55 protein-coding genes and 3 tRNA genes (2 of these 58 cut by a window edge) are annotated in these 57,671 nt (G+C 35.4%); 28 read left to right on the forward strand and 30 right to left on the reverse strand.

From position 1 onward, the window contains the following. From murI to H8R24_RS04510, 8 genes are all read right to left on the reverse strand, one after another. On the reverse strand, positions 1–736 hold the 5' portion of the coding sequence (murI, locus tag H8R24_RS04475) for a glutamate racemase (protein ID WP_187017362.1). It extends 41 nt beyond the left edge of the window; 736 of the gene's 777 nt are visible here — the first part of the coding sequence; the start codon lies at positions 734–736; its stop codon lies beyond the left edge, outside the window. Between the two features lie 111 nt (positions 737–847). Beyond that, the gene (locus tag H8R24_RS04480; RefSeq protein WP_187017363.1) at positions 848–1,348 is read right to left on the reverse strand and encodes an OmpH family outer membrane protein; all 501 of its coding nucleotides are present in this window, start codon (positions 1,346–1,348) and stop codon (positions 848–850) included. A 26-nt stretch (positions 1,349–1,374) separates the two neighbouring features. Continuing rightward, entirely contained in the window at positions 1,375–2,361 is a 987-nt protein-coding gene (locus H8R24_RS04485) for an OmpH family outer membrane protein (RefSeq protein WP_187017364.1), read from the reverse strand. A gap of 35 nt (positions 2,362–2,396) precedes the next feature. Beyond that, on the reverse strand, positions 2,397–5,114 hold the full coding sequence (locus H8R24_RS04490; RefSeq protein ID WP_187017365.1) for a BamA/OMP85 family outer membrane protein: 2,718 nt from the start codon (positions 5,112–5,114) through the stop codon (positions 2,397–2,399). Beyond that, the gene (locus tag H8R24_RS04495) at positions 5,047–5,787 is read right to left on the reverse strand and encodes an isoprenyl transferase (protein WP_187017366.1); all 741 of its coding nucleotides are present in this window, start codon (positions 5,785–5,787) and stop codon (positions 5,047–5,049) included. Before H8R24_RS04495 ends, H8R24_RS04490 begins: the two co-directional genes overlap by 68 nt. Before the next feature lie 5 nt (positions 5,788–5,792). Then, positions 5,793–6,476, reverse strand: coding sequence for a type IX secretion system protein PorG (gene porG, locus H8R24_RS04500; protein WP_187017367.1), 684 nt, complete (start codon positions 6,474–6,476; stop codon positions 5,793–5,795). A 169-nt stretch (positions 6,477–6,645) separates the two neighbouring features. Continuing rightward, positions 6,646–7,530 (reverse strand): NAD kinase, encoded by an 885-nt coding sequence (locus H8R24_RS04505; protein WP_187017368.1) that lies wholly within the window; start codon positions 7,528–7,530, stop codon positions 6,646–6,648. Positions 7,531–7,602: 72 nt separating this feature from the next. After that, positions 7,603–8,259 carry a CBS domain-containing protein gene (locus H8R24_RS04510; RefSeq protein ID WP_187017369.1) on the reverse strand — a complete coding sequence of 219 codons (657 nt, stop codon included), beginning with the start codon at positions 8,257–8,259 and terminating at the stop codon, positions 7,603–7,605. Positions 8,260–8,374: 115 nt separating this feature from the next. Here H8R24_RS04510 and H8R24_RS04515 point away from each other — a divergent pair, with 115 nt between their 5' ends. The 12 genes from H8R24_RS04515 to H8R24_RS04570 all read left to right on the forward strand — a co-directional run bounded on the left by H8R24_RS04515 (position 8,375) and on the right by H8R24_RS04570 (position 19,608). Next, positions 8,375–9,088, forward strand: coding sequence for a pyridoxine 5'-phosphate synthase (locus tag H8R24_RS04515; protein ID WP_187017370.1), 714 nt, complete (start codon positions 8,375–8,377; stop codon positions 9,086–9,088). 113 nt (positions 9,089–9,201) lie between these two features. Next, complete coding sequence (locus H8R24_RS04520; RefSeq protein WP_187017371.1) at positions 9,202–9,972, forward strand: alpha/beta fold hydrolase; 771 nt, start codon at positions 9,202–9,204, stop codon at positions 9,970–9,972. Between the two features lie 36 nt (positions 9,973–10,008). Beyond that, positions 10,009–10,353 (forward strand): phage holin family protein, encoded by a 345-nt coding sequence (locus H8R24_RS04525; protein WP_187017372.1) that lies wholly within the window; start codon positions 10,009–10,011, stop codon positions 10,351–10,353. Positions 10,354–10,453: 100 nt separating this feature from the next. Continuing rightward, the gene (locus H8R24_RS04530) at positions 10,454–10,813 is read left to right on the forward strand and encodes a hypothetical protein (RefSeq protein ID WP_187017373.1); all 360 of its coding nucleotides are present in this window, start codon (positions 10,454–10,456) and stop codon (positions 10,811–10,813) included. A gap of 190 nt (positions 10,814–11,003) precedes the next feature. Next, entirely contained in the window at positions 11,004–11,861 is an 858-nt protein-coding gene (locus tag H8R24_RS04535; RefSeq protein WP_187017374.1) for a DUF3347 domain-containing protein, read from the forward strand. A gap of 2 nt (positions 11,862–11,863) precedes the next feature. Further along, positions 11,864–12,424 (forward strand): helix-turn-helix domain-containing protein, encoded by a 561-nt coding sequence (locus H8R24_RS04540; RefSeq protein WP_187017375.1) that lies wholly within the window; start codon positions 11,864–11,866, stop codon positions 12,422–12,424. Between the two features lie 94 nt (positions 12,425–12,518). After that, on the forward strand, positions 12,519–13,046 hold the full coding sequence (locus tag H8R24_RS04545) for a DUF3347 domain-containing protein (protein ID WP_187017376.1): 528 nt from the start codon (positions 12,519–12,521) through the stop codon (positions 13,044–13,046). 56 nt (positions 13,047–13,102) lie between these two features. Then, complete coding sequence (locus H8R24_RS04550) at positions 13,103–15,628, forward strand: heavy metal translocating P-type ATPase (RefSeq protein ID WP_187017377.1); 2,526 nt, start codon at positions 13,103–13,105, stop codon at positions 15,626–15,628. Between the two features lie 260 nt (positions 15,629–15,888). Next, on the forward strand, positions 15,889–16,026 hold the full coding sequence (locus H8R24_RS04555; protein ID WP_187017378.1) for a hypothetical protein: 138 nt from the start codon (positions 15,889–15,891) through the stop codon (positions 16,024–16,026). 21 nt (positions 16,027–16,047) lie between these two features. Continuing rightward, complete coding sequence (locus H8R24_RS04560) at positions 16,048–18,291, forward strand: multicopper oxidase family protein (RefSeq protein ID WP_187017379.1); 2,244 nt, start codon at positions 16,048–16,050, stop codon at positions 18,289–18,291. A 221-nt stretch (positions 18,292–18,512) separates the two neighbouring features. Then, positions 18,513–18,584, forward strand: a tRNA-Glu gene (locus tag H8R24_RS04565). Positions 18,585–18,765: 181 nt separating this feature from the next. Further along, entirely contained in the window at positions 18,766–19,608 is an 843-nt protein-coding gene (locus H8R24_RS04570; protein WP_187017380.1) for an MOSC domain-containing protein, read from the forward strand. A gap of 102 nt (positions 19,609–19,710) precedes the next feature. Here H8R24_RS04570 and H8R24_RS04575 read toward each other — a convergent pair whose 3' ends face one another. From H8R24_RS04575 to H8R24_RS04600, 6 genes are all read right to left on the reverse strand, one after another. Further along, a complete protein-coding gene (locus H8R24_RS04575) occupies positions 19,711–20,700 on the reverse strand; it encodes a phosphotransferase (protein ID WP_187017381.1) in 990 nt (329 codons plus the stop codon). 67 nt (positions 20,701–20,767) lie between these two features. Further along, entirely contained in the window at positions 20,768–20,950 is a 183-nt protein-coding gene (locus tag H8R24_RS04580) for a hypothetical protein (RefSeq protein ID WP_187017382.1), read from the reverse strand. A gap of 73 nt (positions 20,951–21,023) precedes the next feature. Then, positions 21,024–21,392, reverse strand: coding sequence for a hypothetical protein (locus H8R24_RS04585; protein WP_187017383.1), 369 nt, complete (start codon positions 21,390–21,392; stop codon positions 21,024–21,026). A 107-nt stretch (positions 21,393–21,499) separates the two neighbouring features. Then, on the reverse strand, positions 21,500–21,715 hold the full coding sequence (locus tag H8R24_RS04590; RefSeq protein ID WP_187017384.1) for a helix-turn-helix domain-containing protein: 216 nt from the start codon (positions 21,713–21,715) through the stop codon (positions 21,500–21,502). A gap of 2 nt (positions 21,716–21,717) precedes the next feature. Beyond that, complete coding sequence (locus H8R24_RS04595) at positions 21,718–22,233, reverse strand: DUF2975 domain-containing protein (protein ID WP_187017385.1); 516 nt, start codon at positions 22,231–22,233, stop codon at positions 21,718–21,720. A gap of 109 nt (positions 22,234–22,342) precedes the next feature. Then, positions 22,343–23,518 carry an MFS transporter gene (locus H8R24_RS04600; RefSeq protein WP_187017386.1) on the reverse strand — a complete coding sequence of 392 codons (1,176 nt, stop codon included), beginning with the start codon at positions 23,516–23,518 and terminating at the stop codon, positions 22,343–22,345. Between the two features lie 273 nt (positions 23,519–23,791). On the opposite strand from H8R24_RS04600, the gene H8R24_RS04605 reads away from it, so the two are divergent. Further along, entirely contained in the window at positions 23,792–24,046 is a 255-nt protein-coding gene (locus tag H8R24_RS04605; RefSeq protein WP_187017387.1) for a type II toxin-antitoxin system Phd/YefM family antitoxin, read from the forward strand. 1 nt (position 24,047) lies between these two features. Then, entirely contained in the window at positions 24,048–24,305 is a 258-nt protein-coding gene (locus H8R24_RS04610; protein ID WP_187017388.1) for a Txe/YoeB family addiction module toxin, read from the forward strand. Between the two features lie 129 nt (positions 24,306–24,434). Here H8R24_RS04610 and H8R24_RS04615 read toward each other — a convergent pair whose 3' ends face one another. The 3 genes from H8R24_RS04615 to H8R24_RS04625 all read right to left on the reverse strand — a co-directional run bounded on the left by H8R24_RS04615 (position 24,435) and on the right by H8R24_RS04625 (position 26,567). Beyond that, entirely contained in the window at positions 24,435–24,776 is a 342-nt protein-coding gene (locus H8R24_RS04615; RefSeq protein WP_187017389.1) for a DUF3024 domain-containing protein, read from the reverse strand. A 205-nt stretch (positions 24,777–24,981) separates the two neighbouring features. After that, positions 24,982–25,611: a hypothetical protein gene (locus H8R24_RS04620; protein ID WP_187017390.1), complete on the reverse strand. Its 630-nt coding sequence runs from the start codon at positions 25,609–25,611 to the stop codon at positions 24,982–24,984. 287 nt (positions 25,612–25,898) lie between these two features. Continuing rightward, complete coding sequence (locus tag H8R24_RS04625) at positions 25,899–26,567, reverse strand: hypothetical protein (protein ID WP_187017391.1); 669 nt, start codon at positions 26,565–26,567, stop codon at positions 25,899–25,901. A gap of 363 nt (positions 26,568–26,930) precedes the next feature. Between H8R24_RS04625 and H8R24_RS04630 the strand changes: the two genes are divergently transcribed. The 4 genes from H8R24_RS04630 to serB all read left to right on the forward strand — a co-directional run bounded on the left by H8R24_RS04630 (position 26,931) and on the right by serB (position 31,870). After that, entirely contained in the window at positions 26,931–28,256 is a 1,326-nt protein-coding gene (locus H8R24_RS04630; protein ID WP_187017392.1) for a trigger factor, read from the forward strand. A 221-nt stretch (positions 28,257–28,477) separates the two neighbouring features. Beyond that, positions 28,478–29,152 carry an ATP-dependent Clp endopeptidase proteolytic subunit ClpP gene (gene clpP, locus H8R24_RS04635; RefSeq protein WP_026707631.1) on the forward strand — a complete coding sequence of 225 codons (675 nt, stop codon included), beginning with the start codon at positions 28,478–28,480 and terminating at the stop codon, positions 29,150–29,152. Positions 29,153–29,240: 88 nt separating this feature from the next. Further along, entirely contained in the window at positions 29,241–30,473 is a 1,233-nt protein-coding gene (gene clpX, locus H8R24_RS04640; protein ID WP_187017393.1) for an ATP-dependent Clp protease ATP-binding subunit ClpX, read from the forward strand. 164 nt (positions 30,474–30,637) lie between these two features. Beyond that, on the forward strand, positions 30,638–31,870 hold the full coding sequence (serB, locus tag H8R24_RS04645; protein WP_187017394.1) for a phosphoserine phosphatase SerB: 1,233 nt from the start codon (positions 30,638–30,640) through the stop codon (positions 31,868–31,870). Between the two features lie 188 nt (positions 31,871–32,058). Here serB and H8R24_RS04650 read toward each other — a convergent pair whose 3' ends face one another. Continuing rightward, positions 32,059–33,585: a GH3 auxin-responsive promoter family protein gene (locus tag H8R24_RS04650; RefSeq protein WP_187017395.1), complete on the reverse strand. Its 1,527-nt coding sequence runs from the start codon at positions 33,583–33,585 to the stop codon at positions 32,059–32,061. Positions 33,586–33,681: 96 nt separating this feature from the next. On the opposite strand from H8R24_RS04650, the gene H8R24_RS04655 reads away from it, so the two are divergent. Next, a complete protein-coding gene (locus tag H8R24_RS04655; RefSeq protein ID WP_187017396.1) occupies positions 33,682–34,476 on the forward strand; it encodes a DUF2797 domain-containing protein in 795 nt (264 codons plus the stop codon). Between the two features lie 86 nt (positions 34,477–34,562). Here the strand turns inward: H8R24_RS04655 and H8R24_RS04660 are convergent, their stop codons facing one another. Together H8R24_RS04660 and sppA are read right to left on the reverse strand one after the other, a co-directional pair. Next, positions 34,563–37,196 carry an AsmA family protein gene (locus H8R24_RS04660; protein ID WP_187017397.1) on the reverse strand — a complete coding sequence of 878 codons (2,634 nt, stop codon included), beginning with the start codon at positions 37,194–37,196 and terminating at the stop codon, positions 34,563–34,565. Positions 37,197–37,390: 194 nt separating this feature from the next. After that, positions 37,391–39,151 carry a signal peptide peptidase SppA gene (gene sppA, locus H8R24_RS04665; protein WP_187017398.1) on the reverse strand — a complete coding sequence of 587 codons (1,761 nt, stop codon included), beginning with the start codon at positions 39,149–39,151 and terminating at the stop codon, positions 37,391–37,393. A 137-nt stretch (positions 39,152–39,288) separates the two neighbouring features. On the opposite strand from sppA, the gene folK reads away from it, so the two are divergent. Then, positions 39,289–40,425, forward strand: coding sequence for a 2-amino-4-hydroxy-6-hydroxymethyldihydropteridine diphosphokinase (gene folK, locus H8R24_RS04670; RefSeq protein ID WP_187017399.1), 1,137 nt, complete (start codon positions 39,289–39,291; stop codon positions 40,423–40,425). Between the two features lies 1 nt (position 40,426). Here folK and H8R24_RS04675 read toward each other — a convergent pair whose 3' ends face one another. The 3 genes from H8R24_RS04675 to H8R24_RS04685 all read right to left on the reverse strand — a co-directional run bounded on the left by H8R24_RS04675 (position 40,427) and on the right by H8R24_RS04685 (position 43,894). After that, the gene (locus H8R24_RS04675; RefSeq protein WP_187017400.1) at positions 40,427–42,820 is read right to left on the reverse strand and encodes an Ig-like domain-containing protein; all 2,394 of its coding nucleotides are present in this window, start codon (positions 42,818–42,820) and stop codon (positions 40,427–40,429) included. A gap of 23 nt (positions 42,821–42,843) precedes the next feature. After that, positions 42,844–43,383 (reverse strand): RNA methyltransferase, encoded by a 540-nt coding sequence (locus H8R24_RS04680; RefSeq protein WP_187017401.1) that lies wholly within the window; start codon positions 43,381–43,383, stop codon positions 42,844–42,846. Between the two features lie 67 nt (positions 43,384–43,450). After that, positions 43,451–43,894, reverse strand: coding sequence for a DUF1573 domain-containing protein (locus tag H8R24_RS04685; RefSeq protein ID WP_187017402.1), 444 nt, complete (start codon positions 43,892–43,894; stop codon positions 43,451–43,453). A gap of 164 nt (positions 43,895–44,058) precedes the next feature. Between H8R24_RS04685 and mutS the strand changes: the two genes are divergently transcribed. The 4 genes from mutS to H8R24_RS04705 all read left to right on the forward strand — a co-directional run bounded on the left by mutS (position 44,059) and on the right by H8R24_RS04705 (position 47,481). Beyond that, positions 44,059–46,665, forward strand: coding sequence for a DNA mismatch repair protein MutS (mutS, locus tag H8R24_RS04690; RefSeq protein ID WP_187017403.1), 2,607 nt, complete (start codon positions 44,059–44,061; stop codon positions 46,663–46,665). A gap of 154 nt (positions 46,666–46,819) precedes the next feature. Next, a tRNA-Gly gene (locus H8R24_RS04695) sits at positions 46,820–46,892 on the forward strand. 72 nt (positions 46,893–46,964) lie between these two features. Next, positions 46,965–47,050 (forward strand) — tRNA-Leu (locus H8R24_RS04700). Between the two features lie 83 nt (positions 47,051–47,133). Further along, entirely contained in the window at positions 47,134–47,481 is a 348-nt protein-coding gene (locus H8R24_RS04705) for a DUF1508 domain-containing protein (RefSeq protein WP_187017404.1), read from the forward strand. A 150-nt stretch (positions 47,482–47,631) separates the two neighbouring features. Here H8R24_RS04705 and H8R24_RS04710 read toward each other — a convergent pair whose 3' ends face one another. Continuing rightward, the gene (locus tag H8R24_RS04710; protein WP_187017405.1) at positions 47,632–47,835 is read right to left on the reverse strand and encodes a PG1828 family lipoprotein; all 204 of its coding nucleotides are present in this window, start codon (positions 47,833–47,835) and stop codon (positions 47,632–47,634) included. A 384-nt stretch (positions 47,836–48,219) separates the two neighbouring features. Next, the gene (locus tag H8R24_RS04715) at positions 48,220–49,452 is read right to left on the reverse strand and encodes a 3-deoxy-D-manno-octulosonic acid transferase (protein WP_187017406.1); all 1,233 of its coding nucleotides are present in this window, start codon (positions 49,450–49,452) and stop codon (positions 48,220–48,222) included. Positions 49,453–49,647: 195 nt separating this feature from the next. On the opposite strand from H8R24_RS04715, the gene H8R24_RS04720 reads away from it, so the two are divergent. Both H8R24_RS04720 and galE read left to right on the forward strand, forming a co-directional pair. Continuing rightward, a complete protein-coding gene (locus tag H8R24_RS04720; RefSeq protein ID WP_187017407.1) occupies positions 49,648–50,778 on the forward strand; it encodes a DegT/DnrJ/EryC1/StrS family aminotransferase in 1,131 nt (376 codons plus the stop codon). An 83-nt stretch (positions 50,779–50,861) separates the two neighbouring features. Next, entirely contained in the window at positions 50,862–51,875 is a 1,014-nt protein-coding gene (galE, locus tag H8R24_RS04725) for a UDP-glucose 4-epimerase GalE (protein ID WP_187017408.1), read from the forward strand. A gap of 106 nt (positions 51,876–51,981) precedes the next feature. Here galE and fabD read toward each other — a convergent pair whose 3' ends face one another. Further along, a complete protein-coding gene (gene fabD / locus H8R24_RS04730; protein WP_187017409.1) occupies positions 51,982–52,857 on the reverse strand; it encodes an ACP S-malonyltransferase in 876 nt (291 codons plus the stop codon). A gap of 170 nt (positions 52,858–53,027) precedes the next feature. Between fabD and H8R24_RS04735 the strand changes: the two genes are divergently transcribed. Next, the gene (locus H8R24_RS04735) at positions 53,028–54,659 is read left to right on the forward strand and encodes a hypothetical protein (RefSeq protein ID WP_187017410.1); all 1,632 of its coding nucleotides are present in this window, start codon (positions 53,028–53,030) and stop codon (positions 54,657–54,659) included. Between the two features lie 115 nt (positions 54,660–54,774). Here H8R24_RS04735 and H8R24_RS04740 read toward each other — a convergent pair whose 3' ends face one another. The 4 genes from H8R24_RS04740 to H8R24_RS04755 all read right to left on the reverse strand — a co-directional run bounded on the left by H8R24_RS04740 (position 54,775) and on the right by H8R24_RS04755 (position 57,089). Continuing rightward, positions 54,775–55,491, reverse strand: a complete 717-nt coding sequence (locus H8R24_RS04740) for a pirin family protein (protein WP_187017411.1) — start codon at positions 55,489–55,491, stop codon at positions 54,775–54,777. Between the two features lie 241 nt (positions 55,492–55,732). Next, positions 55,733–56,308 (reverse strand): Crp/Fnr family transcriptional regulator, encoded by a 576-nt coding sequence (locus H8R24_RS04745; RefSeq protein WP_187017412.1) that lies wholly within the window; start codon positions 56,306–56,308, stop codon positions 55,733–55,735. Further along, entirely contained in the window at positions 56,308–56,631 is a 324-nt protein-coding gene (locus H8R24_RS04750; protein ID WP_187017413.1) for a DUF6370 family protein, read from the reverse strand. Before H8R24_RS04750 ends, H8R24_RS04745 begins: the two co-directional genes overlap by 1 nt. Before the next feature lie 95 nt (positions 56,632–56,726). Continuing rightward, a complete protein-coding gene (locus H8R24_RS04755) occupies positions 56,727–57,089 on the reverse strand; it encodes a DUF983 domain-containing protein (RefSeq protein ID WP_187017414.1) in 363 nt (120 codons plus the stop codon). A gap of 98 nt (positions 57,090–57,187) precedes the next feature. Here H8R24_RS04755 and H8R24_RS04760 point away from each other — a divergent pair, with 98 nt between their 5' ends. After that, positions 57,188–57,671, forward strand: partial view of a helix-turn-helix domain-containing protein gene (locus H8R24_RS04760; protein WP_187017415.1) — the 5' portion only. It continues 380 nt past the right edge of the window; only the first 484 of its 864 coding nucleotides appear in the window; it begins with the start codon at positions 57,188–57,190; its stop codon lies beyond the right edge, outside the window.

A 57,671-nucleotide genomic window follows, 5' to 3' on the forward strand; every position in this document is an offset into this window, starting at 1 on the left:
TTTCTTTCAATACAATAGGATTAGTATTCGTATAAAAAACAGGGGTGTTATTCGTATGCGATGAAAATCCTATTTTGTTTTGAAGGATGTTTTTAGTTTGTTTTGCAACAGCTTCTCCAGAATCTATTATCTGGATGTGTTCTGGAAGTATTTTTCTAATTTGAGGAATAAGATAAGGGTAGTGGCTGCATCCCAAAACGAGGTAATCAATATTTGCAGCAATCATGGGTTGTAAATAGGATTGTAATAATTCCGTCATCTCTGCCGAGTTGATTTCGCCATTCTCAATAAGTTGTACCAATCCGTGTCCTACTTGTTCTACGATTTTTGTGTTTTTAAACTTTTGTATCGCGTTATAAAAGAGTTCACTAATTAGTGTTCCTTGCGTGGCAAGTATGCCTATGGTTTGTGTTTTCGAATTGGTTGCTGCGGGCTTGATTGCCGGCTCGATCCCTATGAAAGGAATGTCATATTTAGCTCTTAATTCTTTTATAGCATTTGTTGTTGCAGTATTGCAGGCAACTACAATCAATTTACATCCCATTTCAATAAGTAGATCGGTATTTTTCATGCTTAGCGCAATGATCTCTTCTTTAGATTTTTGGCCGTAAGGCGCATTCTTACTATCAGCTAGGTAGATGGTTTTTTCATTAGGAAGTAAATGATTTATTTCTCTCCAAATTGAAGTTCCTCCTATGCCTGAGTCAAAGATTCCTATGGGTTTGTTGTTGTTCATTGAAACAAAGTTAAGCGCATTCGATTAAATATCCTAAAAAATAGCACTACAAAAAAACCGCTCAAGACCTGAAAGTAATGAGCGGTTTTTTGATTATTTATTTTCTTTAGATTAGAAACCTAAATCTTTCTTTACATCTGCAGTCAAGTTTGGACCATCAGCAAGTAATAAAGTAGAACCATCAAGGATGTATTGGAAACCTTTAGCTTTTCCAACTTTTTGGATAGAAGTTCTTACTTTTTCCATTAAAGGTTTTACAATATCAGATTCTTTTTGTTGTAATTCTTTTTGAGCGTTGTCTCTAAAGTCAACAATTCTTTTTTGCATGTCTTGAACTTCTTTAGAACGGTCACCGTTGATAGCATCAGTAACAGTTGCAGATTCAGCTTCGTATTTCTTTAATTTAGCTTGATATTCTTCAACCATTTTTTTGTAATCTGCATCATAAGTAGTGCTCAATTTTTCTAGTTGCTTTTGAGCATCTAGCATAGCTGGCATTTTAGACATGATTTCACTTACATCAACATGTGCAGTTTTTGCTTGTGCATTGATCGTTTGATTTGCTCCAAGAATAAATAATGCAGCAATTAATAAAGTTTTGATTTGTTTCATCGTTTTTAAAATATTAAGTAATTAAGTTATTGTTTTAGTTTAATTTTTAGCTCGTTGGCCTTTTTAATAGAATCTCTTTCTTTTAAAATTTTTAATCTTTTGTCCTCTAGCGCTTTTTTTCTTTCGGCTAGTTTAGCTGCGTTATCATCAATTTGTTTTTGTCTAGCGTCTTCTACTGCAGTCTTAGAACTGGTTTTTTCTTCAGTCTTAGCAGTTGTGCCTGACGCTTCTGTTGGTGTAGAGGCAGAAACCGTGCCATTTTTTTTAGCAGCTCTATCTTCTAGCAATTTTTGCCTTCTTGCTTCGTATTCCTTTACTTTTTGTTCTTGTTCTAGTTTTCTGTCGGCAAGTAGTTTTTCTCTAGCTGCTGCTTTGTCGTCTAGTATTTTTTGCCTTTCGGCCATAGCAGGATTTTCATCAATTGCATCTTCTTTATTGTCCTTTGCTTCTTCTGCAGCAAGTTGTTTTTTGGTCAGTTGCTCTCTTTTGTCGGTTCTGTTAATTACTCTTAATACTTGGTCGCTAATATCAAATCGCTTTGCAGCATATATCATTGTTAAATCCGATGATTTGTCAAAGATAAAATCATATTTTTTTGCGTCAGCAATATCTTGAACTGCTGTGAATACTTGATCTTGAATAGGTTTTGCTAATAACGATTTTTGAATCATTAAATCTCCTCTTGGTCCAAAACGGCTTTGTTGGTATTCTAGCATTTCGTTTTCAAGAAATTTGATCTCTGTTTCTCTCTCCTCAATTAATTCTTTTGTCAATAATGCTTTTTCGGCATTTAAGGCATCTTTAATTTTGGTGATTTCAATCTTTTTGGTTTCAATTTCTTGCTTCCATTTTTGAGCTTTTTGTTCTAGTTGCGATGAAGCTTCTGTATAATTGGGTACATTTTGTAAAATGTATTCCATATCAATATAGCCAACTTTTGTTCCTCTGGTTTGCGACTGAGCTGTGTAACCAACAGCTAGTGCCAAAAATAAAAATAAAAATTGTTTTCTCATAACTTCTTTTTGTTAGAAACTCCTATGGCACTCTTTTAGAATTGTTGTCCAATGATGAAAGTCACTGATTGTAAATTGTCACCTATAGGATCAAATCCACGGGCAAAATCAATTCCTAATAATCCAAACGCTGGCATGAATACACGTAAACCAACACCTGCAGATCTACTTAAAGCAAATGGGTTGTATGTTTTGAAATTGGCGTATGATGATCCTGCTTCTAAGAACGCTAAGGCATAGATAGATGCCGAAGCTTTCAATGTTATAGGATAACGTAATTCCATAGAGAATTTATTGTATACCGTTGCTCCAATTTGATCACCTGCGCTATTGATAGGAGTTAAACTGTTGTTTTTGTATCCTCTTAATTGTACTGTTTCTCTACCATCCATTGAGTAATTTGCCATTCCGTCTCCACCTACGTAGAATCTTTCGAAAGGAATAGATCCTCTATCTTGATTGTATGCACCTAAGAAACCAAATTCAGTCAATGTTCTTAAGACTAATTTACCATATACTTTCGTGTACCAGTCTGCTTTGAATTTTATTTTGTAATATTCTAACCAGTTAAATTTCTTTTGATCTACTAGTGCTGGATCTGCTGCTGCATCTTGGTAGTTGAATACTTTGTTTCCAGAAGCATCAATGTAGTCACCAATGTTTACAGTGTTTCCATTAGCATCAACTTGGTTTGATCTATCAGTAGTGTTCTTTAACTTGTAGGCCTCTTGATCACCTAGGGTTGCATAATCCACTCCATTAAATAAAGAGTAAGGAAGTGTGAATTTTCCAGTTAAGCTAAATTCAGAACCATAAGTTGGAAATATTGGGTTTACCCCTTTGTTACTTCTAGAGATTCCTAATGTATAAGCTAAGTTTCTTGATGCACCATTTCCAAAAGTAAATAATCCAGTGTTGTAATTATTCAAGTCATAGTGTTGGTAACTTAACGATTGTGATAGTACAAAATAATCATCTGGCACGGTTAATCTTTTGGCTAATCCAATAGACATCGTTAATATGTTGAAGCTTTTGCTTTTGTCAACACTTTGAGTAACATAATTGTTTAAAAATTGTTTACTATATGAAATGGACGAACTAAATTGTACTGGTTTCTTTTGTCCAAACCATGGTTCAGAGAACGATACACTGTATGTTTGAAAGTAGGTACTTCCTTGTAAACGTAAAGATACTTTTTGACCGTCACCCATAGGTAATGGTTTGTATGATTCTTTATTTAATATGTTTCTAGCAGAGAAATTGTTGAACGAAAGTCCTAAAGTTCCAATGAATCCACCACCACCATAACCACCTTGTAGTTCGATTTGGCTTGATCCTTTTTCAACTAAGTTGTATTCAATATCTACAGTACCTGCTCCAGCATCAACATTTCTAAATTTCGGATCGATTGCTTCAGGATCAAAAAATCCTAATTGACCAATTTCACGAATGGTTCTAACTAATAATTCTTTGCTGTATTTTTCTCCTGGTTTCGTTCTTAACTCACGGTATATTACACGGTCATTTGTTTTGTCATTTCCTACAACTGTAATGTGGTTAAAGTATGCCAATGGACCTTCGGTTACTCTAATTTCAAAGTCAATCGTGTCATTGGCTGTTTTTACCTCTACAGCGTTGATGTTAGAGAATAAGTATCCGTTGTTTTGGTATAAGTTGGTAATATCTTCACCATCTGGTTTAGATTTGTCTGCAATTCTTTTTTCCAGAAGTACACCATTGTATGTTTCTCCTTTTTTAACCCCTACAATACGGTTTAAAAATTGATCAGAATAAACAGTGTTTCCTAAGAATTTAATGTTACCAAAATAATATTTGTTTCCTTCCTCTACATTTACTTTGATAGATAATGCGTTTTTGGCTTTATCAAAAGCAACAGTGTCTGATATAATTCTCGCATCTCTATATCCTTTTTCTTTGTAGGCTGCGATAACTTTTTCTAAGTCGGCTTTGTATTTATCTTTGATGAATTTTGAAACTTTAAGAACGCGAAAAATATTTTTTTCTTTGGTGTCTTTCATCGCTTTTTTAAGCTTCTTGTCAGATATTTTTTCGTTACCTATAAAGTCAATCTTGCTTATCTTTACTTTATCACCTTTATCAACGTTAACAAGCATGTTTACTTGGTTAACGGTAGCGGTATCTTTGATTGTATTGATGTTTACTTTAGTATTAAAGTATCCGTCTTTTTTGTATTTGTTTTCGATGTAGTTTTTAGCAGTCGTAATCAAGTTTTCATTAACTACCTTTCCTTTGGTTAAGGAATTGTCTTTAATTAGGGCATCTACTTTGCTTTTCTTCACCCCTACAAATTTCACTTCGCCTAATTTGGGAAGTTCTTTAATGTCAAGATCTAGGTAGATGCTGTCATTTTCAATGTGGTTGATGTAGAAAGAGATTTCGTCAAAAAGGCCTAGTTTACCTAGTTTTTTAATAGCAGCACTGATTTCTTCACCAGGAACGGTTATTTCTTGTCCTTTTTGGAGGCCTGCAAATGTAACTACCGTTTGTTCGTTAAAACTAATTTTACTGGTGACAGATACGTCAGCCAAGATGTATTTTTTACCTTGATCAAAAGGAACTCTATCTTGCGCTTTAATTTGGGAAAAACTACCTAATAATAGTAAGGTAAGGACTGCTTTTATACTTTTGTTTAACACTAAAAAATTATTTAATTTGTTCACTTGTTTTTCCAAATCTACGCTCTCTTTTTTGATAACTAACGATAGCCTCATATAAATCTTGTTCTTTAAAGTCTGGCCACAATACATCTGTAAAATATAATTCTGCATAGGCGATTTGCCAAAGCAGAAAATTACTTATTCTGTGCTCTCCACTTGTTCGTATTAATAAATCTACATCCGGTAAATTTTGCGTGTAAAGATGCTCATTTATAATTGAATCGTCAATAGAGTCTATTGAAATTATATTATTTTTAACTTTATTACTGATGTTTTTAACGGCATTTACGATTTCCTCTCTAGAGCCATAACTTAAGGCTAATGTAAGGGTCATTCGGGTATTGTTTTTTGTTTTTTCAATAACATCAACAAGTTCTTTTTGAGCCGATGAAGGTAGTTTTTCGATATTCCCTATGGTGTTCAATCGAATATTGTTTTTGATAAGAGTAGGGAGTTCTTTTTTTAACGACTTTATCAGTAGTTTCATTAAGGTATCTACTTCAAGCTTTGGTCTATTCCAGTTTTCGGTAGAAAAGGCATACAATGTGAGGTTTTCAATTCCTAATTGTGCGCAAGTTGTAATGGTAGTTTTAACGGCTTTTGTACCACTCTCGTGCCCAAGAGCTCTTAGTAACCCTTGTTGTTTTGCCCAACGTCCATTCCCATCCATGATTATGGCAAGGTGTTGGGGTAATTTATTCTTATCTATTTTATCTAGTAAATCCATTTTTTTTATTCAGGGCAATAGCAGGGTTTTTCTCCAAATGTATACGTTAATGTAATACCAGAAAAAACATACCAGTCATTATTATTTATGTTTCCAAATCGTAGCGGCTTTAAACTGCTGTTTTTGGGGTTACTTCCATCAATATTGTCAGTCAAGGAAAAGCGTGTTCCTACTTCGATTCCTAAAATTAAATTAGGCCATATGTTCGATTTTACTCCTACTGTCATGGGGATTGCAAATCCATTTGCGGCTTTGTCAATTCTAGTTGATCCGCCTGTAATATATAGCTCATCGTATCTAAAATAGCTAATTCCAGAATATACATAAGGCGTTACTTTACGCTCTAATTTGTGTAAATTAAAGTCGAAAAAATTGAATTCAAGGCCTAAAGATACTTCTTTTATGTTATTTTCAAAATCGTAACCTCTCTGATTCCTGCTAGGTTCCTTAGAGTTATGGTCGCTTGAAGTCAACTTGGTTTGCGTATACGAAAACCGATAAGCATGCCTGGGACTTTTGTTCCATTTGTACAGTAATCCAAAAGCAGGTTCATTGGGGGCTACATAAGTAGTTGGTCCTATGTCTCCTATGTAATTGCTGCCTCCTAGAAACACACCTACTTCATGTATTTGTGATTGCATGGTTAAACTTAACAAAGAGCATATAAATAAGCTGAAAATTTTATTCATTTTAATTTAAAATTGCGTGCAAATATAATAATAATCAATAGGAATCAATATTCAATATGTTAAATGTCATGATTATTTCATAAAAAGACATTTCAATGAATCCATTATTGAAGTTGTTTAATCAAAACGAAAAAAAAGCTGAAATTGTATAGGCTCGCTGTAAAAAGGTTTAATTTCTTTTATCTTCTCCCCAAAGTAATTTGGTTCTAAGGGTTTTTAGAAACGTTTCATCCGGGATTTCCACCATGTTTATTTGGAAAGGTGTTTTCTTAATCGTTAAAACCGATTCGTTTCCTACCGATGTAATTCTCGAGTCCAAGGACACTAAGTAGTTATCCTCACGGCCGGATACTTTCAGTTTAATGGTTGTGGTGTCGGGTATAACTAGCGGTCTAGCGTTTAAATTGTGTGGAGCAATTGGGGTAATCACCAAGCTTTTTACATCTGGAGTCAATATGGGACCGCCACAACTTAAGGAGTATCCTGTCGATCCTGTAGGAGTAGAGATTATCAATCCATCTGCCCAATAGGAGTTGAGGAACTCGTCGTTTAAATAAGTGTCAATTGTAATCATCGAAGTCGTGTCTTTACGGCTAACGGAGATTTCATTCATGGCAAAATTAATGTCTTGCAGTGCTTCGTTTGGTGGATCGCAGGTAAGACTTAATAAGGTGCGCTGTGATAAGGTGTATTTTTTGTCTAGAACAATTTGTAAAAATTCATGAATATTCTCTTTTTGCACTGTGGCAAGAAAACCAAGTCTCCCTGCATTGATTCCTAAAATAGGGATGCCTGAGTCTCGAACAAGAGTAGCTGCTCTTAGTATTGTTCCGTCACCACCTATACTCACTAGGATGTCAAATGTAGAGTCAAGTTCTGTATGCGACGAAAAAGTGTTGTACTCTTTTTGTACAATCTTTTTGTCATAAAGCATTTCAAGAAAATTAGCTTCAATTACAAGTTCAACGTTGTTTTGATTAAAAAAAACGAATATGTCCCGAATGATGGGTTCTGTGCTGTTTTGATAATATTGACCGTAAATGGCTACTTTCATTTTTTTTGCTTAATCGTTGTTTTGTATTTTTTTGATAAGGTAGGCGACATAGTTAATAAACTAAATAATCTATCATATATTAAGGTATCGGTCTAAATAGTCCGAGCGTTCTTTCAGGTTATTGATGTAATCATCCTCATGATGTTCTGATGTGATTTCATAATTATACCTTCTAAAGGTTTGAATGATTTCATTGATAGCACCCAGGCTTATTTTCATAGTCACTTCAATGGTGTCTACATCCGAATCAGATATAAATAAACCCAAAAGTTTACCATTGTTGCTTTCTACAATTTGAGTAATCTGGCTCATCGAGTAGTCAAGTACTCCTTTTTTAACTTTTATAATACGTCCTTGCTCTTTTAAAAAAGTGGTTTGATGAAAAAAGCTAAGGATATCCTCAATCTCATAATAACCCACATAAGCGTTATTATCATCTAGTACGGGAATTAAATTAGAGTGATTCTTTGCAAAAACCTCCAAAACTTCTAGCCAAACATTGTCTGTTCTGGCAAAAAAAGTTTCTAAAGTGTATTTGTAGTCGATTACTTTTTTGTCATCTTCAAAAGTTTCAACATCCTCTGCAGATAAATTACCAATAAAAACGCCTTCCTCAATAACGGGGAAGTGAGAAACTTTAATTTCCTCAAAAAAATCCCTAACAGTCGCAATAGTATCTTGGCTGTCAATGGCTTTAAAGTCAGTTGTTATGTAGTTTGTAATTTCCATCTCTTGTAAATCCTCAATTTTTATGCAAAATAATCAAAAAAAGGCAAAATCCCCTACCTTTTACTTTGTATTTTTGCGTCAGTTAATCAGTTATTTATAATCAAAAAGTATTCCAATGACAAAGTTAAGTGTAAACATCAACAAAATAGCTACTTTACGTAATGCTCGTGGGGGTAATGTGCCTGACTTATTAAAAGTAGCCACCGATATTCAAAAATTTGGAGCCCAAGGAATCACCATTCATCCACGCCCAGATGAGCGCCACATACGTTATCAAGATGCGCGAGATCTAAAAGCAATCGTCCATACTGAATTCAATATAGAGGGAAATCCACAACACAATTTCATCGATTTAGTGTTAGAGTGCAAGCCAGAGCAAGTCACTTTAGTGCCAGATACAATTGGTGCAATAACATCATCAGCAGGTTGGGATACCATTAAAAATCAGGCTTACTTGACTGAAATGATTCAAGAATTCAAACGCAACAACATTCGTACATCGATTTTTGTTGATCCTGTTTTAGAAATTATCGAAGGAGCCAAAAAAACTGGTGCTGATCGCATTGAATTGTACACCGAAGCCTTTGCACATCAATACAGTTTGGGCAATCACAACGCCATTGATCCGTATGTAAAAGCATCGGTTTTGGCAAACGAATTGGGTTTAGGGATCAACGCAGGACATGATTTGAGTCTGGATAACATTCAGTTTTTCAAGCAAAATATACCGGGTTTATTAGAGGTTTCTATCGGTCACGCCTTAATTTCGGAGGCTTTGTACCTAGGTCTAGAAAACGTTGTCAATATGTATTTGCAAAAATTAAAATAGAATAATTGGGGCGTACCACGTTTTGAAAGAGGATTTTTTTAAAGTACCTGACAGCCACTGGCTGTCCTCCTCTTAATCTCAAATCTCACGCAAACCGCACAAAATTCAAGAAAATGCTATATTCAAAAATAGAAGGAGAAGGAAAACCGCTTTTAATCTTACATGGGTTTTTAGGAATGTCAGACAATTGGAAAACCATAGGGGTACAATTATCGACAGAAGGCTATCAAGTACATTTACTCGATTTGCGCAATCATGGACGTAGTTTTCAGTCAGAAGAATTTAGTTATGAGCTCATGGCGCAAGACGTATTTGACTATTGTAAAGGGCATAATTTAGAAAAGGTATCTGTTATTGGCCATTCTATGGGCGGAAAAACAGCCATGTTGTTTGCAGCTACTTATCCTCAAATGATCGATAAATTGATTATTGCTGATATTGGACCAAAATTCTACCCGCAACACCACCAAACTATTCTTGCAGGCTTGAACGCTATCGATTTTGCTAAAAAACCAAGCCGCGCCGAAGTAGAAGCTACGCTGGAAGAATACATCACTGACTTTGGGACTCGTCAATTTTTAATGAAAAGTTTGTTTTGGCAAGAACCAGGTCAGCTTGCTTTCCGCTTTAATCTTTCGGTTTTTAATAAAAAATTAGACGAAATAGGAGTAGCGCTTCCCGAGGCTGCTGTGTACAACAAACCAACACTTTTTATTCGTGGCGGAAATTCGGCTTATATTAAGGACGGAGATTTTGATGCTATTAAAAAACATTTCCCATTGGCAAGTTTTGAAACGATCCCCAATGCAGGGCATTGGCTTCATGCCGAAAATCCAAAACTGTTTCATCAACTCGCAGCTGCTTTTTTGGAATCAAATAATTAATTAAAAATGTGTACTTTTAGGTAAAATATAAAAAATATGAAACTACTTTTTAGAATTCTAATTACTGCAATTTTAGTCGTTGTACTGTCGAATGTTATGACTGGAGTTCATGTGGCTGGTTTTTCAACAGCCTTAATCGTAGCCGTTGTGCTTGGATTATTAAATGTATTTATTAAACCTATATTGGTGCTATTAACCTTCCCGATCACTTTTGTGACTTTAGGGTTGTTTTTATTAGTAATCAACGCTATAATTATTTTATTGTGTGATAATATTGTAGGTGGCTTTAGTGTTAACTCGTTCTGGACAGCTTTGTTGTTTAGTGTGATATTATCAGTTTCTCAGTCGCTTATGTACACACTATTTGGCGAAAGCAAATAAAAAAACCAGTTGAACATCAATTAAAGATTTCTGCTTTTAACAAATTATTGTAACTGTTTTTGGTAGGAATCTTTTATTTTTGAATCGTGATTAGCAATAGATGAGAAAAATTTACTTTGTTTTAGTTGTTTTGTTAGGCTTCTTATTGATGCCTGAAACTGCTATGGCTTGCGGTAAATCAGTCAAAAAAGAACAATGTTCTAAGGAAGTGAAAGCTAAAGCCGTTGCAAAAGATTGTTGTGGGATGACGCATCATTCGACTTCCAAAAAATGCACCGGAAAATGCGGTCACTCACTTTGCAGTGTTTCTGTAGTAAATGCAGCTATTCCTCTGGTAGCAGAGTTCGAATTACCGAGTTCGCTATTCGATTTTGAATTACAAAAACCCAAAAATCATTATTCGGCTACCTTTCCTTTGGATGGCTATTCTTCCATTTGGCTTATACCTAAAATAAGCTAAAACTTGGTTTCAACAGCCATAAATGGGTTGTGTTCTTATTTAGTTTCAGAGAATACACCGACAAACACCAATTAAAATTCGTAGATTTATACTATTCGATACTTGATGTAAGTAGGCGTGCGCATGATTAATACCGTCATGCATTACGTGATGTTAAGTAGTGGTTTCTATCTTTAAAAAAATCAAAAAAATGAAAAATTCAATATATAAAATTGTAATGGGATGTGGTTTTTTGCTCTCTATTACTTTGGCTCAGGGCCAAGTTAAAAATGCAAAAACAGAGACTGTGAAAATTATGGGCAATTGCGGCATGTGTAAGGCAATCATAGAAAAAGCAGGGAATAAAAGTAAAATAGCAGCGCTGTCATGGGACAAAGACAGTAAGATAGCGACAATAATATTCGATTCTACACAAACCAATCAAGCCCAAATTCTAAAACGAGTTGCGCTCGCGGGCTATGATAGTCAAAGTTTTCTTGCACCTACAGATGCTTACAATAAGCTTCCAGGATGCTGTCAATATGAAAGGGAATTGAAAGTTGCTGAGAAAACAGAAATAAAAATGGACGATCAAAAAAATCAGGAACAACATGAGGGGGAGGTGAGTACTAGTAAGGAGGAGCAGTTGAATCCAGTTTTTGATGCTTATTTTTCACTCCATGAGGCCTTAGTGCAATCGGATAGTAAAAAGACGGCAACAATTGCGGCTGATTTATTCCAAAAGCTCAATGCTGTTAAAATGGAAGCATTATCCATGAAAGTGCATATGGCCTGGATGAAAGTAATGATAGAGCTAAAAGAAGATGCCGAACATATTGCGGGAACGCAAGATATAAAACACCAAAGAGATCATTTTGCTACGCTTTCTACAAAAATGTATGAACTAGTTAAAGTGTCAAATCTTACGGTACCAGTCTATTATAATGCCTGTCCAATGTATAATAAAGGAGCGGCTGCCAACTGGTTGTCAAAGGAAGAACCGATTAAAAACCCCTTTTATGGTGCTAAAATGTTAAGTTGTGGAAGCACATTAGAAATCTTAAAATAACGATGGTACTATATATTAAAAACATGGTTTGCGACCGGTGCATTATGGTTGTTAAGGCCGAATTACAACGGCTGGCAATTCCGTATAAATCAGTTGCTCTTGGTGAAGTAGTCTTTGAAACGCCCTTGGATGCTACGGTGAAGCAAGATTTGGCTACTAAGTTAATTGCTTTAGGTTTTGAGCTAATTGCTAATACCAAAGACCGAACGGTAACGCAAATCAAAAATTTAATTATTCAGTTGGTTCACTATCAACAGAGTGAGTTAAAGGTGAATTTGTCTCAGTATTTAGTACAGGAACTGTCTCAGGATTACAACAGTTTAAGTCAACAGTTTTCAGAACAGGAGGCCACAACAATTGAGCAATATTACATTTTACAACGCATTGAAAAAGTAAAAGAATTGTTGCGTTATAAGGAATTGTCGCTCAGTGAAATTGCTTTTAAACTGCATTTTACAGATGTAGCTCATTTGAGTAATCAATTTAAAAAAGTAACAGGCGTAACACCAACAGTTTTTAAAAAAATCAAGGAAAACAACAGAAAACAAATAGACACTATTTAAACATACAAATAATAATTAAAATTATACAACAAATAAAATGGACTTAAGTCCGAAATTTGTAGAGTATTCATGTACAATTCTAAATCACTATAAAATGAAATCAAAAATAACATTATTTTTCGCGCTAAGTTTATTCTTATCTGTTTCAATGGCAAAGGCAACAACTCCTTTATACAATCAGGAAGCTGCGGCTAGTTCTTTAACTGCAGTATTTGATAACTACTTCTTGTTAAAGGATGCTTTAGTAAAAACAGATGCAAAAGATGCAGTGGCCAAGGCCAAAGAATTACTAGAATCTGTAAATGAGGTGAAAGCAGCTTCATTGTCAAAAACGGAGCAAGCAACTTGGTTGAAAATGAATAAAAAGATTCAAGCCAATGTGCAAAAAATGGCAACAACAGCTGATATAAAAGGGCAAAGAGCGCTTTTTGTGGTATTGTCAAGTAATATGCAAATCGTTTTGAAAGCATCAAAATACAGTCAGCCTGTGTATGCTCAATTTTGTCCGATGGCAAATGGCGGAAAAGGCGCAAGCTGGTTGAGTAAAGAAAAAGGGGTTAAAAACCCATACTACGGAAACCAAATGTTAACTTGTGGTAGTGTTACAGAAACCATAAAATAGCAACAAAATCAAAAGCGCGATCAAGAAATTAGATGGCGCTTTTTTAATTTAAAAAGATGACACATACGTATAAAATAACAGGCATGTCCTGTAATGGTTGTAGAACCAAAGTAGAAAAAACACTAAACGCTATTGATGGCCTAGAAGCGACAGTAACGCTAGAGCCGCCTATAGCAACAATTACTATGGAGCAACATATTGCGACTACCGTATTTCAAGAAGCATTAAGCGCCGCGGGAAATTATTCGATTACGATGGATATGGGAGTAGGGAATGAGGGTGTCCCAATAGAAGTGAAGTCATGTTGCAACGCAACAACAAAGCACAATCATACGAACGCTCCTGTTGTAAAAGTAGCAGCTGGAAAATACTATTGTCCTATGTTTTGCGAAGGCGATAAAGTGTATGACAAAGCTGGTGATTGTCCTGTATGCGGAATGGATTTAGTACAGCAACCCCTACCGCAACAAGCGGTGCAATATACTTGTCCAATGCATCCTGAAATTATCGAAAACGAAGCTGGTGATTGTCCTATTTGCGGGATGGATTTGGTGCCAATGGAACCCACAGCTACTTCCGAGAACAAAACGTATGATGATTTAATGCGAAAAATGAAAATCGCAATTGCTTTTACCTTGCCTATTTTTATCATAGCCATGTCTGATATGATTCCAGGAAATCCTTTGATGAAAATCATGGATATGCAAACTTGGAATTGGGTGCAATTTGGCTTGTCAATTCCAGTTGTTTTTTATGCTGCTTGGATGTTTTTTGTACGCGCGTACAAATCCGTGATCACTTGGAATCTCAACATGTTTACTTTGATTGGTATTGGAGCTGGTGTTGCGTTTTTATTTAGTGTTTTTGGGTTGTTTTTTCCTGATTTTTTTCCGTCCGAGTTTAAAACCGAGGCAGGAACGGTGCATTTGTACTTTGAGGCAACGACTGTTATTTTGACTTTAGTGTTATTAGGTCAGTTGCTCGAAGCTAGAGCACACAGTAGAACTAGCGGTGCGATCAAAGAATTGATGAAACTAGCGCCTACCAAAGCGACTTTGGTGGTGGATGGAATAGATAAAGTAATTTCGATTCAGGATATAAAAAGAGGCGATTTATTACGCGTGAAACCAGGAGACAAAATTCCAGTTGATGGAAAAATAACAAAGGGCGAAGCAACAATCGATGAATCAATGATCTCTGGAGAACCTATTCCTGTTGATAAAATACTTGATGATGCAGTGATATCTGGAACTATAAACGGAACCAAATCATTTGTAATGGTGGCAGAGAAAATAGGATCTGAAACTTTGCTTTCGCAAATTGTGCAAATGGTGACCGATGCCAGTCGTTCGAGAGCACCAATTCAAAAATTAGCCGATAGGATTGCCAAGTATTTTGTTCCTATTGTTGTAGGAGTTTCGGTGACAACCTTTTTTGTTTGGGCTGTTTTTGGTCCAGATCCGGCTTTGGTGTATGGTTTTATCAATGCAATTGCGGTATTAATTATAGCTTGTCCTTGTGCATTAGGTCTAGCCACGCCTATGTCTGTGATGGTTGGGGTAGGTAAGGGGGCGCAATCTGGGGTTTTGATAAAAAATGCCGAAGCGCTTGAAATTATGAATACCGTAGATGTATTGATTACTGATAAAACGGGAACGATTACTGAAGGGAAACCTTCGGTTGAAAAAGTATATTCGAATGCGAATAATGAAGACGAATTGCTGCAAATGATTGCTTCGCTAAATCAATATAGTGAGCACCCTTTGGCGCAAGCCGTAGTTCAATTTGCGAAAGCGAAAACCATAGCTTTAATCGAAGTAAACGATTTTGATTCGGTTACAGGAATGGGAGTTACAGGAACCGTTGGGGATAAAAAAGTGTCGCTTGGAAATAAAAAGTTGATGGATCAAGTGCAAGCAACAATTGCTCCCGATCTTGAAAGTAAATTGATAGCCGAGCAAAAGTTGGGGAAAACAGTTTCATACATTGCAGTTGATGCTGTAGCAGTTGGGTTTGTAACCATCAAAGACGCGATAAAAGGGACTAGCGCCAACGCTATTAAAGAATTATTGGCGCAAGGAATCGAAGTGATTATGTTAACGGGTGACAATGAGAATACGGCTAAGGCTGTGGCCAATGAGCTGCATCTAACCTCTTTTATAGCGGGTTGTTTGCCACAAGATAAATTGAACGAAATCAAACGTTTACAAGCCGAAGGAAAAATTGTAGCAATGGCGGGTGATGGTATTAATGATGCGCCGGCTTTGGCTCAGGCCAATGTGGGGATCGCCATGGGTACGGGAACAGATGTAGCTATTGAAAGCGCCAAAATAACACTCGTAAAAGGTGATTTACAAGGCATTGTGAAAGCTAAAAAACTGAGCCATGCTGTGATGAAAAACATCCATCAAAACTTATTTTTTGCCTTTTTCTACAACGTCATCGGAATTCCGGTCGCGGCTGGGGTTTTGTTTCCTGTTTTTGGATGGTTATTATCGCCTATGATAGCCGCTTTGGCCATGAGTTTTAGTTCGGTTTCGGTTATTGCAAATGCACTGCGATTACGAGGTTTGAAATTATAGATAAATAACTTGTTTCACCTATTTAATATAAAAACAATTAAGCTCCTAAATGCAAAATTTAACCGCATAGAAACATAGAAAAAGAAAAGTTGGTTCGCCCAGTTCTTGGGTTCACGTCGCTATTGTTTTCTATTATAAAGTGAAACGATTTTCATGATTTACAAAGTCTATGTTTCTATGTGGTTAAAAAGCAACAAAATTAGAATTACGCCCAAGCGGGTTGGGTATATAGTATTTTATTAATATTAAAATATAAAGTTATGGATAATCATGGAAATGAAGGGATGCACATGGGATCTTATGTATTTATGGGTATGCCTGTTTTTTGGTGGGTGTCGATATTGATTTTTGCTTTGTTATTGTTGGTGGCAGCTCATTTGTATAGAAAGAAAAAATAATTGTACTAGAAGTTAAAAAACATGAAAAGTAAAATATACATAATGGGATTGCTAATGGCTTTCTTTTCGGGTACGGCTCAAAAAGTAGTGCGCTACGATTTGTACGTACGAGATACGATTGTCAATTTTGCAGGAAAAGATAAAAAAGCGATAGCGGTCAACGGACAAATTCCGATGCCAACGCTTACTTTTACAGAGGGCGATATTGCCGAAATCTATGTGCATAATGAGCTAAAAGAGTCCACTTCGTTGCACTGGCATGGTTTATTTGTACCAAACCAAGAGGATGGAGTGCCGTTTTTAACACAAATGCCTATAGCGCCAAATACGACTCATAAATATACGTTTCCTGTTATTCAAAGTGGTACGCATTGGTATCATAGTCATTCTGGAATGCAGGAACAAATAGGGATGTATGGTGCATTGATTTTGAAGAAAAAAGAGCACGATCCTACTTTTAGAAAAGGAATTGACGATTTGCCCGCTGTTCCTGTGGTTTTGAGTGAGTGGACAAACTACAATCCGAAGAATGTACATCGAATGTTGCACAACGCCTCCGATTGGTTTGCGATTAAAAAAGGAACAACCCAAAGTTATGCTGAGGCCATAAAGAGTGGTCATTTTAAAACCAAATTCAATAATGAATGGAAACGCATGTTAGCCATGGATGTGAGTGACGTGTATTATGATAAATTCTTGATTAATGGTGCCAATGAATCTATGGCTAACGTTTTAAGTAAATCTAAAGCAGGAGATAAAGTGCGTTTACGAATTTCAAATGCAGGTGCTTCGTCTTATTTTTGGTTAACCTATGCCGGAGGGAAAATTACGGTCGTTGCTAATGATGGTAATGATGTAGAACCAGTTGAAGTGGATCGATTAATCATTGGCGTTTCGGAGACCTATGATGTGGTAGTCACTATTCCTGCTGATAATACGGCGTATGAATTTTTAGCTACACCAGAGGACCGTACAAAATCGGCTTCACTCTACATAGGCAATGGCATCAAGCAATTAGTTTCACCTTTACCAAAATTGAACTATTTTGAGGGGATGAAAATGATGAATGGTATGATGAATATGGATGGAACCATGAATGAGATGGGTATGAATATGAGCTTGCAAAAAATGGATATGAATACTGTTATGTATCCAGAAATCACTGGAAGTTCAACAATGGAAATGGATAAGGAAGACGACAATAGGGGGACTGAGATGGATCATTCAAACCATACCGCTGCTCCAGCGGCTATTGTAACGCTAAATTATTCGATGCTAAAATCACCTACTGTGACTACGCTTCCTAAAGACGCTCCTGTTCGAGAATTGCGCTTTGAGTTAACGGGAAATATGAATCGCTATTTGTGGAGTATGGACAATAAAGTCCTATCAGAAACAGATAAGATTTTGATTAAAAAAGGCGAAAATGTTCGAATTGTCTTGTATAATAATTCGATGATGCGCCACCCAATGCATTTGCATGGACATGATTTTAGAGTATTGAATGGTAAAGGTGAGTACGCTCCGTTGAAAAACGTACTGGATATTATGCCAATGGAAACGGATACCATTGAGTTTAATGCGAATGCGGATGGAGATTGGTTTTTTCACTGTCATATTTTATATCACATGATGGCGGGAATGAACCGCGTTTTTAGTTATCAAAATGCTGCGCCAAATCCACTTTTGCCCAATAAAGAATGGGCTTATAAAAAATTACAATCAGAGAGTAATGGGTCTCATTTTATGGCTGAAAATGATTTTGCAACCAATGGGAATGATGGCCGCGCCATGGTGCAAAATGCAAGATGGAGTTTTGAAACCGAATGGCGTTTGGGGTATCATGACAGTCATGGATATGAAACAGAAACGCATATTGGGAGGTATATTGGTAAAAATCAGTGGTTGATGCCGTTTATAGGTTTTGACTGGCGTTATAGAAAGTTTGGGATGGATGAGGTAGAAAAAAATGTTTTTGGTCAAGCCAATACTAAGGACAATCGTTCTGTGATAAGTCTAGGAATCAATTATACTTTGCCGCTTTTAGTCATTGCGCAAGCTGAGGTTTTTCAGGATGGAAACATTCGCTTTCAATTAATGCGCGAAGATATTCCTGTTTCAAAAAGAGTCCGAATGGCTTTTATGGTCAATACGGATAAGGAATACATGGCAGGATTAAAATATATTATAGGTAAAAACATCGGGCTATCTACACATTATGATAGCGATATGGGTGTTGGTTTTGGGTTAAATTTAAATTATTAAGGGATTGAAAAGTAGTTTTTATCTTAAAATTGACTGTTTTTTATAAAATAAACAACTGCTGAGATGAAATTTTTTAGATTTGTTTTTCAATGGTAATCCTTCATAATGAAACCGTTATAATTTTCGAATAAAAAAAAGAAGATTTAATGCAAGGACTTTTAGCTTTTGGCTTTGCACATCTCGAAAATAGTGCTAATTTTGCACCCGCAATACAAAAGCAGGGCCCGTTCGTCTATCGGTTAGGACGCATGGTTTTCATCCATGTAAGAGCGGTTCGATTCCGCTACGGGCTACAAAATGTATCAAACAGTGATTGGTTTTATTCTTAGAATCATTGTGCTACTAGAAAATGGGAATTAGTGCAATTTTCATTTTAAAATTCAAACTAAGCCTCGAAAGTGAACTCTTTCGAGGCTTTTTTTATTGTTGGTGTTCGATTTGGTTTTTTGTAGATTTGATAAAAAATAAGTCAGTATGTTGCAACTTTCAGAAATCTGGATTTATCCTGTAAAATCATTAGGAGGAATAGCTGTTCAATCAGCATTGGTTACGGCTCGTGGTTTAGAGCACGATCGCCGCTGGATGTTGGTCGATGAGCAAGGTGTTTTTTTATCTCAAAGAACAACACCCGAGTTGGCACTTTTTGGTACTGATATTAGCGACAATTATTTGGTGATTAGTCATAAAGATCAGTTAGGAAATACGTTAAAAATTGATTTAAATGCAAACAAGTCTACAGCAGATGATCTAATAAAAACGATGGTTTGGGATGATGCTGTTGATGCTATTGAAGTGGGTTCGTCATTTTCAGCATGGTTTTCAACTATTTTAAAACAGCCTGTTCGATTGGTATATATGCCGGAAGAAAGCCATCGTAAAGTAGATCCAAATTTTGCTCAAACCACTGCTGATATCAATTCATTTTCGGATGGATTTCCTTTTTTGATTATTGGTCAGACGGCATTGGATGATTTGAATGCAAGGTTGAAAGAAGCAGTTCCTATGAAACGTTTTAGGCCCAATTTTGTTTTCACAGGAGGGCAAGCATCCGAAGAGGAGACTTGGAGCGAATTAACCATTGGGAACCACCTTTTTCATGGGGTAAAACCGTGTGGAAGATGTGTACTCGTAACAGTAGATCCCGAAAAAGGAGTTTTGGCTGGCAAAGAGCCTTTGCTTACCTTGTCTAAATACAAACGATCAGGCAATAATGTTATTTTTGGACAAAATTTAATTGCTGCAGCCAGTGGCAGAGTAAGCGTTGGAGACGCTATTGCGGTTAGTAAAACAAAAATTTTCGAAATTAGAGAGGATTAATTTCTTTGTAATCTTTTTTGTTGGGTTAAACCCAAAGTAAAAATAATAGAAAAGCCATGAGTATTCATGGCTTTTTTGCGTAAAAATGTATAAAAAACAATTCTATGATTTTTGTTTTTCGGGATAATCCAACCACGATTTTAATCGGGCTACATACATTAATTTTAAATAGTTTTCGGTCAAAAAAACATTCGACCAATCAAATCGTTGCGATTGAACACCAAGATAAAAAAGCCATATTGCAGCTCCGGCTTCAGGTATTAATTGTAACTCTTCAACGGTTAATGAACGAATGCTTTGGTAGCCTTTTAAGAATTGTTCTTTTTTACTCTCGTATTCTACTTTATTGTTTTCTATATGAAACAACTGTTTGCAAAAATAAGCCACATCCAAAACTAACGGACCGTTGCCACAAAAATCAAAATCAAAAATTGTGATTGCGCTCTCCTCAGTGATACTCATATTATCGTACCAAATATCCAAATGAACAATTCCTTTGGAAATCTCAGAATGATCGACACTTTCAAAAGTTTGCGTTATGCGATCGCAAACAGTTTTTAAGTATTGCATTTCTGGATTTTCTGCTGGAAAATGCTGTAACGCTTGTTTGTAGGGCGTTTTTAGTAAAGTTTCAGGATTATAAGCAACTCGGTTGCAACTTTTGTCTACTGTTATTTGGTGTACTTGCGCCATGAGTACGCCAATTTTAAAGCACGTTGCTTGATCCATAAACCGCATTTTTCCGCCTTCGGCAAAAGAGAAAAGTACCGCATGACGCAATCCTTCGGGCGCATTTATATCTTGGATAAACTGTTTGTTTCGATCAGCAATAGGATATGAAATACTAGTGCTGTTTTGTTTTAAAAGTAACAGCAGGTCAATTTCAGCTTCAATTTCTTCCTTAGAACGCCAGTTGTAGCAATACACGCGCAGCATATATTTATGATCGTTATCAGTAATGAAATAGGTATGGTTGATGCCCGTTCTAAACAATTGGCAAGTTGCATTCGCACTCAAATTGTATTTTTCAATAGCGAATTGTCCAAGAGCAGTTGCAGAGAGTGTGGTGCTGGTAACTGGAAAGTGGGTCATGTTGTGGTTTTTAGTGGAGCACAAAGGTATCATTTCAGCATTGATATTAAGTCTTACAGCTGCTCAATCAATCTTTTTTGTCTTGTTGTTCGGTTTGATTTTGCTTTTGGTGCGGCAAGCTGTCGCCGACATTCATTCCGGACGCCATTCCGATCATAAAAGCGGTTATGACTACCATAATTTTTCTTTTAGCCCAAAGAATAGGGTGCGTAGATTGCTCTAAACGCGATTTATTTTTTTGTTTATACATGATGTAATTGATAAATGATGAAACATTTGATAGCATCGTTATGCCATAGAAAGCATAAATGCCTAGTAGATTTCTAAGCTATGTATAAACTAGTGTGTGCGTTACGAGCAGTAATAGTCTCGTTTAAAAATAAATTTTGGGCAATAAATGAAGTGATTTTTTGAAACAGTTGGGTTCTGGTTTTTAAGATTGCCGGAACGCTAAGGCTGTAGCTGATTGCAAATTGAAGGTAAGTAAGCGGAATAGAAAATACGGACTGTGCCGCTGAAATTTGCTTGAAAAAGACTGTTTTTGAGCGAGCCGTTTTTGCATCGTTACTTACAATTGCATTTGAAAATTGGTAATATTCAACTGAATTAATTGAAGAAACTAATGCACCATCGTTCACTATCAAGCCAAAAGCAAGAAAGAGCGCAATAAGATATTTTAGTTGTTTGATCAATTGAAGGGTTGTTAATCTAAAACAAATGTACGTGTTCTTTACATTTAAATGTTTTAGAGGTCTATTATAAAGTAGTTTTTTAAGGATTTAAAAAGAATCAACCTCAATTAAGAGGTAGATTCTTTGACATATTCCATAATGTCCCCTGGTTGACATTCTAATATTTTGCAAATCAATTCGAGTGTAGAAAAACGAATTGCTTTGGCTTTTCCTGTTTTTAAAATAGAGAGGTTTGCGGTAGTGATGCCAATTCTTTCAGCAAGTTCATTAGAGCGCATTTTTCTTTTCGCAAGCATCACATCAACGTTTATTACTATAGCCATAATTATACTGTTAGTTCGTTTTCGTCTTTAAGATTTTTTGCAATTTTAAATACTTCACTTAATACCATGAAAAATAATGCTAATGTAATTACAGGAAAATTTAAACCTATGTAATTCAAATTAACAGGGGTGTTTCCTATTTTTATAAGATAGATTATTTTAATAAATAAAATAGGTGTGCCTTTTAATATTGCAGATAAAATTAGACTTTTCCCTATTTTATTTAAAAGTAAAATAACTTGATGGTCAAAAATTTTATTTTCCATGAATAGAAAGACAACTTTTCTAAGTAGATAAATACTATAGATAAATATAAAAGAGCTTATTGTGATCAGGCTGAAAACGATTTTTGAATTTACATCAATTATTGATAAATCGATATTTTCTATTTCATACGGCTTTTGAATTTTATAATTAAAAAGTATTTTGCTTAATTTAACAGATACAAGGAAAGTGGAAAAGATAGATGTAAAGAAAAGTAGATTAATAAAGTTTTTTAAATAGTGTAGTTTTTTCATGATTATGTTTTTTTAAATTCATGACAAACATATTAATTAATTATTGATTAACAATAATAAAATACCAAAAAAAACAATATTTTTTTTTATTTTTTGATGATTTTTAAAATTACTGTCTTTTGTTTTTTTGGCGTAAAGCCAATAATCCAAAGATAGGACCAATAGCCAAACAAAAATAAATCAAACTGCTGTTAGTCAACAGTTGCAGCCCACTAATTAATTGGATGCTAATGATTGTGATGGCAAAGCCAATGCTGTTTACCAAGGTAAGTGCAGTTCCTTTTACTTCGGCAGGAGCATTTTGTGCTACCAGGGTAGAGAGCAATGGAGAATCGGCAACTACGGCCATTCCCCAGAAAAGTAAGAAAGCAATAAATAGTATTGCTGAAGGTTGGGTGAATAATAGTGGCGATATAAGACAACAAACACAAGATAGTAACAAAGCAATGGTTGCTATTTTTTTAGTGCCAAAACTTTCTGATAAATAACCGCTCAGTACACAAGCAAGTCCACCAATACCGATGATAGTAAACGATAAAATAGGAATATTGAATTGTGTTTCGGTATGGAGGCTCGTGTAGGTTTTGAGCATTAATGGAACAAAAGCCCAAAAAGCATAGAGTTCCCACATATGACCAAAGTAACCAAAAGCAGCGGTACGTAAATTTTTGTTTTTAAATATTCCAAAAAAAGCATTGATGTTGACTCCTTGGCTCGGTTTTCTAAAAGGACCGTCAGGAACTAAAAACACCATCATCAATCCGCCTAAAATGGCGAGTCCGGCAGTGCAGAGAATGACAAGTTCCCAAGGCAAACCAGAAGTCATCCCTTTAAGAAAATGCGGAAAAGCGGTTCCTAAAACGAGCGCGCCAACTAAAAAGCCTAATGATTTCCCCAATCCTTTTTCAAAATAATCGGCGGCAATTTTCATTCCTACAGGATAGATTCCGGCAAGGAAAAAACCAGTTAGAAATCGAATACTCAACATGCTTGCGAGATTATTTCCATCCCATAAAATCCCAAGGTTGCATGCAGCGCCAAGCAAAGCACTGATTAAAAATACTTTTGAAGGCGAAAACCGATCGGCTACGGCTAATAGAGCAAAGACTAATGTTCCTAAGATGAAACCAAATTGCACTGCTGAGGTTAAATAGCTCACGGCATTTGGGTTGAGGTTGAAATGCAATACTAAATCACTCATGACAGCATTGCTGGCAAACCAAAGCGAGGTGCAACAAAATTGAGCGATAACAATTATAGGGAGAATATTTTTGGACGGTTTCATTTACTTGTATTTTACAGCCTTTTTAAAGGAGGAAAGCAAAATTAAAGTATTATTTACGATTGAACCTTTTATTTAATATTCTTTTGGCTTTATGGTTTGAGGGAATGCTTCAAGATTGCAAAAGTCATTGCGAGGAACGAAGCGATCAAGGCTGACGCACTATGATTTATGAAAGGAGATTTCGAGAAATAGAAATAAGTTGCCAACAATAGTTGGATAAATAATATAAAAAAATAAAATATTGTACATAAATTTGTACAAAACACATTAATTATGATAGTCACAAGTATTTCAGATTTCAGAAAAGATATTAAATCTTACCTTGATAGAGTATCAATCAACTTTGAAACGCTAATTATCAATCGCGGAAAAGATTCAGGAATTGTTGTTATTTCATTGGAAGAATACGATTCATTAATGGCAACAAATTATGAATTGTTGAACAGAGCGAACGAGAGTAGATTGGATGCTGCAATTGAAAAATTTAAGAGTGGAAAATCGTTTTCTAAAGACTTAATTGAGGAGTAAAATGAAATATGTATTTGTTGACGAATCTTGGGGAGATTATTTGTATTGGCAAAAAATAGATAAGAAAAAAGTTAAAAAAATAAATGAGCTACTCAAAGATATTTCAAGGAATCCTTTTAAGGGAATAAGGAATCCAGAAGCGTTAAAGCACAAATATGCTGGATTTTGGTCCAGAAGAATTGATGATGAACATCGAGTAATTTATCGATTTATAGATGATGAAATTCAGATTTTGAAATGTAGACATCATTACGATTAATAGTAAACCGGGTAACGCACCTTGGTGGCTATTGCTAAATTGACTGAAATTACTATTTTTAAATTGTATTTTTCGTTTAGCCAGAAATTTTCGTCTTTGAACTCTGCAACAGCCACAAGCGCGAAAACGCTATCCCCAAAAGCAACTATAGTCATCTTTTTCTATTAATCGAATAAAATCTAATAGATTTTTTACAGTTGGTTGCGGTTTGTAGGCATGCCATTTTAAATCGGATTTTTGCCAAAAAACTTTCCATTGATCGTCTTTTTGAACATAAGTAGCTTTGGCAATATCATTTTCAACTTTCTCTTTAGGATCCATCCAGTCGGGTCTAATTTCGAAGATGAACACACTTTGTTTTTCAATTCGGTATCCAATATCAATTTGAGACCTCATTTCTTCCTCTGGACGAATGTAGGATAAATAGTTTTCAATTTCTTCTATCTCGATACTAGCTATTTCGTATTTCATTTTTAGTTTTTTTTTAGTTTTACCATGTGATTCTCCACAGTGTTTTGATTCACCATGTCAATTATTTAAAGTCATTGCAAGCAACGAAGCGGTCACGGTTGTTGTATCTGGTTTTTAAAATGTAAAGAAATGAAAAATAATTTAAAATAACTTATTGTACCGGTTGAGGTAATGAGTTATAAGTTCTCGTTACCATTGAGAATTGCTAGAATAAATTTTTATCAGAAAATTTAAAATCTTGTATTTTAGGCAGTGGCCTCATTATAATTGTTTTTTTTCGTTGACTTAATACTTTGTCTGAGCCTAATAACTCATTGGTTTCGATTCGGGTACCCGTGATTAAGTTAAACGTTGCTTCTGTAAATAATGTGTTTTCGTCAGTATAGCCTTGGGTGGCATTGTTTGTTAATTTTTTTACATTAATTAGCTCAAAATTGCCGTTTTGATATTTGAAATCGTAGGTAATATTACCGTTTTTAATTTCGCTCCACATTGTTAGGATGCCATTTTCAATAAAAAAATCTGGAATTTGGTATCCGTTATATGCTCCGTGGTTTTCAGCGGGTAATTGTGGTTCAATTATTTTGGTTGAAGATACGGCTAAAGTTAATTTTTTGTTTGGTTGCGATAATAAAATTTGTAGCATTAACGGTCGTGTTGCATCTGTGGTGTCCATTTTAACGGTTAGTTTATCCTTTCTTCCATCATTGTTTAAGTCGCCTGTTTCTTCTCTTACTAGGTAAGTATAATTGCTTGTTTTTTTAGTGTTTTGAGCAGATAAGTTCATTTGGACTGCAAACAAAATAAAAGCAAAATACAGCGCAATGTTTTTCATGGTTTAAAATTTATTTTTGATATGTTTTCGAACTCAGCACGAAAGTTTCCGTCATTATAGTGGAGATGTATTTGGGTCAGTTTTTTTTCATTAAAATACTTGTAGGCTAAAAACTATGAGGCTTCGAATAGGTTGTTTAGTGTTTTAAAGAGTGATGAACGCCAATTTTTTAGTGGTTTGAGGTTTTGTTAAATTAATAGCTACTCAGTACCCATCTAAAGAAAAAGTGCAACTGAAGCGTTTTTTTTTAGATAAGCTACACAGTCTGTGTTTTGTAACAGCAATGGTTAATATTCTGTCAGCCAAATAAATAGTAGAATTGCCCCCTGTATGGCAAATACGATCCAGATCAATTTTTTACTTGGTTCGGACATGTTTTTTAAACTTTGGATGGTTTTTTCTTTGATGATGTCGTTAAAGTTTTGATTCTCCTGCTGAAAATCAACGTCGTTTAATTTAATTTTTTTCATGCCAAATACAATAATCTTTCTCAGCCATTTGTTTTCAGTTTTATCATTTTGAATCTCTTGTATTATTTTGAGTTTGTTTAAAGAAAAATCTCCAGTGTTTTTTAAGATTTGTGGTTGTTTAGTTTGGAGTTTTTGAAAAGTTTTTTCTAAAAAAGGGTTAATTAAACTTTCAGACTTGTCGGTAATTAATTGGTGCGATAATTTTGATATTATGTACTTGTTTGAAAGTGCAAAAAAGATAAATGGGCTGAAAATAAAAGTTAAATACCACAATAGAGAACCAATTGGGCGCGTAAAAAATGTCAATATTAAAAAAGGAATAGGACTTACGTGTCCAGAATGCCCAGCATCAATGTTTTTAGTTAATATAAAGAACTCTATGATAGTAACTGTAATGGTGATCAATGTTGCTAACACATTTATTTTTAAAAAACTAAACAGGGCAATTCCGGATAGTTTTGCGTAGTACTTAAAATTTTCTTTCATTTTTTTATTTTGTGATTTGGCTGTATTATTTATTGTTTTATCTTTTTCTAATTCAAATATAGGCTAATTATCTTATAAATTATAGTAGAATGGTGATTGCTGGCAATTTGTGTTGCGTGAAGGGTGGTAGTGGAGCTCTTTATTGTTTTATCCCGTAGGGTAAATCAATAAAAGCGGGAACGAACGACCTGACCCTTGTGGTCACGCCCAAAATAAAGAGAAGAGACTCGGTTTTTGGACTTAGAATTGACCGAAATTATATGTCGTTCTTAGGCGTCAGGATCGAGGATAAAAAAGCTTGGTTGGCTTGGAAAAATTTTATAATTTTGCATTCCGAATTTATAATGTAAATTAAAGAAGAAGATGGATATTAAAAGAGTAGCAATAGACGCTGTAAATGAAACAATTGTAATGACAGTTGTTCATATGGATTATAAAGGTCAAGTAGCAAAAAGAATTAACGAAAAAATGCCTTTGGCAACTGTAAAAGGTTTTAGAAAAGGACAAGTTCCTAAAGATCTTGTAGCTAAACAATATGGTAAAGCAATTAAAGAAGAGGAAGTAAAAAAGGTTGTTGATTTAGCGCTTGAGCGTTTTATTCAATCGGAGAGATTAAACCTTCTAGGAACTCCACTTCCTAAAGTGAATGAAAACTTTGATTGGGATGCTGAAGAGTTGACTTTTGAATATGAAATTGGTTTAGTTCCTAACTTCGAATTGGATTTAGATGCTAAAAACGATATCGTAAAATACGTAGTTACTGCTGATGATAAATTAATTGACGGTCAAGTAGAGCGTATCCAAAAACAATTTGGAACTGCAATTCCACAAGAAGTGGTTGCTGCAGATTCTGATGTTACTGGAACTTTCGCTAACGAAGAAAAAGGAATTAATAACGCAACTACTATCGCTGCAGATCTTTTTAAAGACAAAGCTACTTTTGATTTATTCATTGGTAAAAAAGTAGGTGATGTTGTTACTGTAAATACAAAAGGTTTATTTGAAGACGACCACCAATTGATGGACGTTATGAAAGTAAGTCATGATGATGTTCATGGTTTAGACGTTGATGTAAACTTCACTATTGAAGCAATCAACACAGCAGAATTGGCTGAATTGAACCAAGAATTGTTTGATAAATTGTTTGGTGAAGGTAAAGTAGCTTCTCTTGATGAATTGAAAGCAAAAATCAAAGAGGATGCTGAGAACCAATTTGCAACTCAAGCAGATCAAAAATTATTAGGAGATGTTACTGAGTTCTTAATCGAAAACACAAAATTTGATTTACCAGCTGAGTTCTTGAAAAAATGGTTGCAAACTGTAGGAGAGAAAAAATTATCTCCAGAAGAAGCAGAAGTTGAATATGCACGTTCTGAAAAAGGATTGCGTTTTCAATTGATCGAAGGTAGAGCAATGGCTCAGTCTGACATCAAAATTACTTTTGAAGACTTAAAAACGTTTACTACAAAAAATATCCGTCAACAAATGGCACAATTCGGACAAACAAATCCAACGGACGAAGAAGTTCAAGGAATTGTTGCGAGAGTATTGTCTAACCAAGACGAAGTAAAAAGACTTTCTGACCAAGTGGTTGCTGAAAAATTATTGGAATTGTTCAAAGAAAAAGCACAGCCAACAACTAAAGAAGTTACTTACGATGAATTTATTGCTGCGTCTTACGGAGAATAAATCGAAGTCTGTATGATTGTAAAGTCTTAAGTTAAATGCCCTAAAAGTGCAGAGATTATCAAAATTTTATGATTTGATTACAGATGGTAAACAATAAAAAATAGTTATATTTGAGCGTCAGAAATTTATTTTTGGCGCTCTTTATTTTTAAATGTTTAAGGTTTAAAGTTCCAAGTGGAGCGCCCTTAAACTTTAAACTTTAAACCTTAAACTAAAAAAGAATGAACTACGGTAAAGAATTTAAAAAATTTGCTACAAAGCACCAAGGAGTAAATGCCATGTATTACGATAAAATCGTTGCGGCAATGAACCCTACAAATATGACTCCTTATATTATTGAAGAACGCCAGTTGAACATCTCTCAATTAGACGTTTTCTCTAGATTAATGATGGATAGAATTATCTTTCTAGGAACAGGTATTGATGACCAAATTGCTAACATTGTACAAGCGCAATTATTATTCTTAGAAAGCGCAGATGCTTCAAAGGATATTCAAATTTACTTGAACTCTCCAGGAGGAAGTGTTTATGCAGGTTTAGGAATTTATGACACCATGCAATACATCAAGCCTGATGTGGCTACAATTTGTACAGGTATGGCGGCTTCTATGGGAGCAGTATTGTTGTGTGCAGGTGCCGAAGGGAAACGTTCAGCATTGCCACATTCAAGAGTAATGATTCACCAACCATCAGGAGGAGCACAAGGTGTGGCTACTGATATGGAAATCAACTTGAGAGAAATGTTGAAATTAAAAGATGAATTATACAACATCATCTCGCACCACTCCGGACAAACCTTTGATAAAGTACATGCTGATAGTGAGCGTGATTACTGGATGAAAGCGGATGAGGCTAAAGAATACGGAATGATTGATGAGGTTTTAAGAAGAGGATAAAAAAAATAGTTACAAGTTTAAGTTTTAAAGTTTAAGGTTGCTGCGGTAACTTTGAACTTTAAACATTTTAAACTTTAAACAAAAAAAGATGGCTAAAGAAAAATTAGAATGTTCGTTTTGTGGAAGGAAAAAGCCAGAAACCCAATTATTAATTGCTGGAATTGATGCACATATTTGTGATAAATGTATCGAGCAAGCACACGGAATTGTTTTAGAAGAATTAAAATCATCTGGAGGCACCAATCTAGTAGGTGATTTGATTTTGAAAAAGCCGAAAGAAATTAGAGCTTTTCTAGATCAGTACGTTATAGGACAAGATCAAACTAAAAAAGTAATGTCGGTTGCGGTTTACAATCACTACAAACGTTTAATGCAACAGCAACAAGACGATGAGGTAGAGATTGAAAAAAGTAATATCATCATGGTAGGGCAAACAGGAACAGGTAAAACATTAGTAGCTAAGACCATTGCTAAAATGTTAGACGTGCCTCTTGCTATTGTTGATGCTACCGTATTGACAGAAGCAGGTTATGTAGGTGAGGATGTTGAGAGTATCTTAACGCGTTTATTACAAGCTGCTGATTATGATGTTACCAAAGCCGAACGCGGAATCGTATTCATTGATGAAATAGATAAAATTGCTCGTAAGAGTGATAATCCATCGATCACGCGTGACGTATCAGGTGAAGGAGTACAACAAGCATTATTGAAACTATTAGAAGGAACAGTTGTAAACGTACCACCAAAAGGAGGACGCAAGCACCCAGACCAAAAATTTGTTGAGGTAAATACACAAAATATTTTGTTTATTGCTGGTGGTGCTTTTGACGGAATCGAAAGAATTATTTCAAAACGATTGAACCGTCAAGCAGTAGGATATTCGACTTCAAAAAATGAAGACAATATTGACAAAGAGAACTTGTTGCAATATATCATCCCTAAGGATATTAAGGATTTTGGGTTGATTCCAGAGATCATTGGACGTTTGCCAGTATTGACACATATGGATCCGTTAGATAGAGCAACATTGCGTTCTATTTTAACTGAGCCTAAAAATGCGTTAATCAAGCAATATCAAAAATTATTCTTGATGGATGAAGTGGAGTTTTCAATTACTGATGAAGCACTTGACTTTATTGTTGATAAAGCATTAGAGTACAAGTTAGGTGCTCGTGGATTACGTTCTTTATGCGAAGCGATCTTAACAGATGCAATGTATGAATTGCCAAGTTCAGATGATAAAACACTAGAGATCGATAGAGAATATGCTCAAGAAACCTTGAATAAAAATTTATTGAAACGATTGGAAATTGCTTCGTAAGGATTGCATTTTTCTCAAAAATAAGAACCTGTTCATTGATTTGAGCGGGTTTTTTTATGGCTATTTTACACTATTTGTTATTGTTTGAAAAAACAAACAATATTCTTTTATATCAACATTAGATTGCCGATTTTTGTTTGCGTAAATCAATATTTTAAGCAAAAATGGTCATAGAAGATAAAGAAATTATTTTATTAAAAGTTTCTGGTCAGGATAAGCCTGGAGTAACAGCAGGTTTAACATCTATATTAGCAATGTATGATGCTACGATTCTAGATATTGGACAAGCAGATATTCATGATACCCTTTCTTTAGGGATTTTATTCGAAATACAATCAGGTTCTTCTTCGGGACCTGTATTAAAAGATTTGTTATTCAAAGCCTATGAACTCGGAATAAAAGTCAAATTTATCCCTATTTCTATTGCTGATTATGAAATTTGGGTAAAAGCACAGCGCAAGCAACGTTATATTATCAATATTCTTGGCGAAAAGTTAACTGCCGTTCAAATTGCCGCAGTGACAAAAATCATGTCAGATCAAAATTTGAATATTGAAGCTATTAAGCGATTAACGGGTAGGGTTTCAGTAGTCGAAAAGGATGAGTTTCCGCGTTCTTGTGTGCAATTATCAGTGTCGGGTAATGTAGTGGATAAAGTTTCGATGACCGCTAGTTTTATGGAAATTTCCAGAACCTTAGATGTTGATATTTCTTTTCAAGAAGATAATATGTATCGAAGAAACCGACGATTGGTGTGCTTTGATATGGATTCTACTCTAATTCAAACAGAAGTAATTGATGAACTTGCTGATCTTGCAGGTGTAGGAGAGCAGGTGAGAGCCATCACCGAATCAGCAATGAACGGTGAAATTGATTTTAGCGAAAGCTTCAAGCAGCGTATGGCTTTGCTTGAAGGTTTAAGCGAAGAAGTGTTACAAAAGGTAGCGGTAAATTTACCAATTACACAAGGAGCGCATCGCTTGATGAAAGCGTTGAAATATTATGGATATAAAACGGCTATTTTGTCGGGAGGATTTACCTATTTTGGTAAGTATTTGCAAAAAGAATTAGGGATTGATTACGTTCATGCCAATGAATTAGAAATTATAGACGGAAAACTAACGGGGAAATATTTAGGCGAAATTGTAGACGGTGCTAAAAAAGCCGAATACCTTCAAGCTATCGCCGATAAAGAAGGAATACACATCAACCAAACCATTGCAGTGGGAGATGGAGCCAATGATTTACCTATGTTAAATTTAGCCGGTTTAGGCATCGCTTTTCACGCTAAACCTACAGTAAAAGAAAGTGCTTCTAGTTCGATCTCAAGTTTAGGCTTGGATGGTGTTTTGTATCTTTTAGGATACCATGACAGGCATATTGATATGATGGAATAAGTTTATATTTAAAACCGCTTAAAGCCTTAATTCGTATTGAATTAAGGCTTTTTTAGTAATAGATTATTCGGCATTGCAAACCCGTTTAGGTTCATTTCAGCCACTTTCTGTGGTTCTTGTTTTGGGATGTTTGTCGATGAATTTGGCATTCACGGGATGGTGAATTTTAACAGTATTGAAAAAACAATTTAAAAGCTTACAATAAGTTGCATGCTTTTTAACTGTTCTAGATAATCTCTATGATTAGATAGTCTAGGTATCTTGTGTTGGCCACCTAGTTTGTCTCGCTCTTTTAGCCAGTCGTAAAATAAATTGGGACGTGCAATATTAATCACAAGCGGATTTAGTGTCATATTATTTCGGCGTTTTGCTTCGTAATCAGAGTTTACTGCTTGTAGCGTCTCATCAAGCACTTTATGGAATAGCTCCATATTGTCAGGTTTTTTCTTGAATTCAATCATCCATTCATGCGCTCCTTTTTCTTTGTCTACCATAAAAATAGGGGCAACCGTATAATCAACGACTTGCGATTGGGTGATGGAGCAGGCTTTAGCAATGGCTTGATCAGCGTTTTCGACCATTAATTCTTCTCCAAAAACATTGATGTGATGTTTGGTGCGACCTGTTACTCGAATGCGAAACGGGCTCAATGAAGTAAAACGAACGGTGTCACCGATTAAGTAGCGCCATAAACCGGAATTGGTGGTGATGACGATAGCATAATTTTTAAATAATTCAACATCAGCTAATCGGATGGTTTTTTGATTTGGTGTCCCAAAAGTGTCCATCGGAATAAATTCATAAAATATTCCGTAATCCAACATCAACAATAAATCACTAGAATTGTTTAAGTCTTGGATCGCAAAAAAGCCTTCGGAGGCATTGTATATTTCGTAATATTTAAAATCTTTTTTAGGTAATATTTTTTGGTATTGCTCTCGGTACGGATCAAAGTTGACACCACCGTGAAAATAGACTTCTAGATTAGGCCAGATATCCAGTAAGCTCTCTTTGCCAGATTCGGCTAGCATTTTGTTTAATAACACCAACATCCATGAAGGGACACCTGCTAAACTAGTAACATTTTCTCTTTTAGTTTCGTTAATGATTGCATCCATTTTGGTCTCCCAGTTGCTCATTAACGATGTTTTATTGCTTGGGGTACTACTAAACTCGGCCCATATAGGCATGTTTTCGATTAGAATAGCCGATAAATCACCAAAAAAGCTATTGTTGTTCTCGTGAATTTGAGAGCTTCCGCCAAGGCGAAGACTTTTACCAACAAATAATTCGGAGTTTTCGTTATTACTCAAATACAAACACAATAAATCCTTACTTCCTTTATAGTGACAATCCTCAAGGGCTTCGTTGCTTACGGGAATAAATTTACTTTTGGCATTGGTAGTTCCGCTTGATTTAGCAAACCATTTAATAGGTGTGTCCCAAAAAACATTTTGTTCACCATTACGAGTTCGTTCAATCATGGGATGAATGTCCTCATAAGAAGTTACGGGAACTCTGGCGCTAAAAGTTTCGTATGAATTAATGGAGGCAAAATTATATTCCTTACCCAAAACTGTGTTTTTTGATGACTGGATTAACAGCATCAACAGTTCTTCCTGTACCTCATTGGGGTATTTCAGGAAAAGTTCTATTTGATGGATTCGTTGTTTTAAAACCCAAGACGCAAAAGAATTGATGATGGTAAGTGGCATTTTTTAAATTTGGCGTTATGAATTTTGCATTATGAATGATAACTTTACCAAAAATAACAATTTTTGTTAAACATCAAACTTTAAAGCGTAAACTAAATGCAATACGAAGGCGTACTTACTAAAATGCAAACCGAATTTGGAGACCCAATACAATATTATCTGGTTTTTGAAGACAGTTTTTTAAATGTAAATCAGTTGCTTGATAAAACAATGGTAATTGATTTTCTAGGGTTTCAGTGTTTGAATTGTGGTAAAAAGAAAAAGATTTTCAGACAAGGATTTTGTTATGATTGCTTTTATTCTAGCGCATCTGTAGGAGATTGGATTATGAAACCCGAATTAAGTACCGCTCATTTAGATATTGAAGATCGCGATTTGGTGTATGAAAAAAAGGTACAATTGCAACCCCATATTGTCTATTTAGCATTGTCAAGTGAGGTAAAAGTAGGAGTGACCCGCGGGACACAAATGCCTACTCGATGGATTGATCAAGGGGCAATCGAAGCCATTTCTATTGTTGAAGTTCCCAATAGATACTTAGCAGGAATTACTGAGGTAGCGTTGAAGAATCATTATGCTGATAAAACCAATTGGCGTAAAATGTTGACTAATTCAGTAGAACATGTTGACCTAATAGCCGAACGATTAAAACTGGAAAACCTCATTCCGGATGAGGCAAAAGAGTATTTCTATTTGGATAAAAATGATTTGTACACCATGCATTATCCAGTTCTGGAATATCCAACCAAAGTAAAAAGTTTGAGTTTAGATAAAACACCTAGTTTTCAAGGAAAATTAAAAGGGATTAAAGGACAGTACTTAATGTTTGAAGATGGAACGGTATTTAATGTGCGTAGTTCAGAGGGCTATGTAGTCCGAATTTCGATCTAAGCTTGGATTTTTTTTGAACTGTTGATTAAAATAAAAAAGGGAATCTCGATTTGAGATTCCCTTTTTCTATGAAATTGAAACAGCGGTTAATTCACCTTAGTTGTATCTGTTGCTTTTTTCTTTTTGTTAAAAAAACCATTCAAAAGTTCCGTGGCTTTTGTTTTAACTTCTTCTTTTGCTTTTGTTTGTACAGCTGCTTTTACTTCCTCTTTGGTTGTTGGAATAACTGTTTTGGTGGTGTCGCCCGCTTTTTTGTTTTTATTAATTAAATCGGTTAAAGCCGAAGTTCCTTTTTTTACCAATTGCTCTTTTTGTTGTTGTATCAATTGATTGGTCAAATTAGTCACAGCAGTTTTGATATCTGTCGAAATTTTTGGAGTCGAAAAATTCCCTGTCAAAATTGCATTGATCGGAATGTTTTCCAGTTTTGCAGCATCGGCAGGTGTTAATTTTGCAATAAGCGCATTGGCTTCGCTTCCTAAATATTTAGCAGGGACATCAAATTTTAAAGTGTAGTTCATGTTTTGGTCAAAACCGTGGCTACCACCTACCGTGGCTTTGATGTCTTTGTATTTAATGTCAAATGGTTTTACATTTACTTTTCCGTTTTCAAAAGTGATGGCTGCTTTGATGTCATTCAAGTTTATTTTACTGACATCGATAAATTTGATATTCGATCCTAGAGCGGTTAATAAGGTCGAATTGCTTGAGTTTACTGTTGTAGATAGTAATTGCCCTAGTAAATCTCCAGATAATGTCTTTAAGTCTGGACTCATGTCATCGGTTAAATTTCCGTTTAACTTGATAGTTGAATTCAGTTTTCCATTAATGATTCCTGCAATAGGCGCAATTTTTTTCAACATGTCTAACTGTGTGAATGATTGTGCGATATCTACTTGGTTTAAACCTAGGTTCATATCAAAGGTAGGTGTTTTTCCTTTTGTGGAAACGGCACCATTTAAACCAATTGTTCCGCCAAAAATCGAAGTTTTGATGTTTTCCATCGTCATTTTTTCGTCTTTTATGATCAATTTTCCAGAAGCATCTTTTAGGACAAGATTATCATACAAGATCGTATTGGCTTTTGCGGTAAGCGAGCAATTTAAAAAGGCAGGGATTTTCATGGCTTCTGTTTTTGCAGTTTCAGCCTTTCCTTTGTCTTCAGTAGTTATGAAATCACTAACGGCCAGTTGATTCGAATTTAGATTAAAGTTTCCTTTTAATTCTTGATTTCTAAAAATGAAACCATAGAAATTCTCTAGAATTCCTGTAATCGCAAGATCTGTTTTTCCAGTTGTAGCGTTGAATTGTTTTAGGTTCACTTGGCTAGGGTTAAATTGCACTAAGGCCGTGCTAATGTTCATTGTTTTACCGTTTTCATCAGCATATTTAAAACCAGATAAACTCATGGTTCCTGCGTTATTAATGTTTTGGTATTGACTTTTCTCTACAGATTGCATGTCAAATTTGGTGGTCACATCGGCTTTTAGAATTCCGGTTAAAGGCTTGTCTAGCTTGATAGGGTAGGCTTGCGACAAATTGGCTAGGTTGATAGTTCCTTTTAAGGCAGCATCAACGATGGCGTTTTGAGTTACGTTTTTAATATTTGCATTAGCGTTAAAAACATCCTGATCAATTTTGAATGAAAGTTTGTCTAAATTGACATAAGTATCATTTAGAATTCCAGTTTCGTTGATGATTTTAGTATCAATTACAATATTTTGTACTGATTTGGGTAAATTCGGATATTTAAAAGAAGCGTTGTTCGAAGCAATTTCGATATTGAATTTTGGTACCGTTGTCTCCGAGTATAATCCTTTTGCAAAACCTACAACGGTAAAATCACCAGTTGTTTTTACATTGTCAAGGCTGGCAGCATAAGCGGCAGGAATAATTCCTAAGAAATTTTTAAATGACGAAGTTGGTGTTTTAAATTTTAGGTCATATTCTTGACCCGCATCTACAAGCTGAATAAATCCGTCAAATTCTAAAGGCAATTGGTTAATAAGTGCTTTGTTTTCTTTAAAAGTATATTTGCTTTTTTCTAAGTCAATGCCTAGAACAGCATCTAATGTCAAAGGCACTTTATTCATATAGTTTACCTTGTCCATGTTTAATGATACCTTTGCAGTAGATTTAGTCACCAAATCTAATTTTTGAGCAGCAAAATCACCTGTTCCTTCATGATTTAAACTGTCAATCACCATTTTTATTTTGGATGACTCGTCAAAATATTTAAATCGAAAGTTTTCAATTTTATAATTTTGAATATTTAAAGCCAGTGGTTTACTTTCTGTTGCAGTTTTGGTATTGTCTTTTAATGCAATATCATAATTGGCAATTCCGTCTTTGTTGAACGTAATATTTATAACACCATTTTTGGATGTTATTCCTTGAATTTCCATGGTTTCATCTTTCCCTTTAAAAAGTTCTTTGATAGACATTTTTAAATTCAGTTCTCCCAATGATATCAGTGTGTCTCCTGCAAAGGGAGCTTTGTTGATAATCACTAGTTGATCAACCGTAACGTTTGCGTTTGGGAAGTTTTTAAACAAACTCAAATCGGCGTCGGTGAAAGTAACAGTAGCGTCTACTTTTTCATTAATGGCATCCTTAATTTTTGCTTTTATTTGATCCTTGAAAAAATAAGGAATGGCAAACAAAGATCCTATTACTAATAAAACGAGAACTCCTGTGATTTTTACTATTTTCTTTAACATATGGTTTTGCTGTTTTTTAATTGAATACTACAAAAACGTTGCCGTAATCTATTACAAAAATAGTGTTTTATAGAATAGTCCCTTTCTAAAGTTTTCTTAAATAATTGAATTCGCCAGTTTCTAAAAGGTTTAAAACCCTGGTATGTATCTGTTTAAAAAAAAAATCCGTTTGAAAGTTCAAACGGATTGTGGTGTTATTTGATGTTTATTGCAAATGGCATCATGGCTTGAACGCCTTTTTGTTCTTGAAACTTTTTTACTTGCTGCATTAAAAGGTAGTTTTGTTCGCCTATTTCCTCTTTTATGAAGTTGGCTTTTGATTGTGCAAATGGCAATCCTGCTAGTAATTCATTAAACTCTTTCTTGTATTCAGGATAATTTTGAGTACTGTAGCTTTTAGTTTTACTCAATTGAGCTGCTGCTGCAATAGCGTCATTTAGTCCACCTATTTTATCTACTAATCCTATTTTTATAGCCTCAGATCCTGTCCAAACTCTCCCTTGTGCAATGGCGTCTACTTGTTCATAGGTCATTTTTCGCCCCTCTGCTACATGTGTAACAAAGGTGTTGTAAACATGCTCAACGCCTTCGAGTGTCACTGCTTTGAAGTTCTCGTCGATAGGTACAAACGGACTGTATCTTGACGCATTAGCATGTGTGCGTACTTGATCTACGTTGATTCCCATTTTCTTTGTCAGCTGACTAAAATTAGGTAAAATTCCAAATACACCAATTGATCCTGTAATAGTATTGTTTTCGGCAAAAATAGTATTGGCATTACAAGCAATGTAATAACCGCCAGAAGCGGCATAATTACCCATAGAAACCACTACAGGTTTTACTTTTTTGGTCAGTTCGATTTCTCTCCAAATCAGGTCAGATGTCAATGCGCTTCCTCCTGGGCTGTCAATACGCAGTACAATTGCTTTTACGTTTTTATCTTTTCGAGCTTCTTGCAAAGAGCGACGCATAGATCTTTCACCGATGGTATTTACATCACCTTCACCACTTTGAATTTCGCCTTGAGCGTAAACAATAGCAATTTTGTTTGTAGTATCTGTGGTAATAGAGGTGGTATTGTTGTTTTTAGTATAATCTAGGATGCTAATTTTGTCATAGTCTTCATCGTTCTTTACTTTCAAGGCTTTTCTAATGGCGTCATGATACACATCTTCATAAGCAACAATGTCGACTAGTTTTTGTGCTTTGGCCATTTCAGGAGTTCGAGCAAGTAAGCCATTTGCAATTTCATTTAGTTTTGCAACGGGTATTTTACGACTCGTAGAAATCTCTGTCACTATAGAGTTCCAAACAGCGTTTAGCAAAGCTGTTGTTTGTTCCTTATTGGCATCACTCATTTGGTTTTCTAGAAAAGGCTCTACTGCACTTTTGTATTTTCCGTGACGTATCACTTCCATTTTTACCCCTGTTTTTTCTTGAAAATCTTTAAAAAACATCACTTCGGCTGCTAATCCTTTAAAGTCCATTTCGCCCGCAGGGTTCAAGTATATTGTATTGGCAACAGAGTTGAGGTAATATTCTTTTTGCGAAAAAGCATTGGCGTAAGCCATAACAAATTTGCCCGACTTTTTGAAGCTTTCTAACTCGTCTCTTAGCTCTTTTGCTTGTGCCATTCCTAGAGTAGATTGATCATTTAAAATCGAGATTCCTTTTATATTATCATCGGTTTTTGCGGCTTCAATAGCGCGGATCACATCGGTTAAACCAATGCTTTTCTTATCCGAAAAAATGGTAATCCATGGATCTTCGTATTTTCCGGCATAATCGTATTCGATATTTTTTAGATCCAATTCTATAACTGAATTTGTTTTTACAACAACAGCGTCAGATTCGCCACCAAAGAGGGCAGCTATTAGGATTACTCCAAAGAAAAATAACATAAAGAAGACAAACAAACCTACAATGGTTGCTAATACATTTCCTAAAAACTTCATAATTATAATTTTATTAATAAGTCGCAACTGATTGCGAAATGTTACAACTACTAAGGCTAGAATACCAAATTTAGTTACTAACAGTTTGCGCAAATATAGTTCTATTCTAAAATTGTTTTAGTTAATTTGTGCTTAATATGAAATCACAACATCAGGTCGTTTTATCCCTAGGCAGTAATCAAGGCAATCGTCTTGAAAACATCAAAGCGTGTTTAGCGTTAATACATCAAGAAATAGGTACAGTTATAAAAGTCTCAAAAGTATACGAAACGCCATCTTGGGGTTTTGAAAGTGATGCTTTTTATAATTGTGCCTTGATTTTGCATACGCTCAATTCGGCCACTAAAGTACTAAGTCAGGCTTTGAAAATCGAAAAAAAACTTGGCAGAATTCGTACTGATGAAAAAGGCTATCAGTCTCGTGTTATTGATGTTGACTTGATTGCTTTTGATGATGAAGTAATTGCTACTGAAAAACTTAAAATTCCGCATCCATTAATGCAAAATAGGAAGTTTGTCTTGTTGCCTGTTCAAGATTTAGGTTTGAACTGGGAGCATCCTGTTTTCAAGAAATCAGTTGCACAGTTAATAGAGGAGTGTGTTGATGATAGTAATTGCGTTGCTGTTCACGAATTAGAAAATCCATTGGCAACAATATCTTTCGAACAGTTTAATTATGTGGCTTTCGAAGGAAATATTGGAGCTGGAAAAACGACTTTGGCAACTAAAATAGCCGAAGATTTTAATGCTAAAACGGTACTAGAGCGTTTTGCTGATAATCCTTTTTTACCTAAATTTTATAAGGATCAAAATAGGTATGCTTTTCCGCTTGAAATGTCGTTTCTAGCCGATAGGTATCAACAATTATCGGATGATTTAGCGCAATTTGATCTTTTTAAAGATTTTCTAGTAGCTGATTACCATATTTTTAAATCTTTGATTTTTGCAAAAATCACCCTTGCAGAAGATGAATACCGCTTGTATCGTAATTTATTTGATATCATTTATAAAGAAATGCCTAAGCCTGATCTTTATATTTATTTGTATCAAAATTCTGAACGACTATTGCAAAATATTAAAAAACGAGGACGAAGCTACGAGCAGGAAATACCAGCTGATTATTTGGATAAAATCAATAGCGGCTATTTGGATTACATAAAATCTCAAACCGATTTGAATGTTTTAATTATCGATGTATCTGATAAGGATTTTGTAAAAAACCATGAAGATTACCTTTATATACTAGAAGAAATCAGAAATAAAATTGACAAATAGCTTATCGCTTTAGCGAAAAATGTCCTTTCAATTCGGGTTTCGAGTCCTCTAGTTTTAAGCGGTACCAATAGTCATCAGAAGGTAGGTTTTTACCATTTAATTTCCCGTCCCAACTGAAGTTTAGGGTGTTCAATTCGATGATGAACTTCCCGTATCGGTCGTAAACTTGTGCTTTGGAATTGGGGTAATTAACCATTTCTGGAATTTTCCAAAAGTCATTATATCCATCATTGTTTGGCGTAAAAAACTTCGAAATGCTAAAGATGGTAAAATCTTGCATGATAAGATTACAGCCGTTGTTTTCTCTTACGAAAGCTGTATACTGGCCGCTAGGAAGATAGGAAAACTGGTTTAGTGATTGAAAATCGATTCCATTTACAGAATATTCATAATAACTTTGCGGATTATCTAGCGCAATTGTAATTGCATTTTCGTTAACTGTGATATTATTTATTATGGGTTTTGGGTGTTCTATTACCTTAATTTCTTTTTTAGAATCACAGGATGCAACGGCTGGTGCACCTATGGTAACGGTATAATTGCCTGTTGTGCTAGCGGTAATAGTTTGGGTGGTTTCACCTCCTGGTGCCCAAAGATAGGTTCTATTAGCAATCCCAGCATCAAGTATGATAGTTTCGCCTAGACACAGTACAACTTCTTCAGTAGTAGTAGTTATAGGGTAGGTGGTAGCTGTTACAGCTATTCTTGCGCTAGAGCAGTTGTTGACTGCGGCTTCGGCATAATAAGTGGTTGTTGCATTGATAGTAGGCGTCGTAAAAGTGTTTCCACTAAAAAGAGTAGTACCAGTTGTGCTGTCCTCGTACCAATTGATAGTTCCTGCTGAGGCTATGGCTGATAAGGTGACCGTACCTGAGTCGCATCTTGCTGCTGGAGTTGTTGCTGTAATTGTTGGGGCACTATTTACTGTGGCAGTAATTGCTGTTCGGGCGGCAGTGGTGCAACCATTGGCAGTGGCGTCAACAAAGTAGGTTGTTGTGCTGGAAATTATAGGTGTGGTGAAAGAAGTTCCAGTGGCCAAAGAAGTTCCTCCTGATGGGACATCATACCAATTGATACTGCCAGCTGATGCTACAGCGCCTAAAGTGGTGGTTCCTGAATCGCAAATTGCTCCTGGACTTGTAGCTGTAATGGTTGGTAAGGTATGTACAGTGGCAACTACTGCGGTTCTAGGTGTGCTAGGGCAATTGTTATTTGTAGCATCAACATAATAAGTGGTTGTCGTGTTAAGTATGGGTGTTGTAAATGAGCTGCCTGTAAATATAGGGGATGCGGCTGTGGTACTGTCGTACCAATATACAGCTCCGTTTGACGCAGTAGCTTGCAGGCTAACGTTTCCTGAATTACAGACAGATCCTGCTATTGTGCTTTCAATTCGAGGAATAGTAATTCGAGTACTAGTCGAAATTTGTAGTATTGGGTCTCCGGCCATTCCTCCGTATTCTACTATATATCCTTTGGGTTGGTAGTTTCCGCTGGCATCACCAGTTTCCTTTAAATCATTCCAAGCTCCTGTGATTCCAACACCTGGGGCTGTAATATGTGCGTAATCTTCATCTCCTGATTGATTGGGTTCATTGGTGTTCCAGTTAGCATAGTTGGGTGTAGATCCGTTTGCTAGTCCGTTCCAAAAAATAGTTCCGTTCCCGCCATTGGCTAAACCTTCAGGTCCTGTAACCCATTTCCACACGCCCTCCGTAGCAGCATCACTTCCGCCAATCCATCCAGCACCAGCTGCTTGTTCTCCTGATATTTTGGCTTCATCTGCAGATGTGATTGTAGCTAGATAGCCTTGTAATCCATAATAATTGCTTGCGGCTGCAGCATTTTTTGCATTGTTCCAGCCAATGCCAAGATTGGATACAAATTGATAGTAATGCCCATTGCTAGGTAAATAATTGGCTTGACCAATACTTATTGAAAAATCTCTAATGCCAGAGGGTGAACTGCTGGAGTTAGTAAACACCACATCTTTTATGGCGGCGATAAAGTCGGTATAAGGAATTGTTGTGCCTGGAGTAGGACTCGATAGTTTTAATTTTCCTTCGCTAGCGTTCCAACTCGCGCTTATAGTAGCATGCAGGGAAGGATTGGAGAGGGTAAGTTGATCTTGTCCGTTTAGGTAACCATTGGAAATTTGAATATAAATGGCATCCGTGTTTGTGTCGTCAGGGTCAGTTATGGATACTGTTGTAACTATTTTTAATGATGACTGTGGGCAGTAAACTTGATTGCCTGTTGCTGTTATTATTGGCGCAACGTTTGCAAAAAGGGGTTTGTTTTTTTCCGTTTTGGGGTTGGAGCTATTTGCAAAATTGTGATTTGAACTAAGAAATGCAAAAGCCAAAACTATTTTAAATAAATTATTTATCCCCATTCTGTAAATATATTAATTTATTCTTAGTTAGTTGGCCAATTTATTTTTTGAAATAGATCCCAAACTACAATTCCAGTGCTTACTGATATGTTCAAAGAATGTTTGGTTCCTAATTGCGGGATTTCAATACAGCCATCACATTGTGCAACTGCTTCTTGAGAGACTCCGTGTACTTCGTTTCCAAAAACCAAAGCATATTTTTGACCTTTTTCAATCGTGAAATCTTGTAAAAAAACAGCACTTTCTACTTGCTCGATTGCAAGCGTGGTAACGTTTTCTTTTTTCAAGTTTGCAATAACGTCCAAAACACTTTTATTGTGTTCCCAGTTTACAGTTTCGGTGGCACCTAGAGCAGTTTTGTGAATTTCTTTGTTGGGAGGTGTAGCGGTAATACCGCACAAATATATTTTTTCGATTAAAAAGGCGTCAGCAGTTCTAAATACAGAACCTATGTTGTGTAGACTTCGTACATCGTCAAGCACGATTATGATAGGAGTTTTGTCTGATTCTTTGAACGCTTCAATCGATTTTCGGTCTAATTCGCTGTTTTCTAGCTTTCTCATTTTGGTATTTTGTTGTAAAAAAAAAGCTTCCGCTGTTAAGGGAAGCTTTTTTTATAGTAATTAAAATTTAGCTTTTTGAAGCGTCATCTCCTAGTACATTACCTTTAATAGTAAGGATTTTAGTAGGTTGTCCTTCAGCATTTGAAGTAACAGTTACTGTTTTTGTAAAAGGACCTACTCTATCAGTAGCATATTTTACACCAATAATTCCTTTTGCTCCTGGAGCAATTGGTTCTTTTGGAGATGTAGGAACTGTGCAACCACAAGATCCTTGAGTGTTAGTAATGATTAATGGTTTGTTACCGTTGTTTGTAAATACAAACTCACGTTTTCCATCTGAGTTGTGAGCAACTGTTCCGTAGTCAATTGTTTCAGAAACGAAAACCATTCCTGCTCCATTTACTTTGGCAGCTTTAGCAACTTTTGATTTTATTTTTTTTGTAGTTTCTTGAGCGTTAGAAGTTGTTACTCCTAAAACAGCAAACATTGCAAGTAAAATTATTTTTTTCATCTTTATTCGTGGTTTAAAATTATTTAACAAAAATAAAGAAAAAATCATGCCAATGACTTAAAAAATACTTAAAAGTGCTTTAATTTTTTTTCAACTGTTTAGTTATTCGTTTTTAAATATTTAAATTCGCTGATATTTTTCTCATACATCAAAACTCAAATAATTTGGCAGCTAAAGATAAAGAAGTTAAGGAAACTCCCTTAATGAAGCAATATAATGATATCAAAAGGAAGTATCCAGATGCTTGTTTGTTATTTCGAGTAGGTGATTTCTATGAAACATTTGGAGACGATGCAGTGCGGGCGTCCAAGATTTTGGGTATTACGTTAACCAAACGAGGTGCGGGTTCCCCTACTGAGACTGCTCTGGCGGGTTTTCCACATCATTCTATAAATACTTATTTGCCTAAATTAGTAAAAGCAGGACTTCGCGTGGCTATTTGTGATCAACTCGAAGATCCAAAAATGACTAAGTCAATTGTGAAACGTGGAGTTACTGAGCTAGTGACGCCAGGAGTTTCAATGAATGACGAAGTATTGCAGTCAAAAACCAATAATTTTTTGGCATCTGTCTATTTTGCTAATAAATCAATTGGTATTTCTTTTTTAGATGTTTCAACGGGTGAGTTTTTAACAGCCCAAGGAAATGCGGAGTATATTGATAAGTTATTGCAAAACTTTAATCCTTCGGAGGTTTTAGTGCCCAAAAATAGTAAGGTGCAATTTCGAGATGCGTTTGGAGAAGATTTTCATAATTTCTATTTAGAAGACTGGATTTATAAGGAAGATTATGCAATAGAAACCTTGACCAAGCATTTTCAAACTGTTTCCTTAAAGGGATTTGGTATTGAGGATTTGAAAGAAGGAATCATAGCGTCAGGTGCTATTTTGTATTATTTGTCCGAGACGCAGCATAATAAAGTGCAACATATTACTGCGATTCAACGTATTGCTGAAGATGCTTATGTATGGATGGATCGATTTACGATTCGTAATTTAGAATTATACCACAGTTACAATCCCAATGCAGTAACGCTGCTTGATGTAATTGATAAAACGCTTTCGCCAATGGGAGGGCGTTTGTTAAAAAGATGGTTGGCATTGCCATTGAAAGATGCAAACAAAGTAAAGAACCGTCATCAGGTGGTTACTTATTTAAAAGAAAATCAAGAAGTTTTACAAAAAATACAATATCAAATCAAGCAAATATCCGATTTGGAGCGTTTGATTTCTAAAATTGCTGCTGGAAAAGTATCACCTCGCGAGGTGGTTTATTTAAAGGAATCTCTCGATGCAATATTGCCTATAAAAACGTTAGCGCTAGATAGTCCGCAGGAAGCAGTTAAGATTATTGGAGATAGTTTGCATAGTTGTGATTTATTGCGTGAAAAAATTAAAACCACCTTGAATCAAGATGCTCCTGTGGCTGTTGCGAAAGGGAATGCTATTGCAAAAGGAGTGAGTGAGGAACTAGATGATTTACGTGCCATATCTACTTCGGGTAAAGAGTTTTTAGAAGGTATTGAGGCCAGAGAATCAGAGCGAACAGGGATTTCGTCGTTAAAAATATCTTTTAATAATGTTTTTGGTTATTACATCGAAGTGCGCAATACCCATAAAGATAAAGTGCCGCCAGAATGGATCCGTAAGCAAACCTTAGTGAATGCAGAGCGCTATATCACAGAGGAATTGAAGGTTTATGAAACTAAAATCCTTGGTGCTGAGGAAAAAATTCAAAAAATAGAGTCCGAGTTGTTTGAGCAATTAGTGGCATGGATTACCACTTATATTAAGCCCGTACAGTTAAATGCTAATTTAGTAGCACAATTGGACTGTTTGTGTTCTTTTACGCAACTAGCAATTGAGAATAGTTATGTATGTCCAGAGCTGGATGATAGTTATGAATTGGACATTAAAAACGGAAGACATCCTGTTATTGAAAAGCAGCTTCCGGTGGGAACGCCTTATATTGCTAATGATGTTTTTCTAGATAGAGAAAAGCAGCAGTTAATCATGATTACTGGACCTAATATGTCGGGTAAGTCAGCTATTTTACGTCAAACGGCTTTAATTGTTCTGCTTGCGCAAATGGGAAGCTTTGTTCCTGCGGATAGTGTGAGAATGGGTGTGGTGGATAAGATTTTTACCAGAGTAGGTGCTTCGGATAATATCTCTATGGGCGAATCTACTTTTATGGTAGAGATGAATGAAACGGCCTCAATTTTGAATAATATATCAGATAGAAGTCTAGTGCTTCTAGATGAAATAGGACGGGGAACGAGCACGTATGATGGAATTTCAATAGCCTGGGCTATTGCTGAGTTTTTGCATGAGCATCCGTCTAAGCCTAAAACATTGTTTGCAACGCATTATCATGAGTTAAATGAAATGAGTGAGTCTTTAAGCCGAATTCAAAATTATAATGTGGCTGTAAAAGAGTTAAAAGATACGGTGCTTTTTATTCGAAAATTAGTAAAGGGAGGAAGTGCACACAGTTTTGGAATTCATGTGGCTAAGATGGCAGGAATGCCGCAAATTGTAATTTTGAAAGCACAAAAACTTTTGAAGAAATTGGAGAAAAATCATTCGAGTGATGCTTTAAATGGCATTAAGTCTGAAAAAGACGAACTGCAAATGAGTTTCTTTAATCTTGATGATCCATTGCTGGAAGAAATTAAAGAAGAAATATTGAATTTAGATATCAATACGGTAACTCCAGTTGAAGCATTAATGAAGCTAAATGAGATTAAAAGAATGTTAACTAGAAAATAATGTTATTTTTTTTCATTTTTAAAGAAAAGGATATCAGAAGGTTATAAAAACTGCTTGATTTTTTTTAAAAAAAGGCTTGTTTTATTCGATAAATGTCCTAAATTTGCCCACGCAATACAAAACAAGTATTGTTGTTCTTATTAAAAATGAAAATGCGAAAATAGCTCAGTTGGTAGAGCGCGACCTTGCCAAGGTCGAGGTCGCGGGTTCGAGCCCCGTTTTTCGCTCAATACCACATACTGCTGGAAAGATAATTGTATTTGATGTAAATCAAATATAACAATCAAAAAAGTATTAATGCTCGGATGGTGAAATTGGTAGACACGCTGGACTTAAAATCCAGTGAACAGCAATGTTCGTGCGGGTTCAAGTCCCGCTCTGAGTACTAAAGCCTCTTCTTTTGAAGAGGCTTTTTTTTTTTGTTATAATAAATAAACTATCTTAGTAAAAAATAGACTTGTATACAGTATGGCTTCTTTTGTAATTAGTAAAAGGTTTAGTGGGGATTATAAATTTGAATTTACTTCAAGAAAGGGGAAGACGATTTTCACGAGTAACTCTTATGAGTTGAGAATGGATTGTGAGGCAGATGCAGAGTATATAAGGTCTGTTTTTGATAGCTGCTCTTACGTCAAGTTTAAAACCACTAAAGGGAAGTTTTTCTTTCGGGTTGTGGTTGATGGAGTGGTGAAAGCGGTGAGTCGAAAATATACTACGGAGCTTATGGTTCAGAAAGGGATTGATGAGATTGTTAAGTATGGGGCGAGAGCTGAGATATTAGATTTTTCAAATAATAATTTTGTATTTGAAGATTAGCTTGTTCGTTTTGAATAAAAAAAAAGGAGTAGTTTGATTTGATCAAATTACTCCTTTTTTTATGAGGTTGTGCTTAGTTTTGGGGTTTTGTAAAAATAAAAAAGCCATCACGCTAGGCGGATGGCTTTTAATCTCTTAGAAAGCTTCTAATTAGTGAGCAGCTGGAGCTTCAGTAGCAGCAGCAGCAGAATCAACTACAACAGCAGCAGAATCAACAACAGCAGCAGCAGAATCAACTACAACAGCAGCAGAATCAACAACAGCAGCAGCGTCATCAGCGGCAGCGTCAGCTTTTTTACATGATACAACAGTCAATACAGCGATAGCAGCTAAACTTAAAAATACTTTTTTCATCTTAATTTAATATAAAGGTTAATTATTAATTCGACGCAAAGATATAAAATTTTTGATATGTAAATTATTTTTTCAATTTTTTTTTCAAAATTTTACATAATTTTTTTTGCAAATTGATTTTATGGGGTAGAAACGATACAGAAAATAAACAATAGCACCCTTGTTTTGTTGGATTCCCCGTGATTTCATCTGTTTTAATATAAACGTTACCCTGTTTTAAAACTTTGTAAGTTAAAGTGTTGAGGTAAGAATATGGCTTGTGTTGTGTTAAAATTAAGCGTTATATTGTAGGATTCTTTTTTTATTTAATTTAATTTAAAAAATAGATAAAAACAAGGGTGTTTTGTAGAGAATTAAGTGGTTTTAAGGCTTGTTTTAAGTGTTTTATTTAACAATTTTTTGCATGATGCTATTCGTCGCACCTTTGTTCATTAATACAAAGGTTCCGCAGATGTGTCCTTTTTCATTTCGATACGCTTGATCTTGTATCAAATCGTCAAAAACACGTTGCATTTCGGTGGCGGTAGCAATGGGGAAGCAGCCTCCAATATTTACTAAAGCAGTTGCTTCGGCAAAATGGGAATAGTTGGGACCAATAACTATCGGAAGCCCAAAAGTAGCTGGTTCTAATAAATTGTGAACGCCAGGGTTCCCAAAGCCACCACCCACATAGGCAATGTCGGCATAACTGTATATTTTTGTTAGTATGCCTACAGTGTCAATAATAAAAACATCGTACTCGCTAAGATTTCTGCCTTCTTTTTCAGATAACAATACGGTTTTACGGCTGATGTTGTTTTTTAATTGGTCAATTTGTTCTGCTTTTATATTGTGCGGTGCAATGATGAATTTCACTGGAAATGGGGTGGTATTGATATAGTCAACTAATAAAGCTTCATCTTTTGGCCATGAACTTCCAATAACTATGGTGGTTTGGTTGTTTTTAAAGTTCGAAATAAAGTCTAGCGTATTGTCTTTTTCTAAAATGGTAGCAACTCTGTCAAATCGTGTGTCGCCAGATACAGCTACATTTGTTTTTCCTAATTGTAGTAGTAGTTTTTTAGAGCTTTCATTTTGTACAAAAAAGTATGTAAATGCGTTTAATGCTTTTCGATAAAAACCGCCATACCATTTAAAGAACATTTGTTTCTCTCTAAAAATCCCAGAAATTAAATAGGTTGGTGTTTTTTGTTTTTCTAATACGGCCAAATAGTTAATCCAAAATTCATATTTGATAAAAAAAACAAGTTCGGGGTGTACTATTGAGATGAATCGTTGTGCATTCTTTTTAGTGTCTAATGGCAGATAAACGGTTACATCTGCAATAGGGTTGTTTTTTCGTACTTCATAACCTGAAGGCGAAAAAAAAGTAAGTACGATTTTATGATGAGGGTATTTTTCTTTTATTTTTTCGATTACGGGTAGTCCTTGTTCGTATTCTCCTAAGGATGCTGCATGAAACCAGATGGTTTTGTCGGTTGTATTAATTTTTTGCTCTAATGTTTGAAAAACAGTAGCTCGGCCGTCTAAAAATAGTTTTATTTTCGAATTAAAAAGCGCAATGAGATGTAATACTGTTGAAGCTAAAAGGATCAATAAGTTGTAAAGGAAAAGCATGAGTTTGTTTTTTGGAAGGCTAAAATACATATTTTATTTCAGATTTATTTTGAGGGCAAGGTGTCGGTACCGTTATTTTTAGTCTTAATTGGAGTTGTGTTTTTCAATTAGAAGGCGGTTGAAATTAAATAAAAAAGACAATCTCAATCTATTGTTGCTATTAATTCTTAATTTTGTGCTTATAATTTTGATAGAATGAAAAAAATACAAATGGTTGACCTAAAAAGTCAATACGATAAAATAAAAGAAACTGTAAATGTTTCTATCCAAGAAGTTTTAGATACAAATGCTTATATAAATGGGCCTGAGGTACATAAGTTTCAAAAAAGTCTAGAAGATTATCTAGGTGTAAAACACGTTATTCCTTGTGCAAATGGTACAGACGCCTTGCAAATTGCAATGATGGGCCTTGGTTTACAACCAGGTGATGAGGTGATTACTGCCGATTTTACTTTTGCTGCTACTGTTGAAGTTATTGCATTGTTGCAATTAACACCCGTTTTAGTAGATGTGGATCTGTATAATATGAATATCTCTATTGAGGCTATCAAAAAAGCAATCACTCCTAAAACTAAAGCAATTGTTCCTGTTCATTTATTTGGACGTGCAGCTAATATGGAAGCGATTATGGCTATTGCCAAAGAACATAACTTATTTGTAATCGAAGACAATGCGCAAGCGATTGGTGCCAACTGTAAATCATCCGATGGCGTTAAGCAAAAAGCAGGAACGATAGGTCATGTAGGTGCTACCTCTTTTTTTCCTTCTAAAAATTTAGGTTGTTATGGTGATGGTGGTGCTATTTTTACAAATGATGATGCATTAGCACATACCTTACGCGGGATAGTAAATCATGGAATGTACGAGCGTTACCACCACGATGTTGTAGGTGTGAATTCACGTTTAGATAGCATACAAGCAGCAGTTTTGAATGCTAAATTGCCATTGCTAGATCAGTACAATGCAGCAAGACAAGATGCGGCTAGAAAATACTCTATAGCTTTTGAAGGACATGAAAATATTGTTGCACCTCAAATTTGTGACATTTGTGATTGTCACGTATTTCACCAATATACGTTACGAATTGTAAATGCAGATAGAAATGGTTTGATGCAGCATTTATTAGACAAAGGAATTCCTTGTGCAATTTACTATCCAATTCCGCTGCATTCTCAAAAAGCGTATAAAGATGAGAGGTATAAGGAGGAAGATTTTCCGGTAACCAATCAATTAGTTCAGGAAGTATTATCATTACCAATGCATACTGAGTTGGATGATGAACAAATAAAATTCATCACCGATAGTGTTTTAGAATTTTTAAAATAAAAAAGGTAGAGACGCGATTGATCGCGTCTTTTTCATAACATAAAACGAGATAAAGTTGGTTAGTATTTAAATAAATATAAAAAATGAAAATACTTGTAACAGGAGGATTAGGATTTATAGGTTCACATACTGTTGTAGAACTCCAGAACCAAGGTTTTGAAGTGGTTATTGTAGATGATTTGTCTAATACATCAATGACAGTTTTAGACGGGATTAAAAACATCACGGGTAAAGTTCCTGTTTTTGAAAAATTAGATTTAAGAGTTAAAAATAATGTTCAAGATTTTTTTAGCAGAAATCAAGACATTGCCGGAGTGATACATTTTGCAGCTTCAAAAGCAGTGGGAGAAAGTGTTGAGAATCCTTTGTTGTATTATGAAAATAATATCAATGCGCTAGTCTATCTTTTGCAAGAATTACAGAAAAAAGAGGCCGCTAGTTTTATCTTTAGTTCGTCATGTACGGTTTATGGTCAGGCCGAAAAAATGCCAATTACTGAAAATGCTCCAATACAAACAGCGATGTCTCCCTACGGAAACACGAAGCAAATAGGAGAAGAAATTATCACAGATACTGCTAAGGTTACGAATATCAATGCTATTTTATTGCGTTATTTTAACCCGATAGGATCACATCCTTCAGCTGAAATAGGGGAGTTGCCATTAGGAGTTCCTCAAAATTTAGTGCCGTTTATTACACAGACGGGAATGGGATTGAGAAAAGAACTTTCAGTTTATGGCGATGATTATCCTACTTCCGACGGAACTGCGGTACGTGATTATATTCATGTAGTTGATTTGGCGAAAGCCCATGTTATTGCTTTAAAACGATTATTGGATAAAAAGAACCTCGAAAAAGTAGAAACTTTCAATCTAGGCACAGGAACGGGAAGTTCGGTTTTAGAAGTGATTCAAGCATTTGAAAAAGTTAACGGACAAAAATTACCGTATAAATTGGTAGGACGAAGAGAAGGTGATATTACAGAAGCTTATGCGAATACCGATAAAGCCAATACTGTTTTAGGCTGGAAGGCACAATCAACTTTAGAGGAGGCAATGGCAAGCGCTTGGAAATGGGAACAAAAAGTAAGAAGCTAGTTGCTATTGAAGATACATTATATTTATAAAAAAAATCCCAAATTATCATTTTGATAGTTTGGGATTTTTTAATTTATAGACAATTGTAAACTTTGAAAAAAGATACTTATGCATTTGCAGTAGCGGCCTCTTTATCGATTTTTCCAATTAAACCAGCTAGTACTTTACCTGGTCCTACTTCAGTAAATAAAGTAGCGCCATCAGCGATCATTTGCTGTACTGATTGTGTCCATTTTACTGGAGCGGTCAATTGAATAATTAAGTTTTTCTTGATTTCATTAGCGTCTGAAACGGCTGCAGCTGTTACATTTTGATAAACGGGACAAATAGGAGTTGAGAAAGTAGTTGCTTCAATAGCAGCAGCTAGTTCTTCTCTTGCTGGTTCCATCATTGGCGAGTGAAATGCACCACCTACCGGTAATAACAACGCTCTTTTTGCTCCAGCTTCTTTCATTGCAATACAAGCGGCTTCAACAGCAGTTGTTTCACCTGAAATCACTAATTGCCCAGGACAGTTGTAATTAGCAGCCACTACAACACCATCAATAGCAGCGCAAACTTCTTCAACTACATTATCTGCAAGTCCTAGAACAGCAGCCATTGTAGAAGGTTTAATTTCGCATGCTTTTTGCATGGCTAATGCTCTTTGTGAAACTAATTTTAAACCGTCTTCAAATGATAAAGTACCGTTTGCAACTAAGGCAGAGAATTCGCCTAATGAATGTCCCGCTACCATTTCTGGCTTAAAGTCAGCGCCTAAAGTTTTAGCTAATATAACCGAATGTAAAAAAACCGCTGGTTGTGTAACCTTCGTTTCTTTCAATGCTTCGGCTGTTCCTTCAAACATGATGTCTGTGATGCGGAAACCTAAAATTTCATTTGCTTTCTCAAATAATTCTTTGGCTAAAGGGGAGTTTTCATATAAATCTTTTCCCATTCCTGTGAATTGAGCGCCTTGTCCTGGAAATACGTATGCTTTCATTTGTTTAATTTAAAGATTGAAAATGTGAAGATTTAATGCTTAAATCGGTTACAAAAATACTCTTTTTTAAGATATTGCGATTTCAAATGATTTTTTCTTTAAAATAAATCGATTTGCATGTAACAAAATCCTTATTATGAGACTTATACTGTACTAAATATTTTGTTTTCATGAAAAAAGTATTCGTCTTTTTATTTTTCCTTTTGGTTGGTTTTCTTCTATTTTATACTCAATTACCGGTTATCAGCTATGGTTTCTTGGGTTTGCCAATCTTGTTGTTATTCTTAACTTTTTTCTATATTGTGCTCTCTTCAGGATTAGCAGTTTCTCCAAAAACAAAACAATTAATTGTAGCTACTAGACCTAAAAAATTTTTATTTATAATCATTTTAGTATTGCTAGCATATGTCATTGGTTTTCCGATAGCGACAAGTCTTCCTGTTTTTAGAAGCGATTCGTATCAAAAATTAATTGGGAAGGTCAATAATGGTTCGAAAATTTCAAACCACATTGCTCCAATTGCTATAGATAAAATTAGAGTAGTCGATGAGGATTTAGCACATTTATTAGGCGAGAAAATTTTAGGTTCACAACCAGCCTTGGGTAGTCAAGTAGAGCTAGGCGAATTTTGTATCCAAAAAGTGAAAAATGAATTGTACTGGGTAGCTCCTTTATTGCATTCGGGATTTTTTAAGTGGATGAATAATCAAGAAGGAACTGCGGGTTACGTGATGGTTTCGGCTACTAATGAACGAGATGTGCGTTTGGTTCAAACGATAAACGAAAAACCGATTAGAATAAAATACCAACCAGCGGCGTATTTTCAGTCTAATATAGCAAGGCATTTGTATTTTAATGGATTCAATACCGTTGGATTAGCCGATTATACTTTCGAAATTAATGATGAAGGGATTCCTTTTTGGGTGGTTACTCAGTATGAAAAACGAATTGGTTTTGGTGGGAATGAGGCTGTTGGAGCCATTTTAATAAATGCACAAACAGGCGAAATCAAAGAGCATTCAATTGCATCTACGCCTAAATGGGTAGATAGAATCCAACCTATTAGTTTTATTGAAGAACAGTTAAACGACTGGGGAGAATATGTAAATGGGTATTGGAATTTTTCGAATGCTAATAAACTTCAAATTACCGAAGGCTTAACACTCGTTTATGGGAATGACAATAAATCGTATTGGTACACAGGGTTAACTTCTGTAGGGAAAGATGAGTCGGCTGTGGGTTTTGTTTTAGTCGATACAAGAACTAAAGAGACTACTTTTTACAAGCAAGGTGGCGCCACAGAATATGCTGCTCAAAGTTCGGCTCAAGGAAAAGTGCAAGAGAAAGGGTATCAAGCTTCATTGCCTATTCCTTATAACATCAACAATATTCCTACCTATGTGATGACGTTGAAGGATAAGGGAGGATTAGTTAAAATGTTTGCCATGGTTGCCATTTCTGATTATACTATTGTAGGAGTTGGGAATACCATGCGTGAAGCTTTGACATCGTTTAAAAACGTGTATAACATGGCCGATAATAAGATAAATCCCGGCGCAGTTGCTAATAAAAAAACAATAACCTCAGTGGTTACTCGAATCCAAAACGATGTGAAAAACGGAAATAGTTTTTATTATTTCAAAGTAAAAGATTACCCAAATATCTTCGTAGGCTCCTCGCAAATATCGAGTCAGTTGCCTATTACGTTGATTGGAGATACAGTCACTATTTCATTTGATATTGACACAGAGGAAGTAATTGATGTTTCTACTTTTGAAAACATCAATTTGAAAAATAAATAATTTTGGTTTATTATTTGTAGTGAAAAAAGGCAGAATTCATGTAGAAATGGATTCGGCCTTTTTGTTTTTAAAACTGCATTACTACTTGTTTAACGATGCAGTTTTGTAGATTCAATTATTGTTTCATTGGTACTTCCATCAATAAGAATTTTGCATCTGTCGTGGCTTTTATTTCTAAACTGTCAAAATCAGTAATTCCCAATCCATCGCGAGTAGCTAGCTCTTGTCCATCCACAGTTATAGTTCCTGAGATTACCATCAGGTACAGGCCATTTTCAGTTTTTTTTAAGTGGTATGTTTTAGAAAAGCCAGCATCAAAATCAGCCAAATGAAACCAAGCGTCTTGATGAATCCAAACGCCTTCGTCCTCAGAATTTGGAGATAATATTTGTGCAAAATCATTCTTTTGTTTGCTCGCGTCCAATGTAATTTGTTGGTATCGAGGCGTCACATTTTGCACTTTAGGAAACAACCAAATTTGGAATAATTGAGTTCGTTTGTCGGCATTGGGATTGAATTCACTGTGCTGTATGCCCGTTCCGGCGCTCATTACCTGCACATCGCCCGTTTTTATAGTCGATTCATTTCCCATACTATCCTTGTGGGCGAGATCGCCTTCAAGCGGAATAGTGATAATTTCCATGTTGTCATGCGGGTGTGTGCCAAAACCCATTCCAGCCGCAACGGTATCATCGTTTAAAACACGAAGCACACCAAACTGATTTCTATCTGCATTGTAATATCGTGCAAAACTAAAGGTATGGTATGCATTAAGCCATCCATGATCGGCGTGTCCTCTAGTAGCTGCTTTGTATAAAACGGTCGTTTTCATAATCGTATGTTTTTAGTGGTTATTGTTGTACAAATTTACATCGATAAGACAGATAGGGCACTTAACCTAGATTAAGAAATAACAAATCACCTTTTAATAATCTAAAATATATAATTTGGGCGTGTCCCTGCGGGCCGGGCTATTCGTTCCCGCTTTTATTATATGGCAAAAAAAAGCCATACAATAAAGAGCTCCACTACTATCCCTCACGCACGCAATGAAACGTACACTATCCAAAAAGTTATCGATGCAATATTTTGCTTTTCATTTTGCTAAAAAATTCAGGAGTAACTCCAATGTACGAGGCAATTTGTTTTTGAGGAACTTTTTGAATAAGAGTAGGGTATTTTGAGCAAAATTTTTCAAATCGCTCTTCGGCAGATAGACTTAAGTTGTCCATCAGTCGTTCTTGATTGACAACCAGTGAGTTTTCGGTTAAGATCCTGAAAAAACGTTCTAGTTTAGGAATTTCGGTATACAGAATTTCTTGATTTTCTTTCGAAAGAAGCGCCAGTTCAGCGTCTTCTAATACTTCGATAAAAAGATTCCCTGGTTTTTGAGTAATTAAGCTATACATGTCGCCTATCCAATAGCCTGCACATGCAAAGTTAAGTACGTGTTCTACAATGTTGTCATTGATGTTAAAACTCCGTAAAATCCCCGAATTGACGAAGTAAGAATACTTGCAAACTTCTCCAGAATGTAATAAAATAGTTTTAGCATCAAAATGATGTACTTCAATTTTAGATAAAAACAATTCTTGCTCTGCAGTTGTGAGTGCTATGTGTTTTGCAATATTTTGAAGAATCAAAGACATTATTTTTTTTCTTCGGGAAGGAGTTTAAATGCAGAAACAACAAAACGATTGTTTTTTATTTCACCTACAACAGCTGCTTTTCTAATGGAAGCGCAAAAACCGTCATTAGCGTGTGCATCACCGTGAGAATCAATCGATGTACCGTCTACGAAGTAGCTTTTTCCATCAATACGTACTGCTAATTCACATCCATGTCCTTCCATCCCAAACTGACATTGCCCACAAGATGCTTCTACAATTTGAGTTTTAGGAGCTTCTTTTTTTTCTTGTGCAGTCAAAGTAATACTGATCAAGAGCACAAATGGTAAAATTAATTTTTTCATGGCAAGATATTTAGTCCTACGAAAGTAGTGCTTTTATTTAGGAGACGAGAATAGTAATTCTAATTTTTGCACTTGTTTAAACCCCTTGTATTGCGTTATATGGAGTAATTTTTAAACATATAAATCCATAATAATCGTGAAAACCTGATGTTAAAAGGAGCCATTGCGATAATTACAAAAGCAATAATAGCAATTATACGCAAGTCGAACGCTTTAAGAAAGAAAAATTGCGCAATAACAAATGTAGCTATAGATTGTGCAACTGTTAAGCCATAATTAACATACATGGCTCCAAAAAAATAGCCTGGTTCTTTTTCAAATTTATTTTGACAATGTGAACAGTTTTTATTCATTTTGGGAAATCCGATATTAAAAAAAATGTTTTTCTCGTTAAAAACCTTGCCTTCGTGACAATGTGGGCATTCATTGTTTAAAATGTGAACTAGTGTATTTGCCATCTTTTTTTTTATTTATTATTTTTCAAAGGTATTGTACTGTTCTCGTCTGGCTATTTTATATATTCGCTATTGATAGCACAAAAAAGACATTTTGTAAAATGAAAAAATACCCTATTTACAACATCCAGCGTTTCAATTGCAATTCAGTCAATAGTGATTTTTATATTAATACGTTCAAGAATCATTTAGTCACCTATAGTTTTGTTGAAGAGCCGCATCGTCATGATTTTTATGTATTAGCCTTTTTTACAGCTGGTTCAGGGATTCACGAGGTAGATTTTGATAAATTCACTGTGCAGGCGGGTAGTGTTTTTGTTTTGCAACCAGGGCAAATGCATCATTGGAGTTTGTCTCAGGACGTGGATGGTTATGTAGTCTTTTATTCTAAGGAAATGTATAATCTGTATTTTGGACAAAAAGACATTGATAGCTTTCCGTTTTATTTTTCGGTGCATACAAAGTCAGAGATTGTATTGTCAATTGAAGAAATAGTATCACTAGAACCATTGTTTAAAATGATGCTGGATGAAAGTCTCAAAAATCAAACATTTAAGCAGGATAAAATTTTGAATTTACTGGATA

This window comes from Flavobacterium muglaense (assembly GCF_014305155.1).
In the GTDB taxonomy this organism is placed as follows: domain Bacteria; phylum Bacteroidota; class Bacteroidia; order Flavobacteriales; family Flavobacteriaceae; genus Flavobacterium; species Flavobacterium muglaense.

Excerpts from the sequence above, each read along its gene's own strand:
- H8R24_RS04480 (WP_187017363.1), bottom strand. The coding sequence starts at position 1,348 with ATGAAACAAATCAAAACTTTATTAATTGCTGCATTATTTATTCTTGGA.
- H8R24_RS04485 (WP_187017364.1), bottom strand. The coding sequence starts at position 2,361 with ATGAGAAAACAATTTTTATTTTTATTTTTGGCACTAGCTGTTGGTTAC.
- H8R24_RS04490 (WP_187017365.1), bottom strand. The coding sequence starts at position 5,114 with ATGAGGCTATCGTTAGTTATCAAAAAAGAGAGCGTAGATTTGGAAAAA.
- H8R24_RS04495 (WP_187017366.1), bottom strand. The coding sequence starts at position 5,787 with ATGGATTTACTAGATAAAATAGATAAGAATAAATTACCCCAACACCTT.
- porG (WP_187017367.1), bottom strand. The coding sequence starts at position 6,476 with ATGAATAAAATTTTCAGCTTATTTATATGCTCTTTGTTAAGTTTAACC.
- H8R24_RS04505 (WP_187017368.1), bottom strand. The coding sequence starts at position 7,530 with ATGAAAGTAGCCATTTACGGTCAATATTATCAAAACAGCACAGAACCC.
- H8R24_RS04510 (WP_187017369.1), bottom strand. The coding sequence starts at position 8,259 with ATGGAAATTACAAACTACATAACAACTGACTTTAAAGCCATTGACAGC.
- H8R24_RS04515 (WP_187017370.1), top strand. The coding sequence starts at position 8,375 with ATGACAAAGTTAAGTGTAAACATCAACAAAATAGCTACTTTACGTAAT.
- H8R24_RS04520 (WP_187017371.1), top strand. The coding sequence starts at position 9,202 with ATGCTATATTCAAAAATAGAAGGAGAAGGAAAACCGCTTTTAATCTTA.
- H8R24_RS04525 (WP_187017372.1), top strand. The coding sequence starts at position 10,009 with ATGAAACTACTTTTTAGAATTCTAATTACTGCAATTTTAGTCGTTGTA.
- H8R24_RS04530 (WP_187017373.1), top strand. The coding sequence starts at position 10,454 with ATGAGAAAAATTTACTTTGTTTTAGTTGTTTTGTTAGGCTTCTTATTG.
- H8R24_RS04535 (WP_187017374.1), top strand. The coding sequence starts at position 11,004 with ATGAAAAATTCAATATATAAAATTGTAATGGGATGTGGTTTTTTGCTC.
- H8R24_RS04540 (WP_187017375.1), top strand. The coding sequence starts at position 11,864 with ATGGTACTATATATTAAAAACATGGTTTGCGACCGGTGCATTATGGTT.
- H8R24_RS04545 (WP_187017376.1), top strand. The coding sequence starts at position 12,519 with ATGAAATCAAAAATAACATTATTTTTCGCGCTAAGTTTATTCTTATCT.
- H8R24_RS04550 (WP_187017377.1), top strand. The coding sequence starts at position 13,103 with ATGACACATACGTATAAAATAACAGGCATGTCCTGTAATGGTTGTAGA.
- H8R24_RS04555 (WP_187017378.1), top strand. The coding sequence starts at position 15,889 with ATGGATAATCATGGAAATGAAGGGATGCACATGGGATCTTATGTATTT.
- H8R24_RS04560 (WP_187017379.1), top strand. The coding sequence starts at position 16,048 with ATGAAAAGTAAAATATACATAATGGGATTGCTAATGGCTTTCTTTTCG.
- H8R24_RS04570 (WP_187017380.1), top strand. The coding sequence starts at position 18,766 with ATGTTGCAACTTTCAGAAATCTGGATTTATCCTGTAAAATCATTAGGA.
- H8R24_RS04575 (WP_187017381.1), bottom strand. The coding sequence starts at position 20,700 with ATGACCCACTTTCCAGTTACCAGCACCACACTCTCTGCAACTGCTCTT.
- H8R24_RS04580 (WP_187017382.1), bottom strand. The coding sequence starts at position 20,950 with ATGTATAAACAAAAAAATAAATCGCGTTTAGAGCAATCTACGCACCCT.
- H8R24_RS04590 (WP_187017384.1), bottom strand. The coding sequence starts at position 21,715 with ATGGCTATAGTAATAAACGTTGATGTGATGCTTGCGAAAAGAAAAATG.
- H8R24_RS04595 (WP_187017385.1), bottom strand. The coding sequence starts at position 22,233 with ATGAAAAAACTACACTATTTAAAAAACTTTATTAATCTACTTTTCTTT.
- H8R24_RS04600 (WP_187017386.1), bottom strand. The coding sequence starts at position 23,518 with ATGAAACCGTCCAAAAATATTCTCCCTATAATTGTTATCGCTCAATTT.
- H8R24_RS04605 (WP_187017387.1), top strand. The coding sequence starts at position 23,792 with ATGATAGTCACAAGTATTTCAGATTTCAGAAAAGATATTAAATCTTAC.
- H8R24_RS04610 (WP_187017388.1), top strand. The coding sequence starts at position 24,048 with ATGAAATATGTATTTGTTGACGAATCTTGGGGAGATTATTTGTATTGG.
- H8R24_RS04615 (WP_187017389.1), bottom strand. The coding sequence starts at position 24,776 with ATGAAATACGAAATAGCTAGTATCGAGATAGAAGAAATTGAAAACTAT.
- H8R24_RS04620 (WP_187017390.1), bottom strand. The coding sequence starts at position 25,611 with ATGAAAAACATTGCGCTGTATTTTGCTTTTATTTTGTTTGCAGTCCAA.
- H8R24_RS04625 (WP_187017391.1), bottom strand. The coding sequence starts at position 26,567 with ATGAAAGAAAATTTTAAGTACTACGCAAAACTATCCGGAATTGCCCTG.
- H8R24_RS04630 (WP_187017392.1), top strand. The coding sequence starts at position 26,931 with ATGGATATTAAAAGAGTAGCAATAGACGCTGTAAATGAAACAATTGTA.
- clpP (WP_026707631.1), top strand. The coding sequence starts at position 28,478 with ATGAACTACGGTAAAGAATTTAAAAAATTTGCTACAAAGCACCAAGGA.
- clpX (WP_187017393.1), top strand. The coding sequence starts at position 29,241 with ATGGCTAAAGAAAAATTAGAATGTTCGTTTTGTGGAAGGAAAAAGCCA.
- serB (WP_187017394.1), top strand. The coding sequence starts at position 30,638 with ATGGTCATAGAAGATAAAGAAATTATTTTATTAAAAGTTTCTGGTCAG.
- H8R24_RS04650 (WP_187017395.1), bottom strand. The coding sequence starts at position 33,585 with ATGCCACTTACCATCATCAATTCTTTTGCGTCTTGGGTTTTAAAACAA.
- H8R24_RS04655 (WP_187017396.1), top strand. The coding sequence starts at position 33,682 with ATGCAATACGAAGGCGTACTTACTAAAATGCAAACCGAATTTGGAGAC.
- H8R24_RS04660 (WP_187017397.1), bottom strand. The coding sequence starts at position 37,196 with ATGTTAAAGAAAATAGTAAAAATCACAGGAGTTCTCGTTTTATTAGTA.
- sppA (WP_187017398.1), bottom strand. The coding sequence starts at position 39,151 with ATGAAGTTTTTAGGAAATGTATTAGCAACCATTGTAGGTTTGTTTGTC.
- folK (WP_187017399.1), top strand. The coding sequence starts at position 39,289 with ATGAAATCACAACATCAGGTCGTTTTATCCCTAGGCAGTAATCAAGGC.
- H8R24_RS04675 (WP_187017400.1), bottom strand. The coding sequence starts at position 42,820 with ATGGGGATAAATAATTTATTTAAAATAGTTTTGGCTTTTGCATTTCTT.
- H8R24_RS04680 (WP_187017401.1), bottom strand. The coding sequence starts at position 43,383 with ATGAGAAAGCTAGAAAACAGCGAATTAGACCGAAAATCGATTGAAGCG.
- H8R24_RS04685 (WP_187017402.1), bottom strand. The coding sequence starts at position 43,894 with ATGAAAAAAATAATTTTACTTGCAATGTTTGCTGTTTTAGGAGTAACA.
- H8R24_RS04705 (WP_187017404.1), top strand. The coding sequence starts at position 47,134 with ATGGCTTCTTTTGTAATTAGTAAAAGGTTTAGTGGGGATTATAAATTT.
- H8R24_RS04710 (WP_187017405.1), bottom strand. The coding sequence starts at position 47,835 with ATGAAAAAAGTATTTTTAAGTTTAGCTGCTATCGCTGTATTGACTGTT.
- H8R24_RS04715 (WP_187017406.1), bottom strand. The coding sequence starts at position 49,452 with ATGCTTTTCCTTTACAACTTATTGATCCTTTTAGCTTCAACAGTATTA.
- H8R24_RS04720 (WP_187017407.1), top strand. The coding sequence starts at position 49,648 with ATGAAAAAAATACAAATGGTTGACCTAAAAAGTCAATACGATAAAATA.
- galE (WP_187017408.1), top strand. The coding sequence starts at position 50,862 with ATGAAAATACTTGTAACAGGAGGATTAGGATTTATAGGTTCACATACT.
- fabD (WP_187017409.1), bottom strand. The coding sequence starts at position 52,857 with ATGAAAGCATACGTATTTCCAGGACAAGGCGCTCAATTCACAGGAATG.
- H8R24_RS04735 (WP_187017410.1), top strand. The coding sequence starts at position 53,028 with ATGAAAAAAGTATTCGTCTTTTTATTTTTCCTTTTGGTTGGTTTTCTT.
- H8R24_RS04740 (WP_187017411.1), bottom strand. The coding sequence starts at position 55,491 with ATGAAAACGACCGTTTTATACAAAGCAGCTACTAGAGGACACGCCGAT.
- H8R24_RS04745 (WP_187017412.1), bottom strand. The coding sequence starts at position 56,308 with ATGTCTTTGATTCTTCAAAATATTGCAAAACACATAGCACTCACAACT.
- H8R24_RS04750 (WP_187017413.1), bottom strand. The coding sequence starts at position 56,631 with ATGAAAAAATTAATTTTACCATTTGTGCTCTTGATCAGTATTACTTTG.
- H8R24_RS04755 (WP_187017414.1), bottom strand. The coding sequence starts at position 57,089 with ATGGCAAATACACTAGTTCACATTTTAAACAATGAATGCCCACATTGT.